This window comes from Enterobacter sp. IF2SW-B1, from assembly GCF_001743375.1.
In the GTDB taxonomy this organism is placed as follows: Bacteria; Pseudomonadota; Gammaproteobacteria; order Enterobacterales; family Enterobacteriaceae; genus Enterobacter; species Enterobacter bugandensis.
Genome location: NZ_MJAA01000002.1, coordinates 631,001 through 687,627, shown reverse-complemented (window position 1 = coordinate 687,627; position 56,627 = coordinate 631,001). Strand labels below are relative to the sequence as shown.

Below are 56,627 nucleotides of genomic sequence, written 5' to 3'. Positions count from 1 at the left end.
GTCCGAGGACGTTAAGAATCCATGTCACTTTGAGTGCCCACACAGATTGTCTGATAAATTGTTAAAGAGCAGTGCCGCTTCGTTTTCGCTGCGGCGCGGGGTGTGCATATTACGCTTTCCCGCTTCAGAGTCAAGCGTTTATTTTCGCTGTTCTCTGCTGACCCGGCGGCGTGTGTGCCGTTGTTCCGTGTCAGTGGAGGCGCATTATAGGGAGTAATTCCGAAGCTGCAAGGATAAAGTGAAAATTATTTACCAACTGCTCACTTTCCAGGCAAAACGCATCCCAGACCTCAATTTTCGCCTGGTTTTTAAACAAAAACGAGCCGCAAGCGGCTCGTTTTTGCGTTTTGTGACTTACTGCACTGCCACAATACGATCGTCGTTGGCTTCCAGACGGATAACTTTGCCCGGAATCAGTTCTCCGGAGAGGATCTGCTGCGCCAGCGGGTTTTCGATCTGCTGCTGAATAGCACGTTTCAGTGGACGCGCACCATAAACCGGATCGTAACCATTCTCGCTCAGCAGCTTCAGCGCATCATCGGAGATGTGAATTTCATATCCACGCTCTTCCAGACGTTTGTACAGACGCTGCAGCTGGATCTGCGCAATCGACGCAATGTGTTTCTCACCCAGAGGATGGAATACCACCACTTCGTCAATACGGTTAATGAACTCCGGACGGAAGTTATGGCTCACCACACCGAGCACCAGATCCTTCATATGGCTGTAGTCAAGTTCACCGAAACGTTCCTGAATCAAATCGGAACCCAGGTTCGAGGTCATGATGACGACCGTATTACGGAAATCGACCGTTCTCCCCTGCCCGTCTGTCAGACGACCATCATCCAGCACCTGAAGCAGGATGTTGAACACATCCGGATGCGCTTTTTCCACCTCATCCAGCAGGATGACGGAATAAGGACGCCGGCGCACCGCTTCGGTCAGGTAGCCGCCCTCTTCATAACCAACATATCCCGGAGGCGCACCGACCAGACGCGAGACGGAGTGTTTCTCCATGAACTCGGACATGTCGATACGCACCATCGCATCGTCGCTGTCGAACATAAAGTTTGCCAGCGCTTTACACAGTTCGGTTTTACCGACACCGGTCGGCCCCAGGAACAGGAACGAACCGATCGGGCGATTTGGATCGGAAAGCCCAGCACGGCTACGGCGAATAGCGTTGGAGACCGCTTCAACCGCCTCGTCCTGACCAATCACCCGCTGATGCAGATCCTGCTCCATACGCAGCAGCTTATCGCGTTCGCTTTCCATCATGCGCGCCACCGGAATACCGGTCCAGCGAGCGAGCACTTCGGCAATTTCGGCATCCGTCACTTTATTACGTAACAGACGCATGGTTTTGCCTTCAGACTGCGTGGCGATCTCAAGCTGTTTCTCCAGCTCAGGGATTTTGCCGTACTGCAGTTCAGACATACGTGCCAGGTCACCCACACGGCGAGCCTGCTCAATGGCAATTTTGGCCTGTTCGAGTTCCGCTTTAATGGTCTGCGTGCCAGAGAGGGAGGCTTTCTCGGCTTTCCACTCTTCTTCCAGCTCAGAATACTGGCGCTCTTTATCGTCCAGCTCTTCATTGAGCATATCCAGGCGTTTCTTACTGGCTTCATCAGACTCTTTTTTCAGCGCCTGCTGTTCCAGCTTGAGCTGAATGATGCGGCGGTCGAGTCGGTCCAGTTCTTCCGGCTTCGAGTCAATCTGCATACGAATGCTCGATGCCGCTTCATCGATCAGATCGATTGCTTTATCAGGCAACTGACGATCGGCGATATACCGATGCGAAAGCGTCGCCGCCGCAACGATGGCCGGGTCAGTAATCTGCACATGGTGGTGCAGTTCATAACGCTCTTTCAGACCACGCAGGATCGCGATGGTATCTTCAACGCTTGGCTCAGCAACAAACACTTTCTGGAAGCGACGTTCCAGAGCGGCATCTTTCTCAATGTACTGACGATACTCATCAAGTGTAGTGGCACCGACACAGTGAAGTTCACCACGCGCCAGCGCAGGTTTCAGCATGTTCCCGGCATCCATCGCGCCGTCGGCCTTACCAGCCCCCACCATGGTGTGCAGTTCGTCGATAAACAGAATGACGTTGCCTTCCTGTTTCGCCAGGTCGTTAAGCACGCCTTTCAAACGCTCTTCAAACTCACCGCGGTATTTCGCACCGGCCACCAGCGCGCCCATATCCAGCGCCAGTACGCGGCGGCCTTTCAACCCTTCCGGCACTTCACCGTTTACGATACGCTGCGCAAGCCCTTCAACGATGGCGGTTTTACCGACCCCCGGCTCACCAATCAGTACCGGGTTGTTTTTGGTACGACGCTGCAGTACCTGAATCGTACGGCGGATCTCTTCGTCACGGCCGATAACCGGGTCAAGTTTGCCCTGCTCGGCACGTTCGGTCAGATCGACCGTAAATTTCTTCAAAGCCTGACGTTGGTCTTCGGCTCCCTGATCGTTCACGCTTTCACCTCCGCGCATTTTCTCAATCGCCTGAGTCACATTGGCGGTGGTCGCACCGGCAGATTTCAGCAGGTCGGTCAAGGTACCGCGTGATTCAAGCGCTGCCAGAACAAACAGCTCCGACGAAATAAAGTTGTCCCCACGTTTTTGCGCCAGCTTGTCGCAAAGGTTCAGCACGCGCACCAGATCCTGCGACGGTTGAACGTCGCCGCCGGTACCTTCTACCTGCGGTAAACGGCTCAGCGCCTGATCGATAGCGGTGCGTAACTGGCCAGCATTAATGCCAGCAGACGTTAATAAAGGACGTACCGATCCCCCTTCCTGATTCAGCAAGGCGCTCATTAAATGAAGAGGTTCGATGAATTGGTTGTCGTGCCCCAGTGCAAGGGACTGGGCATCGGCGAGAGCAAGCTGGAATTTATTAGTAAGACGATCCAGACGCATAACTCCTCCCATAACAGGTCAAATTTGCTACTGGAGATTAAATGAGGTCATCCCTCAATTATTCAAGGTTAATGACCTGAATTATGTGAAAAGAAAACGGCACGTGCCGGATCGTCTTGATTCTTTAGGTTATATCAGCCAAATGAAACTTGCCATACGACCCGTCGTCTTGTCGCGGCGATAGGAGAAAAAATCACCCTTTTCGGTGAACGTACAGCGATCGCCGCCGAAGATCTGCGTTACGCCAATATTATTCAGACGCTGGCGGGCAAGCTGGTAAATATCCGCCAGATATTTTTCCCCGGCAGGCAGGAAGGCCTCAATGGCTTGCGGATCTTTTTCCATGAATGCTTCGCGAACCTCCGGCCCCACTTCAAAAGCACGAGGGCCAATCGCCGGACCTAGCCAGGCCATGATATTGGCGGGATCATCATTGAAGCAGGCGACGGTCTCTTCCAGCACGCCCTCGCATAAGCCACGCCAGCCCGCGTGCGCTGCTGCTACCTCCGTACCGGCACGGTTACAAAACAGAACCGGCAGACAATCGGCGGTCATTACGGCACAAACCGTGCCCGGCGTATTACTGTAAGAAGCATCGGCGCGTTTGGAAGCGTAAGGTTCTCCCGTCAGCTTCAGTACCGCTTTGCCGTGAACCTGCTCCAGCCAAACCGGCTTTGACGGCAGATTTCCCGCAGCAAACAGACGCGTGCGGTTCTCTTCAACGTGTTCCAGGCTGTCGCCGCAGTGTGCGCCGAGGTTTAAAGACTCCCACGCGCCCTGGCTCACACCGCCAATACGGGTCGAACTACAGGCGGCCACGCCTGCAGGCAGCGGCCACTCCGGGACAATCAGTTTGGTCATAACCAGTCCACTTGATCCTTATGTTCTTCGAAATCGGCACGCATGGCATCAATGAGTTCCACCATATCCTGCGGGATAGGCGCATGCCATTCCATCTGGATACCACTGATCGGGTGATAAAGACGCAGCATGGTCGCGTGCAGCGCCTGACGATCGAATTTACGCAGTACGCTGATGAACTCATCCGACGCGCCTTTTGGCGGACGCGGACGACCACCGTACACCTGATCCCCCACCAGCGGATGGGTAATGTGCGCCATGTGTACGCGGATCTGGTGAGTACGACCGGTTTCCAGGCGCAGGCGCAGGCGGGTATGAATACGGAAGTGCTCCATAATGCGATAGTGCGTCACCGCCGGTTTACCCATCGGATGCACCGACATATGGGTACGTTTCGTCGGGTGACGGCTGATCGGCTCTTCTACCGTGCCGCCAGCGGTCATGTGTCCAATCGCCACCGCTTCATATTCGCGAGTAATCTCACGCAGCTGCAGCGACTCCACCAGACGGGTCTGAGCGGGAACGGTCTTCGCCACCACCATCAGACCGGTGGTGTCTTTATCCAGACGGTGAACGATGCCTGCACGTGGGACATCCGCAATCGGCGGATAATAATGAAGAAGTGCGTTAAGTACCGTACCGTCTGGATTCCCTGCGCCCGGATGAACAACCAGGTCGCGCGGCTTGTTGATCACCAGAATGTCATCATCTTCATAGACGATGTCCAATGGGATATCCTGCGGCTCGAAGCGGATTTCCTCTTCGATTTCAGCATTGATGGCAACAGCTTCCCCACCAAACACTTTCTCTTTTGGTTTGTCCCAGATCTTGCCGTTTACCAGCACGCGCTGGTCAAGGATCCATTCTTTTATGCGTGAACGCGAATAATCAGGGAACAATTCGGCCAAAGCCTGATCTAAGCGTTGACCGAGCTGATTTTCGGAGACTGTTGCGGTGAGTTCTACTCGTTGTGCCATAAACTGCTTCTTTGTTTAACGTTGGGTTTTACGGCTTTGCCGTTTAATATAGTGTGCTATTGTAGCTGGTCTTAATCGGGAGCAGGAACAGAGTTTCTCCCGGACAAACATTTGAGGAAAGTCAAAACGTCATGACGCGCATGAAATATCTGGTGGCAGCGGCCACGTTGAGCCTGGCTTTGGTGGGCTGCTCCGGTTCGAATGAACAGGTCCCTGACAATCCGCCGAATGAAATCTATGCGACTGCACAACAAAAGTTGCAGGACGGTAACTGGAAACAGGCGATAACGCAACTGGAAGCGTTGGATAATCGCTATCCATTTGGTCCGTATTCGCAGCAGGTACAGTTAGATCTTATCTACGCCTACTACAAAAATGCCGATCTGCCGCTGGCTCAGGCAACTATCGATCGTTTCATGCGTCTGAACCCGACTCATCCTAACATCGACTACGTCATGTACATGCGCGGCCTGACCAACATGGCGCTGGACGACAGCGCCCTGCAGGGCTTCTTCGGCGTAGATCGCTCCGACCGTGACCCGCAGCATGCGCGTGACGCCTTCAATGACTTCTCTAAACTGGTGCGCGGCTATCCAAACAGCCAGTACGTGACCGACGCAACCAAACGTCTGGTGTTCCTGAAAGATCGTCTGGCGAAATATGAGTACTCCGTTGCGGAATACTATACCCGCCGTGGCGCATGGGTTGCCGTGGTTAACCGCGTAGAAGGTATGCTGCGTGATTACCCGGATACTCAGGCAACGCGTGACGGCCTGAAGCTGATGGAAAATGCTTACCGTCAGATGCAGATGACCGCTCAGGCTGAAAAAGTGGCGAAAATAATCGCCGCGAACAGCAGCAACACGTGATAGCGTTTCAATGCAAAACGGCAGCCCGAAGGCTGCCGTTTTTTTATTCAATTCAGACATCCGCTGAAGCGCTTTAGCCTCAACACATCCCGTCAACTATGACCGTAATTCGTACCTTCCACAAGGTAAATCTCATCTCTTCCTGCCCTGCCTCACAAAAAAGATTCCCTGACAAAAACCGACAAAATAACGTGATCTAAATCACACATTTTGACATTAGGTCGGGTATGCTGGAATCACCAAGACGGAAAGACAAGAGGTAAAATTTATGACAATGAACATTACCAGTAAACAAATGGAAATTACTCCGGCAATTCGCCAGCACGTCGCAGACCGTCTCGCCAAACTGGATAAATGGCAAACACATTTGATTAATCCACATATCATCCTGTCCAAGGAGCCCCAGGGTTTCATCGCTGACGCAACTATCAATACTCCAAACGGCCATCTGGTCGCCAGCGCAAAACATGAGGATATGTACACCGCTATTAACGATTTGATCAACAAGCTGGAACGGCAGCTCAATAAAGTGCAACACAAAGGTGAAGCCCGTCGCGCCGCAACGTCGGTGAAAGACGCCAGCTTCGCGGAAGAAGTTGAAGAAGAGTAATCCTTTAAATTGAGTGTACCGCCAACGCGCCTTCGGGCGCGTTTTTTATTGACAGGGTGAAAACAGTACGGGTACTTTAACGGTATCAATCACAGGATGACTTTATGAAACTTACGCCGTTCTTCTTCGCATTCTTTTTTACCTTCCCCTGAACGGGAGGCGTTTCGTCGTGTGATAAAGAATGCGAAGACGAACAACAAGGCCTCCCACACCGGGGGGCCTTTTTTATTGATAACGATAAAATGAGACAGGCAACACTATGACACCGGAAAACCCGTTACTGGATCTGCGAGTAAAAATCAGCGCGCTGGATGAAAAATTACTGGCGCTGCTGGCCGAACGTCGCGCCCTCGCCGTTGAAGTGGGCAAAGCCAAGCTGGACTCCCATCGCCCGGTGCGTGATATCGACCGCGAGCGCGATCTGCTGGAGCGTCTCATCCAGCTCGGTAAAGCGCATCACCTCGATGCCCACTACATCACCCGGCTGTTCCAGCTCATCATCGAAGATTCCGTTCTGACCCAGCAAGCGCTACTCCAGCAGCATCTCAATAAAACCAACCCGCACTCGGCGCGCATCGCCTTCCTCGGGCCTAAAGGCTCCTACTCTCATCTGGCCGCACGCCAGTATGCCGCACGTCATTTTGAAGAGTTTATTGAGAGCGGCTGCGCAAAATTCGCCGATATTTTTAACCAGGTTGAGACCGGCCAGGCGGATTACGCCGTGGTGCCGATTGAAAACACCAGTTCCGGTGCCATCAACGACGTCTACGATCTGCTGCAGCATACCAGCCTGTCGCTGGTCGGCGAGCTGACGATCCCTATCGATCACTGCGTGCTGGTCTCCGGTTCAACGGACCTGAACACGATCGAAACGGTCTACAGCCATCCGCAGCCTTTCCAGCAGTGTAGCCAGTTCCTGAACCGCTATCCGAACTGGAAAATTGAGTACACCGAAAGCACCTCGGCGGCAATGGAAAAAGTAGCGCAGGCCAACTCCCCAACCGTTGCTGCGCTCGGCAGCGAAGCGGGCGGCGCACTGTATGGCTTACAGGTTCTGGAACGCAATCTTGCTAACCAGACGCAAAACATCACCCGCTTCGTGGTGCTGGCCCGCAAGGCAATCAACGTGTCAGACCAGGTGCCGGCGAAAACCACGCTGCTGATGGCGACCGGCCAGCAGGCGGGCGCGCTGGTAGAAGCCCTGCTGGTGCTGCGCAACCACAATTTGATCATGACCAGGCTGGAATCACGCCCAATCCACGGTAATCCATGGGAAGAGATGTTTTACCTCGATATCCAGGCCAACCTGGAATCTGCATCCATGCAGAAAGCCCTGCGCGAACTGGGTGAAATTACCCGTTCAATGAAAGTGCTGGGCTGCTATCCGAGCGAAAACGTCGTCCCGGTCGATCCAAGCTAGCATTCGATAAAACGGCTTTTCTTCATCCCTGCCACATTAACCGGCAGGGTGAAGACGGCTCCGGAAAGCGGATACTTCGCCACCTCCTCCGCATCCATATTTTCCCGCGTGGTGGTAATGAAAAGCGTTTTCATATCATCGCCGCCAAAGCAGACCATCGTCGGGCAACGCACCGGCATGCGGTATTCTTCCAGTTGCTCCCCTTGTGGAGAAAAACGCGCGATACGCCAGCCGTCAAACAGCGCGCTCCAGTAGCAGCCTTCCACATCCATCGCCGCACCGTCCGGTATCCCTTCTCCCGCGTTAAACTGACGAAATACCTCACGCCTGCCGGGTTCGCCCTGCTCGTTAAGCGGCGTGCGGTAAATTACGCCGTTTGGCGTGTCTGAGGTAAACATCCACTGTTTATCCGGGGTAAACGCTAAGCCATTGTGCCCGTGAATATCGCACTGGATCACTTTCGGCGTCAGGTCGTTGTCGATGCGCATCAGCAGGGCACCGTTGTAATCTCCCGGCCCCCAGAACGTGCCCGCATAGAACCGGCCCTTATGGTCGGTACCCCCATCATTAAAACGTGCGAGCTGCGGGTTTGAGGGGTTATCGCACACCTTGCGCTGCAGGAGCCCATGCTTATCGGCAAGCCAGATGCCGTTGCGCATAGCGACGATAAAACCGCCTCGCTCACGCAGGGCAAAGCAGCCCACCTCTTCATGGAAGGAAAGCACGGTATGTTCCGCCGTCGGCAGGTGATAGCGGTGGATCTCCCCTTCCAGAATATCAGCCCAGTAAAGCGCATTTTCTTCTGCGCTCCACGTCGGGCATTCGGGCAGATGCCCGGTGTAGTTCAACAGCAGCTGCGGTTCAGCCATGACAGTTCCCCAAAATGAAAAAAGCCAGCATTGCTGGCTTTCAGTATATACATCATTGGATTACTGGCGACTGTCATTTGCCTGGCGCAACAGCGTGCGGCTTTCACTCTGGAAACGCGTGGCGTAATCGCCGAACCAGTGCTCCACTTTGCGGAAGCTGTCGATAAACGCCTGCTTGTCTCCGTGCTCCAGCAGCGTAATGGCTTCGCCAAAGCGCTGATAGTAGCGCTTGATCAGCGCCAGGTTATTTTCAGACGACATGATGATGTCGGCGTAAAGCTGGGGATCCTGCGCAAACAGACGCCCGACCATCGCCAGCTCAAGACGATAGATCGGTGAAGAGAGCGCCAGCAGCTGTTCAAGCTGCACGTTCTCTTCCGCCAGATGCAGGCCGTAGGCAAAGGTCGCAAAGTGGCGCAGCGCCTGAATGAACGCCATGTTCTGATCGTGCTCAACCGCGCTGATGCGGTGCAGCCTCGCGCCCCAGACCTGAATCTGTTCCAGGAACCATTGATAGGCTTCAGGCTGACGGCCGTCGCAGTAAACCACCACCTGCTTCGCCAGGCTGCCACTGTCCGGGCCAAACATCGGGTGCAGCCCGAGCACCGGGCCCGTATGCGCAGCCAGCATCGCCTGCAGAGGACCGTTTTTAACGGAAGCCAGATCCACCAGAATGCAGTCTTTTGGTAAAGGAGGAAGCTTCCCGATGATCTGCTCCGTCACGTGGATCGGCACGCTGACGATAACCATTCCGGCATCTTTCATCAGTTCTGGTGCTTGTGCCCAGTCCTCTTTTTCCAGAATGCGCACCTGATAGCCAGAAAGCGTCAGCATTTTCTCGAACAGACGCCCCATCTGCCCTGCTCCGCCAACAATCACCACCGGACGCAGGGACGGACAGAGGGTTTTAAAGCCCTTGTCGTTTTCGCTGGAATAGGATTCCCGCATCACGCGACGCAGTACATCTTCAATCAAATCCGGCGAAACGCCCAGCGCCTGCGCCTCTTTACGACGGGAGGCCAGCATTGAGGCTTCGCGCTCCGGGACGTAAATCGGCAGGCCGTATTTGCTTTTCACCTCACCGACTTCGGCAACAAGCGCCATGCGGCGCGCCAGCAGGTCCAGCAGCGCCTTATCCACTTCATCAATTTGATCGCGCAGTGCGGTCAATTCAGCAACCATAACTACCCTCTTAAGCCAGACGCGTCGCCAGCTGGCCGCTTAAATCTTTATGGATCTCACGCAGCAGCGCATCGGTGGTTTCCCAGCTGATGCAGGCATCCGTCACGGAGACGCCGTGCTTCATCGCGCTGCGCGGCTGTTCTGATGACTGATTACCTTCATGAATGTTGCTCTCAATCATCAGGCCGATAATCGAACGGTTTCCGTCTTTGATCTGTGCGACCACGGATTCCGCAACCGCTGGCTGGCGACGGTAATCTTTATTCGAATTACCATGACTGCAATCTACCATCAGTGCCGGACGCAGTCCCGCCTGTTCCATCTCTTTTTCACACTGCGCCACGTCCGCCGGGCTGTAGTTTGGCGCTTTACCGCCGCGCAGGATCACATGACCGTCCGGGTTGCCCTGCGTTTGCAGCAGGCACACCTGGCCCGCCTGGTTGATCCCAACAAAGCGGTGCGGCATGGCGGCGGCGCGCATGGCGTTGATCGCCGTCGCCAGGCTGCCATCGGTACCGTTTTTAAAGCCAACCGGCATCGACAGGCCAGACGCCATCTCACGGTGGGTTTGCGATTCAGTCGTACGCGCACCAATTGCGGACCAGCTAAACAGATCGCCCAGGTATTGCGGGCTGTTTGGATCCAGCGCTTCGGTTGCCAGCGGCAGCCCCATGCTGACCAGTTCCACCAGCAGGCGACGCGCAATCTTCAGGCCTGCTTCCACATCAAACGAGCCATCCATGTGCGGATCGTTGATCAATCCTTTCCAGCCAACCGTCGTGCGTGGCTTTTCAAAATAGACGCGCATCACCAGATAGAGGCTATCGCTGACCTCCTCCGCTAATGCTTTAAATCGACGCGCATACTCAATGGCGGTTTCAGGATCGTGAATAGAGCAAGGACCACAAACCACCAGCAGGCGCGGATCGCGGCCAGCGATAATGTCAGAAATGGTCTGGCGAGAGTGCTCGATCTGAGCCTCCTGCGCGGCGCTCAGCGGAAACTCCGCTTTCAGTTGATCCGGGGTAATCAAAACCTGTTCGTCAGTGATATGTACGTTGTTCAGCGCGTCTTTTTGCATGATAGCGATCCTGTAAAGCTCGTTTGCGATAGTTGTTTTCCTCAGTGAGGTGAAACCACGATACCATAAAAAGTAAACATTTCAATCCAAAATACGTACACATTAGTTTACATTGGCACAATTAAGGCAAAAATAAGCCGCTAAAATCGTAAAGTTTAAATTACAGTCTAAATTTCTCCCTCCAGGCTATGCTGAAGAAAAAGGAGAAGGGTTATGCGATCGATTGCTTTCGTCCTGCTGTCGCTGTTTTTATCGGGCTGTAAGATTAATCCTTACACTTTCCAGCCCAACTGGACGAGCCCGGACTGGTTCAGCGCGGGTAAAGAAGACGCCATAAATGGCCTGCCGGTTAAAGATAACCAGACCCTGGCCGATAGTTTTAACGACCCCCACGTCGATCGTAATGAATATCTTCGCGGCTATGCTGATGGTCAGAAAAAAGTGTGTGAAGAAGGCTTTATTCATGCATGGGGATTAGCGGGCAAATCTTATCCAGCCAGTTGTGATACTGTTGAAAATGCAGCGAAACTGCATGCGTCATGGCAAAAAGGAATGGATGAAAGTATGCGTTCCAGCAGGCTTAATTAAGCCTGCTTTTATTCTTTGGAAAATAAACAACTGTAGGATTTAGCTTAGGTCAGCCATGAGCTATTTCTGACATAATGACGATTCTGATAAACAATGGTATTCTGCCCGCAACTCTTAAGGACATCTATTTCCGGAGCGGTACGGCGGATTCTGGTGAGAAATTTATACTTGAACTCTTTGTTCCGACTCACTCTGGTGCTAATGCTGTTCCTTATGGTGGGCCCGGCGATGGCAGGCGCGCTCTCGGAGACAGATAAATCGGTACGTTCTATTGTCTCAGGCATAGTGAGCTATACGCGATGGCCGTCGCTTTCCGGTCAGCCTAAACTCTGCATCTATGCCACTTCTCACTATACGCACGCGCTCAGCGAAAACCAGGGGCATAACGAGTTACCTTATACCCCCGTTATTGTACGTAACGATCGGGAAGCCCTGGCCGCGACATGCGATGCTGTTTATTTCGGGACTGAACCACCTGCGAAACAACTTGAATTAATAAGTCAATATCAGGGCAGAGCATTGCTATTAATCTCAGAGCAAAATCCGGAATGTGTTATTGGCAGCGCCTTTTGCCTGATAATCGATCGTGGCCAGGTGCGATTTTCCGTCAATCTGGATGCGTTGACACGCAGTGGCGTCAGGGTTAACCCGGATGTATTGATGCTTGCACGGAATAAGCAGCATGGATAAAGATTTCATCTCGACGCAGCGTCCGACCTTTAAAAGAACGCTGAGGCGAAACAGCATGATAAGCGTCATCATCACAATGACGTTAATATGGCTGTTGCTCTGTTTTGCCTCGGTCGTAACATTAAAACAATACGCGCAAAAAAATCTCGAATTAACCGGCGCCACAATGAGCCACAGCCTTGAAGCCTCTCTGGTTTTCAACGATTCACTGGCGGCCAACGAAACGCTCGCTGCGCTGGGTAAGCAGGGGCAGTTTGCCGTAGCAGAAGTCATCAACGGGCATAAAAAGCGCTTTGCCTACTGGTCCTGGAACCCGAAGGATAATAACGACACGCTGGGGGCGCTGGTCAGCCGCTGGCTTTTCCCCGTTCCGGTTGCGCAGCCCATCCTGCACAACGGCGCGAAGATAGGTGAAATACGTCTTACCGCGCGTGACAGCCTTATCAGCCATTTCATCTGGATGTCGTTTGCCGTCCTCACCGGCTGTATTCTTTTTGCAACCGTCGTCGCGCTCACCATTACCCAGTCTCTGCACCGCGGCATGGTCACGGCGCTGCAAAATATCACCGACGTTGTGCATGACGTCCGCACCAATCGCAACTTTTCCCGTCGGGTGAAAGATGGGCGCATTGAAGAATTCCATCAGTTTGGAGAAGACTTCAACAGCCTGCTGGACGAGATGGAGGAGTGGCAGCTTAAGCTACAGGCGAAAAACGCTCAGCTGCTTCGTACCGCCATGCACGACCCGCTCACCGGTCTTGCTAACCGCGCTGCGTTTCGTAACAGTATTGCGGCATTAATGAATGACCCCTCGGCAAAAACAAACTCGGCCCTGCTCTTCCTCGACGGTGATAATTTTAAGTTTATTAACGACACCTGGGGACACGCGGCAGGAGACTGCGTGCTGATTGAAGTCGCCAGCAGGATGGTGGAATTTGGCGATAAACGCCACCAGTCCTACCGCCTTGGCGGTGACGAATTTGCCATGGTGCTGTACGGGGTGCATTCTGAACCAGAGGTTCAACACATTTGTGCTGCGCTAGCGCAGCAGTTTATCCGTCCGTTTGATCTGCATAACGGACAAAAAGCATCGATGTCACTCAGCATTGGCTTTGCTCTGGCGTGGGAAAATGCTTCCGTGGAAGCATTACTGGAGAGGGCTGACCGCAACATGTACCAGGTTAAAAACCAGCGTACGAAAACAATAAGTTAGAAAGGATACACTATGTTAAAACGTTACTTCGCGCCGTTAGTTATGGCCTCACTGGTTCTGGCAGGCTGTCAGTCGCCGCCCCAGGGCAAATTTACTCCTGAGCAAATCGCGGCGATGAAGTCATACGGTTTTAACGAACTGAACGGCGACTGGTCGCTTGGTATGTCGGACACCATCCTCTTTGATAAGAATGACGCCAGACTGCGTCCGGAAAGTGAAACACAGATCCAGTCCATGGCCTCTCGTCTGGCGAAAACTGGCCTGAATCACGCGCGAATGGACGGTCATACGGATAATTACGGTGAAGCAAGCTACAACGAAGCCCTGTCGTTAAAACGCGCCAATGCCGTGGCCGACGCCTGGGCGAAAGGCGCGAATATCCCGCGCAGCAATCTCACCACCCGGGGATTAGGCCAAAAATATCCGATTGCGAGCAACAGCACTGCACAAGGGCGCGCTGAAAACCGCCGGGTGTCAGTGGTGATCAGCGCGCCATAGGATTATTTAGCGGATGATTCGGTGAGCGACACGCCTGTTGCCGCTCGCCAGCGCAGCCAGTCAATCAGAACAAACAGCGCCAGACTCACGCCCATCACCGGCAAAGCCAGCCCCAGCAGTGCGCTGATGACCACAGTAACACCTCTTCCCCACCCTGACAGCGCCAGCCAGCTCTGAGTAAGCGTCTGCACCGGACTCATTGCCGACTGTGCCGGACGACGCATCCACCACATCCGGTATCCCCAGATGATAAGCACGCACAGGGCAAGGCCGAAAGCAACGAGCAGCAGCTGATTCACCAGCCCGAATAAGATCCCCATATGGAAATCCACGCCCCAGCGGGTCAGTTTTGCCATGAGCGGGAAGTCCTCGAATCGGGTTCTGTCGAGGATCTGCATCGTACCGGGATCAACCGCAACGGCGTCCACCTGAGTCGGCCAGCTGCGGTCGATTTCCGTCACTGTCCATGCGCGATCCATTGTTTTCGCCGGGCGGATCTCCAGCCTGTTGGCATCAATCCCCGCTTTACGCGCCGCGCTTAACACACCGTCAAACCGAGTCAGATCCATCGCCATTTCCGGCATCACCATTCCGCCGTGATGGCCACGGTGTTCGGCGTGCTCATCCACGCTCTCCGGCACGCCGGATAGCGTCGTATTCACCTGCGGGGTTAGCCAGTTCAACTCAGCGCGCAGCTTATCAACATTCCCCCCCGCCCACTGGGACCAGGTCAGGCCGGTTGCAGAGAAGAGCAGCATGCCCCCCAGTAATATCCAGCCGAGCGTCACATGCACCCGACGGCGGTTCTGGAAGCGATTGTTAATCCGGCGTTTTGGTCGGGTATAAAACCACAGGGCAATCCCTCCCAGTGCGGCCACCCACATCCAGGAAGCGGCCAGTTCGCTATAGAGCCGCCCGATATCGCCCAGCATCAGAGAGGTATGCAGATAATCAATGGTCTGACGCAGCGGTAAAATCCCGCTGGTGCCGTACACCGTCATATCCCCCCGCACCGCCAGGCTTACCGGATCGATAAAGATCGCCCGGTTTTCCGAGGACCCCAGCGTCGGGTCAGCAAACATCACGCGGGTGGTTTCACCTTCAACCAGCCCCGGGCGAACGGCGTGCAAACGCAAATCTGAGCCAACGGCCTTTTCCGCCGTGGCGATTTGTTCCGCCAGCGACTTCGGTTCGCCCACGGAATTCGTGTGGAGCGCGTCCCGGTAGAGCGCATTCTCGAGCTGCGGGGTCGCCACGTACAGCGTACCGGTCAGCGCGGCGAAGAAGATAAACGGGCCGACAAATAGCCCGACGTAGAAATGGAGGCGACGCAGCAGGTTTCCCCATGCCGCGCGCGGAGTGCAGGTAGTCATACTTTTCCTTTTTAAGGCAAAAAGTTATCGATTGAGTTTTTAAAGGGAAAAAGCAGACTGCCGCGGCGGCGCGCGGGTATCAGGGTAAAGCCAGGGGAAAAAGTGCCAGTGGCTGACCGCCTGACGCGGCGGCTTAACGCGAAGCCTCTGCAGCACGATACTGAGCAGCACAATCAGCGCGAGCATCACGCCCGGCACGTGGGCTAACAGCACGCAGTAGCCACAGGCTTCCGCATGGTCAACCGGCATCGTGTGCGGCATATCGCCGTGATGCTCGTCCATCGACATCATGCTCATGTCATGATGCATGCCCGGCATGGCGCTCATGGGGTCTTTCTGCAACGAGACGGAGATAAGGGGTGCCACCACGATCAGCAGGATCGCAAACAGCGCGGTCAATGCCGCTGCGCGTTTCCGGTTAGGCTGATGCAGTACGTTATCCACGTCCCCTCCATTCAAGAGGCAAGCATTGTAAATGATTTATGACGAAAGGGTTAATGCGAGAGGTGCGATGGGATAAAAAAAGGGCCAGCCTTTCGGCCAGCCCTTTCTAACAGGATGTCGCTTAAGCGAATCTTAGTTCAGACGCTCTTTAATACGAGCAGACTTACCAGTACGCTCACGCAGGTAGTACAGTTTAGCTTTACGTACAGCACCACGACGTTTAACAGCAATGCTGTCAACTACCGGAGAGTGAGTCTGGAAGACACGCTCAACGCCTTCGCCGTTGGAAATTTTACGAACAGTGAATGCAGAGTGCAGACCGCGGTTACGAATAGCGATAACCACGCCCTCGAATGCCTGCAGACGTTTTTTGGAACCTTCAACAACCCATACTTTCACTTCCACGGTGTCACCTGGACGGAAGGAAGGTACGTCCTGCTTCATCTGCTCTTGTTCAAGTTGCTTAATAATGTTGCTCATAATTTAATCTCTTATCCTGGGTAAACTGATATTCGGGAGCGTATTACGCCTTCCCATCATGTTCATGCTGCTGGTGCGCGTGTTCAGTTTTGAACTCGGCCAGCAACTTTGCTTGCTCTTCAGTCAGAGCCAGGTTTTCCAGAAGTTCAGGTCTTCTAAGCCAGGTTCGGCCCAGCGACTGCTTCAAACGCCAGCGACGTATCTCGGCATGGTTTCCTGACAGTAACACTGCCGGTACTTCCATCCCTTCTAACACTTCAGGACGAGTATAGTGTGGACAGTCCAGCAACCCATCAGCAAAGGAATCTTCCGTTGCCGAAGCTTCATGGCCCAGAACCCCCGGAATAAACCGGGCGACGGAGTCAATCAGCGTCATTGCCGGTAACTCACCACCGCTGAGAACGTAATCGCCGATAGACCATTCTTCGTCAATCTCGGTTTGAATTACGCGCTCATCTATCCCTTCGTAGCGCCCACAGACCAGAATCAGCTTTTGATTCGTCGCCAGTTCGCTCACGCCCGCTTGATCAAGCTTGCGTCCCTGAGGTGACAGATAAATCACCTTTGCGCCTTCACCTGCCGCGGCTTTTGCTGTGTGAATGGCGTCCCGTAAGGGTTGCACCATCATTAACATCCCCGGTCCGCCGCCGTAAGGACGATCGTCCACGGTACGGTGCCGGTCATGAGTAAAGTCACGCGGACTCCAGCTCTGGATGCTCAGCAGGCCATTCTTTACTGCCCGGCCAGTTACCCCGTAATCGGTAATCGCGCGGAACATTTCAGGAAACAGGCTAATTATGCCAATCCACATAGCGCCGTCTTTTACCGTTTATCCGGAGAATTTAAAAACCAGGATCCCAATCTACTTCAATGGTTTGAGTAGCGAGATCGACTTTCTTGATAACCTGTCCATCGAGGAACGGGACCAGCCGCTCCTTGATGCCAAATGCATCTTTCAGGTTTGCCTTAATGACGAGAACGTCATTTGACCCGGTTTCCATCATATCGATGACTTTCCCCAGGCTGTAACCTTCAGTGGTGACTACCTGGCAGCCCATAAGGTCTTTCCAGTAGTAGTCGCCCTCTTCCAGCTGTGGCAACTGCGACGAATCCACGACAATTTCACAATTAGTCAGCGCATTCGCGGCATCACGATCGTCAATGCCTTTCAGCTTGATGATGATGTCCTGATTGTGGTGACGCCAGCTTTCCAGCTCGACCTCTTCCCACTTACCGGCTTTCTGGATGAACCAGGGCTGGTAATCAAAAATGCTATCAGCGTCTTCAGTGGAGGAAAACACTCTGAGCCAACCACGGATACCGTAGCAAGAACCCATTTTTCCCAATACGATCGGTTCAACAGGTGCTTTATTGCTCATCATGACCACCGTGACAGATTAAGCTGCTTTGTTTGCTGCTTTGATCAGCGTAGCAACGCGATCGGAAACAGTAGCGCCCTGGCCAACCCAGTGAGCGATACGATCCAGATCCAGACGGGTTTCTTCTTCTGCGCCAGAGGCCAGTGGGTTGAAGAAACCAACGCGCTCAATGAAGCGACCGTTGCGTGCATTACGGCTGTCAGTCACAACAACCTGGTAGAACGGACGCTTTTTAGCGCCGTGACGTGCTAAACGAATAGTTACCATAACATCCTCTTGTGTGAATAAAACAACCGGGCCCCATCGAGGAACGGAGCCCGGGTGACATATTAAAAGCCCGAAAATTTTACTCATTTTCGGGCAAAAAGCAATCTCAAAAGCGATTAACGCCCTGGAAAACCGGGAGGCATCATGCCTTTCATGCCGCGCATCATCTTCGCCATGCCGCCTTTCTTCATTTTCTTCATCATGCGCTGCATGTCGTCGAACTGTTTCAGAAGGCGGTTAACGTCCTGCACCTGCATGCCGCAACCGGCAGCGATACGGCGCTTACGGGAACCTTTGATGATTTCTGGCTTGGCTCGTTCCTTCAGCGTCATGGAGTTAATGATCGCCTCCATACGCACCAGCACTTTGTCATCCATCTGGGATTTAACGTTGTCAGGGATCTGGCCCATGCCCGGCAGTTTGCCCATCAGGCTTGCCATGCCGCCCATGTTTTTCATCTGACGCAGCTGCTCAAGGAAGTCGGTCAGATCGAAACCGTCACCTTTTTTCAGCTTGCTGGCGAGCTTTTCAGCCTGCGCGCGGTCGACCTTGCTCTCGATATCTTCGATCAACGACAGCACGTCGCCCATGCCGAGGATACGGGAGGCGATACGGTCCGGGTGGAACGGCTCCAGCGCTTCGGTTTTCTCGCCCACGCCGAGGAACTTGATCGGCTTACCGGTGATATGTCGAATGGAAAGCGCCGCACCGCCGCGGGCGTCGCCGTCGACTTTTGTCAGCACCACGCCGGTTAACGGCAGCGCTTCGTTAAACGCTTTCGCGGTGTTCGCCGCATCCTGACCGGTCATGGCGTCAACGACAAACAGGGTCTCTACCGGGTTGATAGAAGCGTGCACCTGCTTGATTTCGTCCATCATCGCTTCGTCAACGTGCAGACGACCGGCGGTATCCACCAGCAGCACGTCGTAGAATTTCAGCTTCGCTTCTTTCAGCGCGGCGTTAACGATGTCGACAGGCTTCTGGGCAACGTCGGACGGGAAGAAGTCCACGCCGACCTGCTCGGCCAGCGTTTCCAGCTGCTTGATCGCCGCCGGGCGATAGACGTCTGCAGAGACCACCAGCACTTTCTTCTTGTGCTTTTCGCGCAGGAATTTACCCAGCTTACCGACGCTGGTGGTTTTACCCGCACCCTGCAGGCCCGCCATCAGCACCACGGCCGGCGGCTGAGCCGCCAGGTTAAGCACCTGGTTCTCTTCGCCCATCGCCGAAACCAGTTCGTTACGAACGATTTTGACGAACTCCTGACCCGGGGTCAGGCTCTTGTTAACTTCATGACCAACCGCCTTCTCTTTTACGCGGTTGATAAAATCACGAACAACCGGCAACGCCACGTCTGCTTCCAGCAGCGCCATGCGCACTTCGCGCAGCGTTTCCTTGATGTTCTCTTCAGTAAGGCGTCCGCGGCCGCTGATGTTGCGCAGCGTGCGCGACAAACGATCGGTTAAATTATCAAACATTGTCTCTCGCCTGAGTAGAAACGTTGGGCCGCATTGAGCGACACATACACAGAATTTTGCCGGAGTATAACATGAAGGCGCCTTTGTTGTTATGCAACGGTTGGAGCAGGCGTCACGTAACGTTATACTGCTTCTCTTTCTTATTAAGACAACTGTCGATGCCTATATGCCTGTTTTCGCACTGATCGCCCTTGTTGCCTACTCTGTCAGCCTCGCGCTGATTATTCCCGGACTGCTGCAAAAAAACAGCGGCTGGCGGCGCATGGCTATTCTTTCGGCGGTCATCGCACTGATAAGCCACGCGTTTGCGCTGGAATCACGCATTATTCCCGGCGACGGCAGCGTGCAAAACCTGAGCGTCCTCAACGTCGGCTCGCTGGTCAGCCTGATGATCTGTACGGTAATGACCATCGTCGCGTCTAAAAATCGCGGCTGGCTGCTGCTGCCGATTGTCTATACCTTCGCGCTGATCAATCTGGCTTTAGCCACCTTTATGCCTAATGAATTCATTACGCATCTGGAGGCGACGCCGGGGATGCTGGTGCACATCGGCCTGTCGCTGTTCGCCTATGCGACGCTGATCATCGCCGCGCTTTACGCCATGCAGCTCGCCTGGATTGATTACCAGTTGAAAAACAAAAAGCTGGCGTTCAACCATGAAATGCCGCCGCTTATGGTCATTGAGCGTAAGATGTTCCACATCACCCAGATAGGCGTGGTGCTGCTGACGCTCACGCTCTGCACCGGCCTGTTTTACATGAAGAACCTGTTCAGCGTGGAGAATATCGATAAAGCAGTGCTCTCCATCATCGCGTGGTTTGTCTATATTGTCCTGTTGTGGGGCCATTATCATGAAGGCTGGCGCGGTCGTCGCGTCGTCTGGTTCAACGTCGCGGGTGCGGGCATTCTCACCCTTGCCTATTTTGGCAGCCGCTTCATACAGCAATTTGCTGGCTAAGTTATAAAAGGAGTTCCCCCTGGAACACATCTCTACCACCACGCTGATCGTTATCCTGATCGTCATGGTGGTCATCTCCGCCTATTTCTCCGGCTCGGAAACCGGCATGATGACCTTAAACCGTTACCGGTTGCGTCATCGTGCTAAACAGGGTAACCGTGCCGCCCGCCGCGTTGAAAAACTGCTCCGCAAGCCGGATCGGCTGATAAGCCTGGTGCTTATCGGCAACAACCTTGTCAATATTCTGGCCTCAGCCCTCGGCACCATCGTTGGGATGCGCCTGTACGGCAACGCCGGGGTCGCGATTGCCACCGGCGTGCTGACGTTTGTGGTGCTGGTGTTTGCCGAAGTATTGCCAAAAACCATCGCCGCGCTTTACCCGGAAAAGGTGGCCTACCCGAGCAGCTTCCTGCTGGCGCCGCTGCAGATCCTGATGATGCCGCTGGTCTGGCTGCTGAACATGGTCACGCGCGTTTTGATGCGGATGGTGGGGATCAAAGCCGACGTCACTATCAGCAGCGCGCTCAGCAAAGAAGAGCTGCGCACCATCGTGAACGAATCCCGCTCGCAGATCTCCCGGCGCAATCAGGATATGCTCCTGTCGGTGCTGGATCTGGAAAAAGTGAGCGTGAACGACATCATGGTGCCGCGCAACGAAATCGTCGGTATCGACATCAACGACGACTGGAAAGCCATTGTCCGCCAGCTGACGCACTCTCCGCATGGGCGCATCGTGCTCTATCGCGACTCGCTGGATGACGCCATCAGCATGCTGCGCGTGCGCGAAGCCTACCGTCTGATGACCGAGAAAAAAGAGTTCACCAAAGAGGTGATGCTGCGCGCCGCGGACGAGATTTACTACGTGCCGGAAGGTACGCCGCTCAGCACGCAGCTGGTGAAATTCCAGCGCAACAAGAAAAAAGTCGGCCTGGTGGTCAACGAGTACGGCGATATTCAGGGCCTGGTGACGGTCGAAGATATTCTGGAAGAGATTGTCGGAGACTTTACCACATCGATGTCCCCTTCCCTCGCGGAGGAAGTGACTCCGCAGAACGACGGTTCGGTACTGATTGACGGTAGCGCGAACATCCGTGAACTCAACAAAGCCTTTAACTGGCATTTGCCGGAAGATGAAGCTCGTACCATGAACGGGATGATTCTGGAAGCGCTGGAAGAGATCCCGGCGGCGGGCACGCGGGTGCGCATTGAGCAGTACGATATTGATATCCTGGACGTGCAGGACAATATGATTAAGCAGGTGAAGGTGCTGCCCGTCACGCCACTTCGGGAAAGTATTGCCGAGTAAAGCGTAGGCCGGGTAAGGCGAATGCCGCCACCCGGCACTACAGGTAGCAAATTAGGCTTTCGCTTTCGCCACGGTCACCATCGCAGCGCGAATGGTACGGCCGTTCAGGGTGTAACCTTTCTGCATCACGCCCAGCACTTTACCGGCTTCAATCTCTTCAGATTCCACCATCGCAATGGCCTGGTGAACGTTTGGATCCAGCGGCACATCGGTATCCGCAATCACTTCCACGCCAAACTTACGCACGACGTCGAGCATGGATTTCAGCGTCAGTTCGATACCTTCGATCATCGCCGCGTTGTCCGGATTCGCTTTGTCAGCCACTTCCAGCGCGCGGTCGAGGCTATCGATCACCGGCAGCAGTTCGTTGACGAATTTCTCCAGCGCAAATTTATGCGCCTTCTCAACGTCCTGCTCGGTACGACGACGCAGGTTTTCCATTTCCGCCTTGATGCGCAGAACGGTGTCGCGTTCGCGATTCTGTGCTTCTACCAGTTGGGCTTCCAGATTCGCAATTTTTTCATCGCGCGGGTCCACCTGCTCAGCAGATGCGTCTGGCTCTACAGCCTCAACTTCATCGTGCTGTTCCGTGATAATTTCTTCAGGGGCTTGCCCCTCAGGCGTTTTCTGTTCTTTACTACTCATGAATTTCTCCGCGTTTTTCTGCATTCATCTCGCTAACTTCGCTTATTATGGGGATCAGTTTCCTGGATTCAAGGGAACAAGAGAGATTGTCATCATTCATCAGGCACAAGGACCTCCAGAAAATGAATAATCATTTCAGGTGTATTGGGATCGTCGGGCATCCGCGTCACCCTACCGCATTGACGACACATGAAATGTTGTATCGCTGGTTGTGTAGCAAAGGCTATGAAGTGATGGTCGAGCAGCAAATTGCGCAGGAACTGCAGTTGAAGAGTGTCAAAACCGGCACGCTGGCGGAAATTGGCCAACAGGCCGATCTCGCCGTGGTGGTGGGCGGCGATGGCAACATGCTCGGCGCGGCACGCACGCTGGCGCGTTATGACATCAAGGTCATCGGTATCAACCGCGGCAATCTCGGCTTTTTAACCGACCTCGACCCGGACAACGCGCAGCAACAGCTGGCCGACGTGCTGGAAGGTCATTATATCAGCGAAAAACGCTTTTTACTGGAAGCGCAGGTGTGCCAGCAGGACTGTCAGAAGCGCATCAGCACCGCGATTAACGAGGTGGTGCTTCATCCCGGCAAAGTGGCACACATGATTGAGTTCGAAGTTTATATCGACGAAATCTTTGCCTTCTCCCAGCGTTCTGACGGGTTGATTATCTCCACCCCGACCGGCTCAACCGCCTACTCGCTTTCTGCGGGCGGCCCGATCCTGACGCCCTCTCTGGATGCTATTACGCTAGTGCCGATGTTCCCGCACACGCTCTCCGCGCGCCCGCTGGTGATTAACGGCGACAGTACGATACGTCTGCGCTTCTCGCACCGCCGTAACGACCTGGAGATCAGCTGCGACAGCCAGATCGCGCTGCCAATCCAGGAAGGTGAAGATGTTCTTATTCGCCGGTGTGATTACCACCTGAACTTGATTCACCCGAAAGATTACAGCTATTTCAACACATTAAGCTCGAAGCTTGGCTGGTCAAAAAAATTGTTCTGATTTTGCATCCAGTACTTTACTGTATAAAAAACCAGTTTATACTGTATGAAAACACAGTTATGGTTTTTCATACAGGAAAACAATTATGCTGGCACAACTGACCATCAGCAACTTTGCCATTGTTCGTGAGCTTGAGATCGATTTCCACAGCGGCATGACGGCGATCACCGGCGAAACCGGTGCGGGTAAATCCATTGCCATTGATGCCCTCGGCTTGTGCCTTGGCGGCCGTGCAGAAGGCGACATGGTGCGCATGGGCGCAAACCGTGCCGATCTTTGCGCACGTTTCTCCCTGAAAGATACCCCTGCAGCCCTGCGCTGGCTGGAACAAAATCAGCTCGAAGATGGACGTGAGTGTTTACTTCGCCGCGTGATCAGCAGCGACGGGCGCTCCCGTGGCTTTATCAACGGCACGGCAGTCCCCCTCTCCCAGCTCCGCGAACTCGGCCAGCTGCTTATCCAGATCCACGGTCAGCACGCGCATCAGCAACTCGTCAAACCAGAACAGCAGAAAGCCCTGCTTGATGGCTATGCGGGTGAGTACGCGCTTACTCAACTTATGGCGGAGCACTACCGCCAGTGGCATCAGAGCTGCCGCGAGCTCGCCCAGCACCAGCAGCAAAGCCAGGAGCGCGCCGCGCGTGCGGAGCTGCTGGCGTACCAGCTTAAAGAGCTGAACGAATTCAACCCGCAGGCGGGTGAGTTTGAACAAATTGACGAAGAGTACAAGCGCCTCGCCAACAGCGGCCACCTGCTCTCAACCAGCCAGAATGCCCTCGACATGCTGGCAGATGGCGAAGACGTTAACCTGCAGAGCCAGCTGTACAATGTCCGTCAACTGGTCACCGAACTGGCCGGCATGGACAGTAAACTTTCTGGCGTACTGGATATGCTGGAAGAGGCCGCGATTCAATTCTCAGAAGCCAGTGACGAACTGCGTCATTATTGTGAACGGCTGGACCTCGACCCGAACCGCCTGTTTGAGCTGGAGCAGCGCCTTTCTCGTCAGATTTCACTGGCGCGCAAGCACCATGTCACGCCGGAAGAACTACCAGGCTATTATCAGTCTCTGCTCGAAGAACAGCAGCAGCTTGACGATCAGGCGGATTCGCAGGAAACCCTCTCTCTGGCAGTGAACCTGCATCATCAGCAGGCGCTGACCACGGCGAAAAAACTGCATGAGATCCGTCAACATTACGCTCAGGAGCTAAGCCAGCACATCACCGACAGCATGCACACGCTTGCGATGCCGCACGGTGTATTCACTATTGATGTCCGTTTTGAAGAGAACCACCTGACGGCAGAAGGGGCGGATCGCATCGAGTTCCGCGTCACCACCAACCCGGGGCAGCCGCTGCAGGCAATCTCCAAAGTGGCATCCGGTGGTGAACTGTCGCGTATTGCGCTGGCGATTCAGGTGATTACCGCACGTAAAATGGAAACCCCGGCGCTGATTTTCGATGAAGTGGATGTCGGCATCAGCGGCCCAACGGCGGCAGTGGTGGGTAAACTGCTGCGCCAGCTAGGTGAATCAACGCAGGTGATGTGTGTCACCCACCTGCCGCAGGTCGCGGGCTGTGGTCATCATCACTTTATTGTCAGTAAAGAAACCGACGGCGAAATGACCGAAACGCACATGAAGCCGCTGGATAAACGCGCGCGTCTGCAGGAGCTGGCACGACTGCTCGGCGGCAGTGAAGTCACGCGTAATACGCTCGCGAACGCGAAAGAACTGCTGGCGGCATAAACTTTTTCGGGATCTCAGGGTCATACAGAACAACAAAAACGCCGCCAGACCGGTTTCAAAGTGGGGCAAGGTCTATTATCATCGGCATATTACATATGAGCCGCGTTCTGCTCGGGCCCGAAAAGGAATCAAATCACTATGCGTTGTAAAATGCTGACCGCTGCCGCAGCGGTTCTTCTGATGTTGACCGCAGGCTGTTCCACTCTGGAGAAAGTGGTTTACCGTCCTGACATCAACCAGGGGAACTACCTTACCCCTAACGATGTGTCCAAAATCCGCGTGGGGATGACACAACAGCAGGTCGCTTATGCACTGGGAACCCCGATGATGACCGACCCGTTCGGCACTAACACCTGGTTCTATGTATTCCGTCAGCAGCCTGGCCACGAAAGCGTGACCCAGCAGACCCTGACGCTGACCTTTAGCAGCGCCGGCGTGTTGACCAACATCGACAACAAGCCTGCGCTGACCAAATAATCAGGCGTCAGAAAAGCAAAAAGGTGCTCATTGAGCACCTTTTTTGTTTTGTGTTGATCCCCTCGCCGCTTTAGGGGGAGGAACAGGGTGAGGGGGAAACACGCTACTTAGCCGACTTCTCCGCGCGCTGGCGACGCAGCTCTTTCGGGTCGGCAATCAGCGGACGATAAATCTCCACCCGATCGCCCTCTTTCAACACGTCGCCCAGCTTCACCGGACGGCTGTAAATCCCGACCTTGTTCTTCGCCAGGTCGATATCTCTGCGAAGCTCAAGGATGCCGGACGCGCGGATAGCCGCCTCTACGGTTGCCCCCTCTTCCAGCATTACACGCTGTAAGTACTGCTTCTCCGGCAGCGCGTAGACCACCTCTACAGCAATCTTATGCGACACTGTAAACCTCTTTGGCGCGGGTGGTAAACGCCTGAACCATATTTGACGCCAGCTCTTTAAAGATGCGGCCAAACGCCAGCTCAATTAGCTTATTGGTGAACTCAAAGTCCAGATGGAACTCAATGCGGCAGGCGTCAGCGCTCAGTGGCGTAAACTTCCAGCCACCCATCAGGGTTTTAAATGGACCATCCACCAGATGCATCAAAATACTCTGATTGTTAGTCAGCGTATTGCGGGTGGTGAACGTCTTGCTGATCCCCGCTTTGGAGACATCCACCGCCGCAGTCATCTGCGTCGGGCCAGACTCCAGAACGCGGCTCCCGGTACATCCCGGGATAAACTCTGGATAAGACTGAACATCGTTCACTAACTGATACATTTGTTCCGCGCTGTAAGGAACGAGCGCAGTACGGCTAATCTGAGGCATAGCATTTTCCATGGTCACACAACGGACAAATAATAACATTTATCACCTGTTAAAAAAACGCTAAGCCTCATCTCGTGCTAAGATAGCGCGTTAGACCTCACAGGACGCAATGAGGTGACTTTTTGAAATCAGATTACCGACGGCTTTACGACACTTATGACGAAGAAAAAAGCACATAAACCAGGCTCGGCGACCATTGCGCTCAACAAGCGTGCTCGCCACGAGTATTTCATTGAAGAAGAATTCGAAGCTGGCCTTGCGTTGCAGGGCTGGGAAGTAAAATCGCTGCGCGCCGGGAAAGCCAACATCGGCGACAGCTACGTGATCCTTAAAGATGGCGAAGCCTTCCTGTTCGGCGCGAACTTTACGCCGCTGACCGTCGCCTCGTCGCACTACGTATGTGACCCAACGCGCACCCGTAAGCTGCTGCTGAACAAGCGTGAGCTGGAATCCCTCTACGGACGCATCAACCGTGAAGGTTTCACCGTGGTCGCCCTGTCACTGTACTGGAAAAATGCCTGGTGCAAAGTGAAAATTGGCGTCGCGAAAGGTAAAAAACAGCACGACAAACGTACTGACCTGAAAGAACGCGAGTGGCAGTTGGATAAAGCGCGCATTATGAAAAACGCAGGACGTTGATTCTGCACACTTATTGTACTATTCAATAAGTTAGCGTTCCGGGCTGGTATCCAGGAAGTGAAATCTGGTATACTTAGTTCAACACTATTGGGGCTGATTCTGGATTCGACGGGATTTGCGAAACCCAAGGTGCATGCCGAGGGGCGGTTTGCCTCGTTAAAAGCCGCAAAAAAATAGTCGCAAACGACGAAAACTACGCTTTAGCAGCTTAATAACCTGCTCTGAGCCCTCTCTCCCTAGCTTCCGCTCTTAAGACGGGGATCAAAGAGAGGTCAAACCCAAAAGAGATCGCGTGGAAGCCCTGCCTGGGGTTGAAGCGTTAAAACTAATCAGGCTAGTTCGTTAGTGGCGTGTCTGTCCGCAGCTGGCGTGCGAATGTAAAGACAAACTAAGCATGTAGTACCGAGGATGTAGAAATTTCGGACGCGGGTTCAACTCCCGCCAGCTCCACCAAAATCCTCCATCGGTGATTACCAGAGTCATCCGATGAAGTCCTAAGAGCCCGCACGGCGCAAGCCCTGCGGGCTTTTTTGTGCCTGCATTTTATCCCGCGAAGTTCGTAAAATATTCCGGCAACAATGGAACATTACGCCATCAAACATTGTTTCGCTCATGCTCAATGAGCCATTCTTTGCGCGAAATACCACCGCCGTAACCCGTCATCTTTCCATCTTTGCCAATTATCCTGTGACAAGGGATCACAATCGCAATCCGGTTTGCACCATTAGCTGCAGCGACGGCGCGCACAGCATTAGGCTTATTCATCCCTAGCGAAATGGCTTGATAGTGCGAAGTCTGTCCATAGGGAACTGCACGCAACTCATGCCAGACGGATTGTTGAAAATCACTGCCCGGGGCATCCACAGAGAGCTCAAACTGTCGACGAGTTCCGGCAAAATACTCGCTGATTTCTTTTACTGTCTGCCGGGTATGGCTGTTTTCTCCGGTGACAATTCTGGCGTTAAATAAACGCTGGATATCGCGGAATTCCGTTTCTAACATCCGGCGATCGGTAAACTCCAGCAGACAGACTCCCCGCTCAGTTGCGCAGACAAACATAGGCCCAAGCGTAGTGGTAAACCGATGAATGACAATCACCTCGGTTGCCTGAGTCGGCGCTGCGCCAGTAAGCCGCTTGTAGATGTAACCAAACCCGCTCAGGGATTCATAGCCATTGTCCAGCGCAACGTCAGTAGCCGCTCGTCCGCTTTTTAGCTCCTGCAGGGCAACGTTCACCCGCTGCATTCGCTGGAAAGCCTGGAAAGTGATGCCGTGATGTTGCAGGAACCAGCGTCTTACCCGCTCCGGACTGATTCCGTGCTGGCGAAGCTGCGCGTCAGCCACACGGGATTTAATATCGCGCCTGACAAGCGCAAGCGCCTGTTCAACAAATAATGGCGCGCTGTGCGCATTTTCAGCGGGTCTGCAGACCTTACAGGGACGAAAGCCATCCGCCAGGGCAGATTTGGCATCTTTATAAAATTCAACATTTTCGCGCCTGGGCTTTCGCGCCCGGCATACCGAAATGCAGAATACGCCAGTAGTTTTGACGCCAACAAAAAATACGCCGGTATATTCTGAATCTCGTTCGAGTAATGCCTGATACCAGATATCACACAAATTCTTATCGGTTATTTTCATCGCTAAAAAGTCCTGCAAATGACTGACGAGTTCGAATCGCATGCATTACATCACTCAGCGTTGACTGCATGGCTGAATGAACAAAATTGCCCATTGAAATGCGGTTTACCCCGGCCAGCTTCAGCCTGTCGAACGACGGAAGATCGGGCATACACATGACGTTCAGAGGCAGACCCGTTGCCTCTGCAATGAGGCTGATGTCTTTCTCTGACGTAAGACAGGGAACAAAAAGGCCATCAGCACCTGCGGCTTTATAGCTCTGACCCCGTAATATCGTCTCCTGCAATGCGTCATCATGCCCGAGCAGGTAAGTGTCAGTCCGAATGTTCAGAAACAGGCTACAGTTTTCGCTTCTCAGCGCATTGCATACTGTTCTGAGATTACGGGAAAAATCAGAGATATCGTCAAGCTGACGCTTACCATTAATGACTCTGCTGTCTTCAAGGTTAACGCCTGCTACGCCTGTCTGAGCAAGGCGCCTGAGATTAGCGACTATCTCTTCGGCTGAATCACCATATCCTGCTTCCATGTCAACGCTCAATGGCAGGCTGCTGACAGCCCGGATACGGGTGACCACATAAAATAACGCATCAAACGGCATTCCCTGCCCGTCTTCATATCCCAGCATGGACGCTATTGCTGCACTGGACGTTCCCAGTGCCTGATAGCCTGCTTCTTGCGCTGCGACAGCACTGGCGGCGTCCCAAACGTTAGCGATTAGCAGGGGCTGATCCTGGTTGTGGAGTTCTGCAAAATTCATATTCATTTCCTCTCAATAGATTGAAAATGAATCTAAGCATTCAGTATGAACGTCACAACCGAAATTCAGACGACCATTTTTTAGCAAGCGTAGTCTGGATTCGGAGACCAGTCAGATCTGTTGTCAACCAGCTGCGCTAACCTGCATTTTGAGCTTATTAATGAACCAGCGGCCAGCCGGGCCCGGAGGATGTTCTTCTAAATGCACGGCCTGCATGGCAAAACCCGGTCCGACGTCAGGCTGCATCTGCAAATTCAACGTGACCAATTTACCCGTCGCAAGATCCTCCTCAACCACTGGCAGCGGCATATAACCCCAACCAAGCCCGGCACGCAGGAAAGCGTGCTTCGCGCCCATATCGGCCAAATGCCAGGTTTTTGACGACATCACGCCAAAGCTCCGGCCCACGGTAAGCGACGAACGATCGGCCAGCACCAGCTGAACGTGTTCCGCTAAAAGCGAACGAAGGATCGGCCCTGGCAGGTTAGCCAGCAGATGTTCAGGAGAGACAACGGCCACGGCTGGCACGTTGAGAAGGAATTCAGAGGTGCATCCAGCCGGAATATGCGGCAGCGAGCCGATAATCGCCACCCGACAGTGGCCGTCCAGCAGAGGCTGGAGAACCGCCCCTAATGCTTCCACATACAAACGCAGCGGCGTGTCGGGAAATACCTGATGAAATGCCTGCACCGCAGCGGTGAGCTGCGCAACAGGAAACATCACATCGACGGAGACGGCAAGTTCAGGCTCCAGCCCTTCGGCTAAGGTGCGCGCCTTAGCCCTGAAGGCGTCCATCCCGGCAGCGGCAAGGCGTGCCGCTTCCAGCATCGCGACGCCCGCCTCCGTCAGTTTCGGATATCGCCCCGAGCGATCGAATAATGGGAATCCGACCTGCGCCTCAAGATTGGCCAGCGTCGCGCTGACAACCGACTGCGCGCGCCGCAGTTTACGCCCGGCGGCCGAAAAACTTCCCTCATCAACGGCGGCAATAAACGTGCGCAGTTGATCAACAGACATACCGTCCAGCATGTATCGCTCCGGCAGATGGAATCCATCTAATTATATAGGCTATTCAGATAGGACGAAGATTACTACTCTCTACGCATGTTCACTACTCTTCCTGAAGGAAATTAAGCATGAAAACAACAACTGTAGGTATTATCGGCGCTGGTGCAATTGGGCAAGCCTTTGCGAAACAGCTGGTAAATGCGGGCATGAACGTTATTCTGAGCAACAGCCGCGGGCCGGAAAGCCTGTCTGATGTGGTTGAAGGACTGGGCCGCGGGGCTCGCGCAGGCACCGCACAACAGGCCGCTGAAGCTGACATCGTTTTTGTCAGCACTAACTGGGACAAAACCGAAGCCGCGTTAAGCGGAATTACCTGGAATGGACGCATCCTGATTGACGCCACGAACCCGGTACTTTTGCCCGGCTATAAACTGGCAGAACTGGGTGGAAAAAACTCAAGCCAGCTTGTGACCCAGTGGGCGCCAGGGGCACGCGTCGTCAAAGCTTTCAATACCCTTCTTGCAGGGGTGCTGGCTCAGGATCCGGCGCAAGCGGGTGGCCATCGTGTCGTCTTTATCTCCGGAGACGATGCAGATGCGAAGGCGGAAGTGAAAGCGTTAGCCGGGCAACTGGGCTTCGCAAGCATTGATTTAGGCAGTCTTGAGATCGGCGGGACGCTACAACAATTCCCTGGAGGGCCTCTTCCGGGGGTAAATCTGGTGCAACTGGCATAGCAAAAGGCAACGCTAACGATGACTCAGCGAACTTCCGCAGAGACGTTTGAAGAATACCTTCCCGGCAAGCTGCTCCGGGAGCATCGGGCGCAATCTTCCCGGGATGTATTCGTTCAAATTCTGGCCCGCAGACAAGTCCAGGAAAACGTCATTATTCCGGCGGTTCCGGAGCCCTTTATCGTCTGGATCCTTTCTGGTCAAGCCGTTGTTGAGGAGCGTTCCCCCGGCGAGGCGTGGTTAGCAAACCGCGTTACCGCAGGCGATTTCTTTCTCACGACGGCGGCCTCTCCCACTGAAATGCGGTGGCAAGCCGAGCCAGATATACCGTTCGTCGTCATGCATGTGTATATCGGCGTGGCCATGATGCAGGAGTGTGAACTGCGGGAAGTCTCCGGCGCGCGCGACGAAACGCTATCCGCGCTGCTGGAGCAGATACGCCAGGAACTGTATCTGCAAACTCCCCCAAGCGGCCCCTTTATCCAGGGGATTGCCCAAGCGCTGACGGTGCACCTGGTTCGCACCTACGGCACGCATACGAAACGACACCGGGGAGGTCTGCAGGCATTTAAACTGCACCGGGTTTTTACGGCAATGCGGGAAGGGTTGGCCCAGCCGTTTGACCTGGCACGGCTGGCTAAGCTGACCGATCTCAGCGAATACCATTTTAGCCGCGCCTTCAAACAGTCGACCGGGCTTTCGCCCTCCCACTATTTTATCCGGCTACGCATGGAGGAAGCGCGCCGCATGCTGTCGGAAACCAATGATTCCATAATCAATATTGCCCTGAACGTGGGATACACCAGCCCCAGCCATTTTGCTGCCGTCTTCCTCAGGCATAACGGCGTGACGCCCTCGCACTATCGCAGCGATATCGTTCGCAGCAAAAGTCCGACAGTTTGAGCAAAAGCCCGCGCGAAGCCACCGCCTGAAACATCCATTATTGACCCGTACTTCAGACGTTCTTTCTGAAGCGTTGAAATTAACTCTCACGAGGATCAGTTATGGAACTTAAAGATAAAGTCGCTCTCATCACCGGTGCTTCAAGCGGGATTGGTGCCTTCACGGCAAAAAAATTAGCGAAACAGGGCGTCAGGGTCGGTCTCGCCGCCCGCCGCCTGGATCGCCTGCAGGCGCTGGTCTCTGAAATTGAGGCTGCTGGCGGTGAAGCCATTGCGCTGGTTATGGACGTCACTGACCCGGCCTCGGTTAATGAAGGGGTCGCGACACTGCATAAACGCTATGGCCACATTGATATCGCCTTCAATAACGCCGGGCTGATGCCGATCTCTGATATTGCCAGCCTCAAAGTCGATGAATGGCACCAAATGGTAGACGTGAACGTAAAAGGCCTCTTTAACACCGTAGCGGCCGTACTACCGATTATGCAGTCGCAGCGGTCTGGTCACATCATCAATACCTCGTCGATCGCTGGGCGCAAAACGTTCCCCGGGCTTGGGGTGTACTGTGCAACGAAGCACGCCGTTGCCGCCTTCTCGGATATTTTGCGTATGGAAGTGGCGCCGCAGTTCAACATTCGCGTCACCTCACTCCAGCCGGGTGCCGTAGAAAGTGAATTATTCGAGCATATCAGTGACGAAAATTATCGTGCGCAGATGGAACAGCTGAAGGAGAAGATGACGTTCCTGAAAGCCGATGATATCGCCGACTCGATTGTTTACGTGCTGCAGGCACCGGAACATGTGGATGTGGCAGAGCTGTTTATTATGCCGACCGAGCAGCCGTGGTAAGAAAGTAAAGCGGGTCAGGCAATGGCCTGACCCGCTAATTTTCATCCGCAACGTTAGTTCGCAGATGCCGTCGGTCTGATCGTAATTTCTGTTGTATCGACACTCTCAGGCGCCTCGATGATGTGGCGCACAGCGCGGGCGATATCAGCAGGTTTGAGGGCAATAGCACGGTACGCGTCCATCGCCGCCATGGTTTCCGGGTGCGTAATGGTCGAGGCCAGTTCGCTTTCCACTACCCCAGGGTTAACGCAGGTCACGCGGATGTTCGAACTTTCCTGACGTAAACCATCCGAAATCGCCCGTACGGCGAATTTGGTGGCACAGTAGACGGCAGCCGTGGGCACCACGGACAAGGCACCAATAGAGCCGATATTAATGATTTGTCCCGCCCCCTGGGCTTCCATAATCGGCAGAACGGCGCCTATCCCCCACAGCACGCCCTTGATATTCACGTCAATGGTGCGCTCCCACTCATCCTGCTTGCCTGCCGAAAGCGGAGAAAGAGGCATGATGCCCGCGTTGTTAATCAGCACGTCAATGCGGCCCCACTTTTCACGCGCTGCCTGTACGAAGTCAGCCATCGACTGGCGGCTGGTAACGTCTAAGACTGCGGCCTCTGCTTCCCCCCCTGCACTGCGGATTTCAGCAGCCAGGGCGTTGATGCGATCCAGCCTGCGAGCGCCCAGGAAAACGTTCGCGCCTGCCTTGCCTAACTCTCTGGCAATACCTTCTCCGATACCGCTTGATGCACCGGTAATTAAGATAACTTTGTTCATGTTTTGCTCCTTACGTTGAGTTCAACGTGATAATAGATACTCACCATTGTTTCTTGTATCCTGCATTTACTGGACTCACTGGTTAGCAATGTTAAACAATGAAAATCGATCTCAATCTGTTACCTGTTTTTCTGGCGGTCGCCGAGGAGCGCAGCTTTAGCGCTGCCGCCGCGCGGCTGGGCATAACCCGCTCCGCTGTCAGCCAGGGGATTAGGCGTCTTGAAGATGGTTTTCAAACCCTGCTGGTGATGCGCACCACGCGCTCGGTAAGCCTCACTGAAGCAGGTGAACGGCTGCGTAAATCGTTGCAGGCCCCTATCGCCAATATTGAAGCGGCATTTGAAGACGTCGCGTCGGACAACACACCGCGCGGCCAGCTCAGAATCGCGGTCACCTCGATCGCGGAAGCGTTTCTCTCTGGGCCGCTGCTCGCTTCGTTTGCGGCTGCGCATCCTGCGGTATCGCTTGATATCTTCGTGTCGGACGAGGAGTTCGATATCGTGGCGGCGGGCTATGACGCCGGGGTAAGGCTGGGTGAAGTTATTGAAAAAGACATGATCGCCGTTCCCCTTACGGGTCAGCAGCGTGAGAGGGTGGTGGCTTCACCGTCCTATCTGGCGACTCACGGCGTACCTGAGCACCCCCGCGAGCTGATGGCTCACCGGTGTATCGGCTGGCGCCCAGCCCCGGACGTTGCCCCCTATCGCTGGGAATTTGAGGAGGCGGGCGTTCCTTTCGATGTGGCGATTGAACCGCAGATCACCACAAACGATCTGCGCCTTATGCTCAGCCTGGCACTGGCCGGCGGCGGCATAACCTTAGCCACGGAGGATACATTCACTCCGTATATCGAAACGGGGCAGCTTGTTGCCCTGCTGGATGCGTTTCTTCCGTCTTTTCCAGGCTTTTATCTCTATTTCCCCCAGCGTCACAATATGGCGCCCAAGCTAAGAGCCCTGATCGAGCACGTCCGCCAGTGGCGAGAGCCAGCGGCAACGTAAAGCGTTCAACGCTAACAAGGCCAGTAACTTTCATGCAGATTTTCCTTACCCTGCCGCTGCCCTTTGATAAACATCAACGACACCGCCCTCCTCCCATGGAAAAGTAAAAACGGACACAATTCACTCAGGGGATATGTCGTGCCGGGGATGGCTTAACGATGTATCTCGTACGCTGGACAAGACATCACACAAGGATGGAGCCTTAAAATGTACAGACCCATGGTCGTTATTTTCTTTATTCTGCTGACCCTTGCAGCCCTCATAGAAATAGGTTTTTTATCCTTCGGGTGATCCTCAAGCAAGGAGGCGCTTACCTGGGTACTTTGATCTCATTACAGTTTTTTCCTAAAGCCACCCCGCTTCGTCTGTGCCATGCTGAATCACGCTCATAACCGATAACGTTAAATGAGGATATTATGAAAAAAACAATTATCGCATTATCTGCCGTTCTGCTGGCTTCCCCAGTATTTGCTGCGACCACACATGCAACTGACGATACCGTCGCTGCGGCGAACGCAAACGCCAACGAAGCGAAGCAAAAACTGCACGAAGAGCAGAACAAAGGCGAAGAGCTGAAGCTGAAACAGCAGCATGCTGCGGAAGGTAAAAGCGAAAGCTTTGGCAGCAAAGTCAGCGAAGATTCCCAGAAAGCCTGGCATAAAACCAAAGAAGGCACCGAGAAGGGGTGGGATGCCACTAAAGAAGGCGCAGAAAAAGGCTGGAACAAAACCAAAGAAGGTGCCAGCGAGCTGGAAAAGAAAGTCACTGAATAACCGACATACTCACCTCAGGGCCGCGTTAGCGGCCTTTTTTATTGCTTCGAATAAAAGCGATACGTCGTGTATATCTGCCCCTTTTTGTTCGCCGCCTTATGACGACAGATAGGATTGATGCAAATGTCCGGATGCCCATCCCTGCGGTCATTTTTTTTCGCCCTCAGTATCAGGTTAATGAATGACCGTATTGAAAATACAGCAGGTTATTATATTTCCTGCTCGCAGTAGCATAATTCCAACACCACATAAGAATATATTTTAAATCCCTATTAATATAATATATCCTACATCAAGAATGTTACCCTAACTTAAACCATGATTAAGCAGCTTTAAATAATAACATTTTTAATTGCATTCAAAAACGACACTACCAATTATTAAACCACATCTAAAACATAAATAAAAAAGTATACTGCAGTCATAAAAAATCCAACAAAAACAATATATTAATAAAACAAATACATAAACCCCATCAATAAATTAATGACCTCTTTACGACCTACCTCTTTATTTACGAAAGCTTAATTTGCACATTCACCGTTTTCTGGCTATATCATTTTTATATTCTCAAAACCAAATCCTCTATTAATTACAGGGTTTTATAAGGCACAAAATACGCATAACAAACATTCTGTCTCGTAAGTAATTACATTCGCTCTGATGTTGCCACTCTGAATCCTGGCGGGCATCGTTCGCTCTAAAAAAGACGGTGAGTGCTGTTTAAAAAACAGTAACTCCGCCGGGGGCGCCCTTTACCTTCTCCAGAGATGGCTCGTCTTGCTCGTCGTTCACGATAACTCTGCTGGAGTAATACCTAAATGAGCCAAATCTCTGTTATATCAAAACTCACTGGCGTGGAAACGACTACGGAAGGCACACAGGTTACGCTGAGCCATTCCTCTATCGTTGAGCTTCATGTAGAGCGAGCCGATGTCTCCCACTTCGCGCGAAGTGGTAACGATCTGGTGGTGACACTGCACTCAGGGGAAGTGATCACCCTTAAAAATTTCTATGTCACCGACGCGCAGGGCGTGAGCCAGCTGGTGCTCCAGGAGAGTGACGGTGCGTTATGGTGGATTGAAGATCCCACCGGGGCCGCCACGTACGAATCCATCGCGTCCACGGACGCCTTGCTGGCCGCATCCGGGAGTGATGCAGGTGGTGCCGCCATCTGGCCGTGGGCGCTGGGCGGCATTGTCGCGGCTGGCGCCATCGCGGCGGTGGCAAGCTCCAGCGGCGGCGGCGGGGATGACGATGATGGGAATAACAACAATCCTAACCCTAACCCCAGTACGCCAGTCGATCCCACCAACCCGGATACAACACCGCCGAATGCACCCTCCAGCCTTCAGTTCTCGTCGGACGGTAAAAGCGTCACCGGTACCGCCGAGCCCGGTAGTACCATCACGCTGAAAGACGCGAACGGCAACGTCCTTGGCACCGGAAAAACCGGCAGTGACGGCAACTTTACCGTGTCTCTCGGTACTCCGCTGACCAACGGCGAACAGGTGACCGCCACCGCAACGGATGCGGCCGGGAATACCAGCCAGGGCACAACGATTACGGCGCCGGATCTCACCGCACCCGATGCCCCAACGATCGGCAGCGTGACGGACGATATTGATCCTCAAACGGGGTCGGTCACAAACGGCGGCAGCACCAACGATCCACGCCCGCAGCTCAGCGGCACCGCGGAGGCGGGCTCCACCGTAACCATCTATGACGGCGGAGTCGCCATTGGCACGGCGCTCGTCGCCAGCAACGGCACCTGGACATTTACCCCGTCAACCGATCTGACTGAAAGCACCCACCAGATTACCGTGCGGGCAACCGACGCCGCCGGCAACCTCGGACCGGCCTCACCGATATTTACCCTCACCGTGGATCTTACCCCGCCGACCGCGCCAACCGCGATTGTGCTGACCGACGACACGGGTGCGATCAGAGGGACCATAACCGCAGGCACGCCTACCGATGCGTCAAAGCCGATCCTGGCAGGAACGGGCGAGCCCGGTGGCACAATCACTATCTACGATAACGGCGTCGCGGTTGGAACCACAACGGTGCTGCCGAACGGCACCTGGAGCGTCACGCCAGACGGCCCGCTCGCGGACGGAACGCACACGATAACCGTCGTTGAAACCGATGCAGCCGGAAACCAGAGTGCGGCCTCAGAGCCGATCATCTTCACCGTGGACACCACGCCGCCGCTGGCCCCCGGCGACCTCGTCGTATCGAATGATGGCGGCACCATCACCGGCACCGCGGAGCCTGGCAGCACGGTAACCATCCGTGAAGGCGACGCTATCCTTGGCACCCCGGTGGCCGACAGCGAGGGCAACTTTAGCCTGACGCTGACCCCGCCTAAGCTCAACGGCGAAATCCTGACCGCAGACGCCACCGACGCTGCGGGCAACACGGGGCCAGCAACCTCCGCAGCAGCGCCGGATATCACCCCACCGCAGGCCCCGGTTATCGTGTCGGTGATTGACGACGTGCTGAACACAACCGGTCCCGTGGACCAGAATGGGCTGACCAACGACCGGGCACCGACCCTGAACGGCACGGGCGAACCCGGTTCGACCATCACGATTTTCAACGGCAGCGATATCATCGGCACGGTGGTCGTCCCCTCATCCGGCCTGTGGAACTTTACGCCGCCCTCACCTCTGGCCGATGGTACGTACGTGCTGACGGCAACGGCAACGGATGCCGCCGGTAACCCGAGCGGACAATCGAACGCGTGGACCATTATCGTCGACGGGACGGCGCCAGCCGCCCCGGTGATTACGCAGGTCGTTGACGATGTGCCTGAACGTACCGGCTCGCTCGACCTCAATGAAACCACCAATGATTCAACCCCGACGCTCAGCGGTACCGCCGCGGCCAACGCCACGGTCACCATCCGCGTGGATGGGGTTGATATTGGAACCACCGTCGCCGATGGCCTCGGCGCGTGGAGCTTTACTCCGGACACCCCGATCGCTGAGGGTCAACATACCCTGACCGCCGTCGCAGCTGACGCGGCGGGCAACATTAGCGACGTTTCCAACAGCTGGGGCATCATCATTGACAGCGTTGCCCCGGATGCGCCGGTCATTACCCAGGTGGTGGATGACGTGCCAGAGCGCCTCGGCGCGCTCAACTCTGGCGACAGCACCAATGACCCCACGCCGACGCTCAACGGCACCGCGGAGCCGGGCTCAATCGTCACCATCCGCCAGGATGGCGTCGATCTCACTACCATTGTGATCGACAGCAGCGGCACGTGGACCTATACCCCAACCACACCGCTTGTTAACGGCACCTATACCTTTACCGCTGTCACCACCGATGGAGCGGGTAATACCAGCCAGCCGTCAGGCGGCTTTACCCTGACCGTCGATACCACGCCGCCAGCGGCGGCCACCATCGCCACCGTAACCGATGACGTGGGCGGCGTTAACGGGCCGCTTACCAGCGGCGACACCACCGACGACACCACGCCGACCCTGAGCGGCACCGCGCCGGCAGATGCGGTGATTACCGTCTATGACGGAACCACCCTGCTCGGCACCGCGACCCTCGACGGCAGCGGCGGCTGGAGCTTTACCCCCGTTATCCCGCTCACCGACGGCCCGCATACGCTGACGGTGCATGCCACGGATGCCGCGGGCAATACCACCATCTCAACGCCGTTTGAACTGACGGTAGATACCGTTCCGCCAGCCACGCCGGATATCCCGGCAATCACCGTCAATCCTGACGGTACAGAAACGCCGCTGAACCCGGGAGAAACCACCCGCGACACCACGCCGACCCTGAGCGGCACCGGCAATCCGGGCGATACCGTGACCATCTACAACGGTGGGGTCAAGCTTGATGATGTGCTCGTGGACGGCACCGGCAACTGGACCTGGACGCCAGCTACCCCGCTGCCTAACGGCACCTATGACATTACCCTGACCGTCACCAATATGGACGGCACGGGCAACGAAAGCGCCCCGTCCCAGCCGGTCACCATCACCATTGATACCGATGCGCCAACAGCACCAGCAGCACCGGTGATCACCGACAGCGTCAGCCAGATAACCGGCCCCGTTCCCGATGGCGGAACCACTAACGATCCGCGCCCGGTCCTGAGCGGCACCGGTACGGCGAATGACGTTATCAACATCACTGATACCGTTAACGGCACACCGACCATCGTGGGCACCGTGACGGTAGACAGTAACGGCAACTGGAGCTGGCGTCCTGACAGTAATATTGGGGAAGGCAGCCACGTCTATACCGCCACCGCCACCGATGAGGCGGGCAACGTCTCTGACCCGTCGCCAGCGATTACGATTACCGTGGATACCGTAGCACCGGATGTCCCGGTGTTTGACGCCGTCGGGGGCCAGCCGAATGGGGGCTTAATCACCGATGCGACGCCAACCGTCGGAGGTACCGGCACGACTGGCGACACGGTCATCGTTTACAACAACGGCGTTGAGGTAGGACGTGTCGATGTCGTTAACGGAGAATGGAGCTTTGTCCTGCCACCACAGCAGGACGGCCTGCTGAACATCACCGTTGCGGGAGTCGATGCCGCAGGTAACGTCAGCGCGCCGAGCCCGGTCGTTTCCGTCACGCTCGATACCCTTGCGCCGGAAATCCCCGTCATTAGCACCGTTGCTGATAGCCAGCTGTCCAACAACCAGCTGTATACGCAGGACGGCACGCCAACCCTTACCGGGACCGGTGAGCCGGGAACTACCGTGATCGTTTCCGTAAACGGCACGCCATCTGCCGTGACGGTAACGGTGCAGCCGGATGGCACCTGGAGCTGGACTGCCGACGCGACGCTGCCGGATGCTACATATACCTTCACCGTCTCTTCCAGCGATCCGGCGGGTAACCTCTCTGGCAGTTCAGCACCGCTGAGCGTGACGGTCGATACCGTCGCCCCGGCCGATCCGGGCAACATGCTCCTGGCTGATGAAGGGACACCGCTGACCGGTACCGGCGAAGAGGGAAGCACCATTACCGTGAAAGACAGCGGTGGCACGGTCATTGGTACCGGCGTTGTCGGCAGCGACGGCAGCTTCTCCATTGCGCTAAGCCCGGCGCAGCTGGATCCAACCACGCTGACCGTGACCGCCACGGACGCAGCAGGAAATGCCAGCGCTGACGTGCCTTTTATCGTCACCGACTCGCCGCTTGAGCTGCCGCAGGTTCCCATTATTACGGCCATCGTCGATGACGTGGACCCGGTCACCGGCGATGTGAAAGGCAAAACCACCAACGACACCACGCCAACGCTTACCGGTACGGCCGAAGCGGGCAGCGTGATAACTATCTATCAGGACGGTAGCACGACGCCATTAACAACGGTGACCGCCGACGGCAGCGGCAACTGGAGCTATACGCCGGCCGCGCTTGGCGAGGGGCTGCACACCTTTGAGGTGACTGCGACCCTCAACGGTGCCACCAGCGGCCGCTCTCCGGCGGCCAGCGTAACCGTCGATCTGACCGCGCCGGGCACGCCAACCATTGGCTCGGTCATTGACGACGTGGGTCCTGTCACCGGTCCGCTGACCAGCGGCCAGACCACCAACGACAGCCAGCCGACCCTCACCGGCACCGGCGCGGTGGGTGATACCATCTCCATCTACAACAACGGCGTGCTGCTGGACAGCGTGGTGGTTGGTAATACCGGCACCTGGAGCTACACCACGCCCGCCCTGCCAGAAGGCAGTAATGTTCTGACCATCCGCGAGACCGATCCGGCGGGAAATCAGAGCGGTCCTTCGGCGGACTTCACCATCGTGGTAGATTCCATTTCCACCACGCCGGTCATCACCAACGTAACGGATAATGTGGGCAATACCGCCACCCCGGTAGCGAGCGGCAGCGAAACGAACGACGCCACGCCAACCCTTTCGGGGACAGCGGACGCAAACAGCATCGTAACCATTTTCGATGGCGCAACCCAGATTGCCGTGGTTACGGCTGATGGCACCGGCGCGTGGAGCTTTACGCCAGAGACCGCGCTTGTCGAAGGGCCACACGCGTTCACGGTTCAGGCAACCGATCCGCAGGGTAACCTGAGCCTGGTCTCCGCCCCGTGGAGCGTGGTGGTTGACCTCACGGCGCCGACGGTTCCAACGCTGGATACGGTAAGTGATAACGTCCCTGGCGGCGTTACGGGCAACCTCACCAGCGGGCAGGCGACCAACGACAACACCCCAACGATTAGCGGCACCGGACAGGCAGGCAGCACCATCTACATCATGAATAACGGTACGCAGTTGGGTACGACGACCGTCGACGTAAACGGTAACTGGTCCTTCACCCCGACCACACCGCTGGACGACGGCAGCTACTCCCTGCGCGCGTACGCAACGGATGCCGCGGGCAACGCCTCGGCGAACTCGTCGGTCTTCGCCTTCACCGTCGATACCGCAGGCCCCGGCGTGCCGGTGGTGACCAGCGTGATTGACGATGTCGCACCGATCACGGGGACGCTCACGTCGGGTAACAGCACTAACGACGCGCGTCCGACCTTCAACGGTACGGGCGACGTGGGTTCTACGGTGCACGTGATTGTTGATGGCAACGAAATTGGCACCGCCGTGGTCAATGCCCAGGGCAGCTGGACCTTCACGCCGGGTACCGATCTGATCGACGGACCGCATGCCATTACCTTCAACGCCACCGACGCGGCGGGCAACGTGGGTACTGCAACGGCACCGTTTAACCTGACGGTGGATACGGGCGTGCCGTCTGCGCCGGTCATTTCAGCCGCGGCAGATAACGTGGGCAGTATTCAAACCCCGCTCACTTCCGGGCAAAGCACCGACGACACCACGCCAACGCTGAGCGGCACCGCGACGGCCAACGCCACGGTCACCATCTATGAAAACGGGCAGCCTGTCGGCACCGCGCTGGCTGACGGTACCGGTGCATGGAGCTTTACGCCGTCCACGCCACTGGCGGCTGGCAGCCACACCTGGACCGCCACGGTCACCGATGCCGCAGGGAACATCAGCCCCGCCTCGCCAGGCTTTACGCTGGTTGTCGATAGCACGGCACCCACCGCGCCGGTTATCAGCCAGGCGATTGACGATGTGGGGAGCATTACCGGGCCAATCACGTCCGGGCAGACGACCGACGACACCGTACCGCAGCTGGTCGGAACCAGCGAACCGTTTGCCACCGTGAATATCTATGAGGGAACCACGCTGGTCGGGACGGGTACCGCAGACGGCAGCGGCAGCTGGAGTATCTTACTCAATACCACGCTGACAGAGGGGGCGCACAGCTTCACCGCGCAGGCTACGGATGCCGCAGGCAACACCAGCGCGTCGTCCGCAAGCTTCAGTCTGACGATTGACACCGCACCGCCAGCGCTGCCGGTGCTCACCAGCATTCTGGATGACGTCGGCAATGCGGCAACGCCAGTCGCGAACGGAGGAATAACCAACGACGAGCAGCCAACCCTCAGCGGTACGGCGGAAGCGGGTTCTACGGTGAAAATCTTCGATAACGGCGTGCAGATCGGCAGCGTGATCGCCACCGGCGGGGCGTGGAGCTATACGCCTTCTCCGGCGCTGGGCAACGGCCCGCACACGTTGACCTTTACCGCCACCGATGCGACGGGCAATGCCAGCGCGCCAACCGCCGGGTACACGATTAACGTCGATACCCTTGCCCCGGCAGCGCCGGTCATCAGCTCGGTAATTGATGATGTCGGTAGCGTCATCGGTCCGGTAACCGGTACCAACCCGACCAACGACACGCGTCCGGCGCTGAGCGGGACCGCCGAAGCGAATGCAACGGTACGGATCTACGATGGCATCACGCTGGTGGGCACCGTCACCGCCGACGGCAATGGCAACTGGACGCTGCCGGAAACCACCACGCTGACGCAGGGCACCCACAACTTCACCGCCACGGCCACCGATGCCGCAGGCAACACCAGCCCGGCATCGGCCGTGACGACGATTATCGTCGATCTGACCGCGCCAACGGCCCCAACCGGAACCTTCAACGCCGACGGTAGCGTATTAACCGGGAATGCTGAAGCAGGCAGTACCGTCACCATCCGACTCACGGACGGCTCGACGGTCACGACCACAGCGGGCAGCAACGGCACGTACAGCTACACCTTCGTAAACAAACAGACTGAAGGCCAGACGCTGCAAATCACCGCCACCGACGCGGCGGGCAATATCTCGCAGCCCGGCTCGGCGCTTGCGCCAGTGGTGCCGCTCTCCGCCAGCAATAATGTCGAAGAGCTGGATCTCAGCACCACGGCCACCGTCACCAACAGCCAGTACAGCGACTACGGCTTCCTGCTGGTCGGTGCCGTGGGCAACGTCCTGACGCTGCTCGGTAATGACACCGCTCAGGTCAATTTCACCGTGGGCAGCGGCGGCAGCGCGGATATCGTCGTGAACGCCAACGCCACGGGCGCGGTGCTCTCTCTGCTCAACACCCTTGAGCTGGTGGTTCAGCGCTTTGACACCGTTAACAACACCTGGACTACCGTAGTCGATACCGGACAGCCGCAGTTTGCCGACCTGCTGACCCTCGGCGCAACCGGCGTGTCGTTGAACCTGACCGGGCTGGCGGACGGCAACTACCGCGTGCTGAGCTATAACACCAACCTGCTGGCAACCGGCTCCTACACCAGCCTCGACGTGGCGGTGAAAGAGACCGGGCCGGGCACCGTTACGGGCGACACCAGCCTCGGCGGTAACGTGATCACCGACGTTGACCCAACCGCAGGCAGCGACAACGCTCCGGCAGGGGCAACGGTCACGGCCGTCACTAACGCCCAGGGTGTCACCACCAGCGTCACTGCCGACGGCACGGTGATCCAGGGTCAGTACGGTACGCTGACCATTAACCGCGACGGCAGTTACACCTACGATCTGACCAACACCAGCGCATCGGTGATTGGCCGGACGGAGAGCTTCAGCTACACCATCACGCATAACGGCGTCAGCGCGTCGGCGAATCTGGTGCTGTCGCTGGGCACCGGTACCGCCACCAGCGGTATTGTCGCGGTTGACGATACGAACTCGCTGACCTTCGATACCACCGTCAACGCGATTGACAACGGTACGTCGTCCCAGGGCGGCTTTACCCTGGTGGGAATCAATCTCGGCAACACGCTGGGGCTGAACCTGCTGGACGATATGACCAATCCCATCATCTATAACGTGGAGGAAGGCACTACCCGCACCATGACCATCCAGGCCTCCGTGGGCGGCGTGGCGCTGGCGTCGGTGTTTGATCTGTACGTCTACAAGTTCAACAACGCGACCCAGACCTTCGAGCAGATGCGCGTTGAACCAGGCTGGCTGCGCGCGCCGCTGTTGGGCGGCACCTCGCCTCAGCTGACGCTGCAGCTGCCGGCCGGTGAGTACCTGTTCCTGCTGAATACGGCTGCGGGGATCACCGCCCTGACGGCCTACACGCTGGACGTGCTGCAGGATCATGTCTACAGCGTGGCGAGCGTCAGCGCGAGCACTACCGGGGACGTTCTGTCGGATGATATTGCGCCAGTCGGCACGCTGGTGACGGAGGTTAACGGCGTAGCGGTGAACAGCAGCGGTCTGACAAACATTACCGGCGAGTACGGTACGCTGAGCATCAACGCGGCCGGGGAGTACACCTACACCCTGAATAGCGGCGTCGGCGTTGACCACATCAGCACCCCGGATACCTTCGTCTACACCATTACCGCGCCGGACGGCACGAAGGACACGGCTTCGCTCAACATCACCCCAACCGCGCAGCCGATGGATGCGGTGAATGATGTCAGCACCGCGATGGACGTGACGTCGGTACACCACACCGCCGCGTACTCGGATACAACCGTCGGGTCGGCGAGCTGGAACGCCGCGCTGCTCACTTCAACCCAGGGCTCCGGCTCCGGCACCTTCGTGGTGGATGCCAATACCGCGCTGCACAACGTGGTGCTGTCGTTTAACGTCGCCTCGTTGCTGACGCTTACAGGGTTGACGGTTGACTGGACGCTGACCAACGGCGCCACCACCGTCAGAACCGGCTCGTTCAACGGCGGGCTGCTGCTGGGCGGCACGGCAACGGTCAACCTGACGGGTCTCGACCTGGAGGCGGGGACCTACACCCTGAGCTATACCGGCAGAATGGGGCCGCTGGGAGTAGGAAATATCACCATCACCCCAAACGTCACCGGCACAAGCTACTCGCTGTCGCAGTTCGACGCTACGGGCACCCACACCGTTGACGGCAACATTTTCGACGGCACCGGTTCCGCAGGGACGATGGATCAGCTGCACTCGGTGGATACCCGCGTGAGCATTACCGGCTACGACGGCGTTACCACTACGCTGGATCCCTACACCGGCAGCACGCAGTCGAGCATCACGGGTCACTACGGCACGCTGGCGATTGCCGCAGACGGCAGTTACACCTATACGCTCAACCCGGGGATATCGCTCTCTACCATTACCACGAAGGAGGTCTTTAACTACACCCTGACCGATGCCAACGGCACCACGGACACCGCGTCGCTGACCATCAACATGGCGCCGAAATTTATCAGTTCGGAGCATAACGATGTGATTAGCGGTACGGCCTACGGCGACACGCTGATTTATCAGGTGCTGAACAGCACGGCGGGCAACGCGACGGGGGGCAACATCACCAGCGCCGGCGGCGACCACTGGACGAACTTCTCCCTGGCGCAGGGAGACAAGATCGACATTGGCGATCTGCTGGTGGGCTGGGACGGTAATACCGCCTCGCTGGGGAATTATATCAATGTCACGCAAAGCGGTAGCAACACTGTGATCTCCATCGACCGTGACGGCGCAGGGAGCACCTACACTAATACTGCACTCGTTACGCTTGATAACGTGCAGACCACGTACGACGAGCTTGTGAACCAGCAACACATCATTACCTGATAACACCTGCAGGACATGACCCGGGCGCATAGCGCCCGGGCATAAATAATAAAGCTGTACTTTTTTATTAGGGACAAGACATGGGAATAAAGATGCCTTACTGGTGGCTCTCGTGCTGCCTGATATCTGTACCCGCCATCGCGGCAAACCCGGCGGCAACCATCAATACCGGACAGCTCCGCGAAACGCAGGAACTCCCCTCACTGAATGGCCGCGTCGCCCCGGTGGCAGGCAAAGCCGCTCCCGGTTCACTACAGCTTGGCGAGGCCGTTAATCGCGCCGTCACCTGGCACCCGGCGATCGCTGAAGCCGTGGGCAAACTCTACGAACAGAACGAAGAGGTCGACGTCGCCAAATCGAAATACTATCCGCAAATCAACGCCGGCATGGACAACGGGTATTCCCACGACGGCGACCAGAACGGCTTTACGCCGTCGCTGGTGCTCTCTCTTTCACAGATGCTCTACGACTTCGGCAAAGTGGCAAGCCAGGTGCGGGCCGAAAACGCCGGGGTCGCCCAGCAGCAGGCCAACGTGCTGGTCAGTATCGACACCATCGCCCACGATACCGCTATCGCCATGGTGCAGGTGCAAACCTGGCAGCAGATGGTCGACACCGCCAAAGAGCAGCTTGACGCCCTCTCATCAATAGGCACCCTGACCCGCCAGCGTAACGACGAAGGGGCCACTTCCCTGTCTGACGTGGTGCAGACCGACGCGCGCATTGAAGGGGCACGCGCCCAGCTGATGCAGTATCAGGCCAGCCTCGACAGCGCCCGCGCCACGCTGATGAGCTTTCTCGGCTGGAACAGCCTGAACGATATCAGCAATGACTTTCCGCAGAAGCTGGCCCGCAGTTGCGATATCGCCGAGCCGGACGATCGTCTGGTGCCTGCGGTCCTCGCCGCCTGGGCACAGGCGAACGTCGCTCAGGCTAACCTTGACTACGCCGACGCGCAGATGACGCCAACCGTCTCGCTGGAGCCGGAAGTCCGTCACTACCTGAACGATCGCTACGCGGGTAACGAAACGCGGGACCGCACCCAATATTCCGCCTGGGTGAAAGTCCAGATGCCGCTCTATCAGGGCGGCGGACTCACCGCCCGACGCAACGCCGCCGGTCACGCGGTGGAAGCGGCGCAGTCGACCATTCAGCGCACGCGCCTCGATGTCCGCCAGAAGCTGCTGGAGGCCCGCAGCCAGGTCATGAGCCTGCAAAGCACGCTGCAAATTCAGGGCCGCCAGGAGGCGCTCAGCGCCCGCACCCGCGAGCTCTACCAGCAGCAGTATCTCGATCTCGGCTCGCGCCCGCTGCTGGACGTGCTCAACGCCGAGCAGGAGGTCTATCAGGCGCGCTTTACCCAGCAGCAGACCCTCGGTCAGCTGCATCAGCTGCAGCTCAACTGCCTCTATAACACCGGGCAATTGCGTCATGCGTTCGATCTTGATAACCGCACCATCCAGACCGTGGAGATCCAGCCATGAAGCAACGCGACATCCCGCAGGGGGAAACGATGACGGATGAGGCGCTGGAGCAGTGGGCTCAGGCGTTTGGCTTTGTCGCCACGCGCTACCGCGTTGCCTGTTCGCCAGGCTCGCTCGTCGCGGGCGCGCCGTGGCTGAAAGGCAAACCGATGGTGCCCGCGCTGACTCAACTTGCCCGTGAAGCCGGGCTGACGTTCCAGCTGCTGACGGCCGATCAGCAGTCGATCAACAGCTGGCGTCTGCCGGTGGTGGTGGCGCTGAACGACGGAAAAATCGGCGTGATCGAGAATTTCGACGGAGAAGATACGCTCGAGGTCAGCTTTTTCGACGACAAGACATACACCAACCGCCTGTCGATGAGCGCAATGCTGCCCGCCATCCGCCACGTTATCGCCCTGCGTCCGCTGGCCGCGCTGAAAGACAGCCGCGTGGACGCCTACATCTCAAAGTACCGTCCGGACTGGCTCTACCGGCTGGTGATGCGCGACCTGCGCCCCTACAGCTGGGTGATGCTGGCGGCGCTGTTTATCAACGTGCTCTCCCTCTCCGGCATTGTCTTTTCCATGCAGGTGTATGACCGGGTGATCCCCGCCCAGTCCTACCCGACGCTCTACGTGCTGACCATCGGGGTGCTGATCGCCACCCTGTTTGGCTTTGTGCTGCGCGTTGCGCGCGGGCACATTATGGATCTGCTGGGCAAACGCTCGGATCTGCGCGTCTCTGATCGCGTGTTCGGCCACGCGCTGCGGCTGCGCCACAGCGCCATTCCGCGCTCCACCGGCAGCTTTATCTCCCAGTTGCGCGAGCTGGAGCAGATCCGCGAGATGGTCACCTCCTCCACCATCTCGACGATTGTCGATCTGCCCTTCTTCTTCCTGTTTGTGGTGGTGCTGGCGATCATCGCGCCGCAGCTGGCGTGGATCGCCCCGGTAGCGGCGGTAATCATGGTCCTGCCGGGCCTGCTGCTGCAAAAGAAGCTGGCCGAGCTGGCGAAGCAGTCGGCGCATGAATCCACCCTGCGCAACGCGGTGCTGGTGGAGAGCGTGCAGGGGCTGGAGGACATCAAGCTGATGCAGGCGGAGAACCGCTTTTTGCAGCAGTGGAACAGCTATATCCAGATCACCGCGGAATCCGGCCTGCGCACCCGCGAGCTGACCCAGAACCTGATCAGCTGGGGGATGACCGTCCAGAGCCTGGTTTACGCCGCCGTGATCGTGGTTGGCGCGCCGATGGTGATTGAAGGCACGCTAACCACCGGCTCGGTGGTAGCCGCCTCAATGCTGGCCTCGCGGATGATCGCCCCGATGGCGACGCTGTGCGGCGTGCTCGCCCGCTGGCAGCAGGTTAAGGCCGCCAAAGAGGGGCTGGACAGCATTATGCAGCTTCCTACTGAAAATCAGCGTGAAGAGACGCCGATCCGCCAGGACGTGCTGCGCGGACACTATCTTTTCGAGCAGGCGCAGTTCCGCTATCAGCCGGAAGATCCGCGCATGGCGCTGCGCATTAACCGTCTGGAGATCAGGCCGGGCGAGAAAGTGGCGATCCTCGGGCGTAACGGCGCGGGCAAATCCACTCTCCTGCAGGCGATGGCGGGCGGCATGGATCTGGCGGCCGGCGAGTTGCGGCTCGACAACCTCAGCCTGCCGCATCTGGACGTGGCCGACGTGCGGCGAAACGTCGGCTTTATGACCCAGAACGCGCGGCTGTTTTACGGCACCCTGCGCGAAAACATCACCCTCGGCATGCCGCGCGCCACCGACGAAGAGATTTTCGAGGTGCTGGAGATGTGCGGCGCAGCCAGCTTTGTGCAGAAGCTGCCGAAGGGGCTGGACTACCCGATTATGGAGAACGGCGTGGGATTGTCCGGCGGGCAGCGGCAGTCGATTCTGCTGGCGCGGATGTTGCTGCGCGATCCGAATATCGTGCTGATGGATGAGCCGACCGCTTCCCTTGACGAGCACACCGAGCGGGAATTTATCCAGCGCCTGGGGGCGTGGCTCGGCAACCGGACGCTGGTTGTCGCCACCCACCGCGTGCCGGTGCTGGAGCTGGTGGAGCGCGTGGTCGTGCTGAAAGATGGGATGCTGGTCATGGACGCGCCAAAAGCGCAGGCGCTGAACAACAGCCGCATGCAGCAACAGCAGCAGGCAGCAACCGGACGGGAGTGGAAAAATGAAAATCAGTCAGCGTGACGTGGCCGCGATGGACGATCTGGATAATGCGCTCGACTCCGAAAGCGGCTATACCGGCGCGCGGCGGATTGTGATCTTTTCGCTGCTGATGTTTGTGGCGCTGGGCGTCTGGGCGTGGTTTGGGATGCTGGATGAAGTCTCAACGGGAACCGGAAAAGTGATCCCCAGCTCGCGCGAGCAGGTGTTGCAGTCGCTGGATGGGGGGATCCTCACCGAGCTGAACGTACACGAAGGCGATCAGGTGCAGGCCGGACAGGTGCTGGCGCGGCTGGATCCTACCCGCTCGGAATCTAACGTCGGCGAAAGCGCAGCGCGCTACCGCGCGTCGCTTGCCTCCAGCGCCCGTCTGTACGCCGAGGTGAACGATCTGCCGCTGAAGTTCCCGCCTTCGCTGGAGAAATGGACCGAACTGACCGCCGCCGAAACGCGGCTCTACAATTCGCGCCGCGCGCAGCTGGAGGACACGCAGCGTGAACTGCGTTCAGCATTAGATCTCGCAAACAAAGAGCTGGCGATCACCCAGCGGCTGGTAAAAACCGGTGCCGCCAGCCACGTGGAAGTGCTCCGCCTGCAGCGACAGAAAAGCGACCTGGAGCTGAAGCTCACCGACGTGCGTTCCCAGTATTACGTTCAGGCGCGCGAGGCGTTATCCAAGGCCAACGCCGAGGTGGATATGGTCTCGGCGATCCTCAAAGGCCGCGAGGATTCCGTCACCCGCCTGACGGTAAAATCCCCGGTGCGCGGGATCGTGAAAAATATCAAAGTCACCACCATCGGCGGCGTGATCCCGCCCAACGGCGAACTGATGGAGATTGTGCCGGTGGACGATCATCTGCTGATTGAAACCCGCCTCTCGCCGCGCGATATCGCCTTTATCCACCCGAACCAGGAGGCGCTGGTGAAGATCACCGCCTACGATTACGCCATCTACGGCGGGCTGCACGGGGTGGTGGAGACCATATCCCCGGACACTATCCAGGACGAGGCCAAGCCGGAGGTGTTCTACTACCGCGTGTTTATCCGCACCAGCCAGGATTACCTGGTGAATAAGGCGGGCAGGCATTTCTCGATCGTGCCGGGGATGATTGCCACAGTGGACATCAAGACCGGAGAGAAAACGGTACTGGATTATCTGATCAAGCCGTTTAACCGGGCGAAGGAGGCGCTGAGGGAGCGATAGTCTTCGCTGGGCGGCGGCTACGATCTTCCCCCTCACCCTCTCCCCAAAAGGGCGAGGGGATGATTCGCTGCTCGCATTAATTTGGAGGGATTCTTCAGCCCTGTGGGAGAGGGCATCATGCCGCACCCACACCACAATCCCCCTTTTCTGGAATCCGCCTCGAAGAAACCGCTTTTAATGACGCCTTACGCTTTCCTTCAGCCTGCATCAGGGTAAAATAGCCGCCAATCGAAACGCACTTGCGCACTGTGCAAGAGTGCATTATTATCCACATAGCTTCATGGAGTGGAGCTCATAAGCGCTATGATTAATCATTTTCGTGATCAATGGCTTAAGGAATTTTTTCTGTACGGGAAATCCAGCAATGTGATCCCTTCAAGCCTTGAATCAGCCTTAGCGAGGAAGCTGGATATGATCAACGCTGCCACCTCGCACCGGGAGCTGAGATCCCCGCCAGGCAATATGTATGAATCGCTGAATCCCCCGCTTGCAGGGTACTCTGCGATTCGCGTTAACAGGCAATACAGGTTGGTATTCAGGTGGTCAGAGGGCAAAGCAGACGATCTCTACCTCTCTCCGCACAAGTACACGCCATACAAATGAGGCATTACCTATGACTCTTCAACAGGCTCTACGCAAACCCACCACGCCGGGCGATGTGTTGCAGTATGAATATCTTGAGCCGCTCAATCTGAAAATTAGCGATCTCGCGGAAATGCTTAACGTGCACCGTAACACCATCAGTGCTCTCGTTAATAATAAACGTAAACTGACGGCCGATATGGCAATCAGACTGGCCAAGGCATTCGATACCACCATTGAATTCTGGTTGAACCTGCAGCTAAACGTCGACGTCTGGGAAGCGCAAACCAATTCCCGGACTCAGGAGGAGTTGAGCCGTATAAAAACGATTGCAGAAATCATGGCAAAAAGGAAATCAGGCCAGCCGGATGTGGCCTGAATCAAACCGGCTCTACAGCGCCACCTTTAATCCCCCACTGCCCAGGCGTTTTACCGGTCCACATTCTGAAAACCTCAATAAATGCGCTGACGCTGCTGTAGCCGCAGGACAGCGCAATCCATCCCACCGGCTTCCCCGCCGCCAGCCACTCCATTGCCTGCATGACGCGCGCCAGCTGCCGCCAGTTGACGAAGTTCATTCCCGTCTGGGCGCTAAATCGACGGTTAAACGTACGCACGCTCATCCCGGCATGGCTGGCATGGCTCTTGACCGTTTGATTATCATCGACACACTGCAGCAAGTGGCTGACCACGTTCTTCAGACGCGGATCCGTTGGTACGGGCAGATAAAAGCGCACCTGAGGCGTCAGGGCAAGCTCATCCAGCAGCAGGGTGAGCTTTCGCGGATCGTACTCGTTTTCTGCAACGCTTAAGCGGGAAAACAGTGCATGAGTGAGATCGTCTGGCTCGAACAGCGCGGGGGCATCGGGGAGCATTGCACAGCACGCAGGGTCAAGATAGATAGCGCAGCCTTCTATCGCGCTTTCAGAAAAGGCGGCGTGCTGCTGGCCCGGCGGGATCCAGCCAATATGGTTTGCCGGTACAACCGAACGCCCCTGTTGGGTCTCAATCACCAGCAGCCCCGTTGCAATACGCCAGAGCTGTCCGGTGGGATGGCTGTGCCACGCGGTGCGGTAACCGCCGGGATGGCGGAGCGTCTCTGTACCGATCATCTTATCCTGGCCGAAAATCGTTATTCATCGACGTATTACAGAAACTGCGACGTCGACTGTCAAGGATAATGGTGGCTCAACTACACAAGGAGCCAACATGAGCATCATCACAACCCTGATAGCCCAGCCTGACAATATCCTACAGCGCGAAAAAATGGCGTGCCTGTTAAGCCGCTTGTTCAAAGGCGAATTAGATCCCGCAGAGGTGTTCACGCCCGATTACCAGCAGTACACGGATGGTCACGCGCTTGATTTTCGGGGTTTTGTGCAGCACCTGAACCACGTCCGCTCGCAGATCCGCGCGATCGCATTCAGGGTAGAAGAGCTGGCCTGTCACGAGAATCTTTTAGCAGACCGGCACTGGGCTACGGTGACGTATCCAGATGGTCGCCAGGCGGAATTAGAGGTGTATATGTTTGCCGCACTGCGCGAGGGGAAAATCTGTCGTATCCATGAAGTGACGCAGACGATCGGCGACGATGCTTCAGACCGCGCGCTCGCCCACGCCACACAATAAGCTCACCCTGTGCGCACAACGGCAACTGCCGTTATGCGCGCTCTGTTACAGGGAGATCTTCAGGCGTCGAACCGCTTCTTTAAGCTGCTCATCCGTTGGGGTGACGAATGACATGCGCAGCGTTGTCTGGTCCGGTTCGTTGCAGTAGAAGAACTCGCCCGGTACAAACACCACGCCGTTGCTTAAGGTTTTTTCCAGCCATTTCGTCGTATTCATGCCGTTGTTCATTTTTGCCCACAGGAACATCCCGCCCTTCGGCTTGTGGAACGACATCACATCGCCCAGCTCGGCTTCCAGTTCCGTTGCAAACGTCTGGTATTTCTGGCGATAGGCCTCGCGGATCATTTTAATCTGGTTCGCCAGACGCCCGGTTTTCAGGTACTCGTAGGTCATCAGCTGGGACAGCGTGCTGGTGTGCAGATCGGTGGTTTGCTTGAGGTTCACCACCGCGCGCTTCAGCCATTCCGGCACCAGCACCCAGCCCACGCGGGTGCCCGGCGCGAGGATTTTGGAGAAGGTTGAGGTGTACACCACGTTATCCTCATTGCCGATATCTTTCGCATGGGCAATCAGCGGGCGGAACACGTCGTCGGTGTAGTTAATTTCGCTGTATGGATCGTCTTCGATAATCACGAAATCATAGTGCTTTGATAATTCCACCAGCTGTTTACGGCGCGCTTCGGAAAGCGTTACGCCGCCAGGGTTACCAAAGGTTGGAACGATATAAACCGCCTTGATGGTTTTCTTCGCCACCAACGCCTCAAGTTCATCGACCTTCATGCCGTCGCCGTCGGTGCCGACGGATTCAAAATTCGCCTGTGCCAGGCCAAAGACCTGCAGCGCGGCGAGATAGGTAGGACGTTCAACGACAACCGTATCGCCCGGATTAATTAACGCACGCGCCAGCACGTCCAGAGATTGTTGAGAGCCGGAAGTAATGACCACGTCATCGGCCTTACAGGCGATGCCGCGCCCCTCGCAGATGCGTTTAATTTCTTCGCGCAGCCCCGGTACGCCTTCCGTCAGGCCATACTGGAACGCCTCGCCAAAATTCTGTGACAACACGGCATCGGCGGCAATTTTAAGCCCTTCGCGATCGAACAGGTCCGGATTGGGAATACCGCCGCCCAGCGAAATCACGCCCGCCATTTTGCTATGTTTTAATAATTCACGGATGGCAGATGATTGCAGGTCCTGCGCGCTGCTGGCGAGTTTGTTTGCAGACATTCTTTGATTACCTTCTTTTTTTATATTGTGCCCAATCTTAGCAGAATATGAGCAATAAATTCCGTTAGCTTAGGGAGGGGACGCAAATCCTGACGCCACAGTAAATGCACCGGCCTCGGCGCGGGCGTGAACGGCTCCAGCACACGCACCAGCCTGCCGCTTGCCAGCTCTTCCGCCACCAGCACTTCCGGTTGCAGCAGCAGCCCTGCCCCGGCTCGCGCCGCCATGCGTAAGCCGTAGCCGTCGTTGCATCTTAATATCGCATCCCGCTTCCAGCGCACCTCCCCTTCCGCACCCGGCAGCCGCCACTCGTTGCGCGCGGTCCACACCGTGTGCGACAGGCACAGATGATCCACCAGATCGGCGGGCGTCTGCGGCGTGCCGTGTCGCGCCAGATAATCCGGCGCGGCGCAGATCACCATGTTGTAGGGACACAGATATTTCGCCACCAGATCGTCATTGCGGATATCGCCAATGCGAATGGCCAGATCGACCCCCTCTTCCACCAGATCGACCATCCGGTTGGTGAGATCCAGTTCGATACGCACTTCCGGGTAGCGCTGCAAAAATGTGGCTGTCAGAGGGGCGATCGCGCAGCCGCCAAACGACGTGGGGGCGGTGACGCGCAGGGTGCCGGCGGGCGTCGCGCGCAGCCGTTCAACCGCGCTTTCGGCAATCGAGACCTGCTCCAGCACGCGCCTGGCCTCTTCGAAATAAACGCGTCCGGCGTCGGTCAGGCTCTGGCGACGGGTATTGCGCTCCAGCAGCCGCGTGCCGAGCTGAGATTCGAGCAGCGCAATATATTTCCCGACCATCACCGCCGACATCTCCAGCCGCGCCGCCGCGCCGGTGAAGCTGCCGCTCTCTACCACCGCGATAAACGTCTCCATGCCGCGAAGTTTATCCATATTCCAAACCCCTGGTTAGTAATCATCTAACTTTAGCCCAGTTTATCTGACTTTTTATTTATTAAAGAATGAGGGCTCACAACATGAGGAGTCGGATATGAAAATCGTCATTATTGGTGCCAGCGGTACGGTCGGTCGTGCCGTAACCGAAGAGTTAAGCCGTCGTCACGAGGTCATCCGCGTGGGCCGCACGCGGGGCGACTACCAGGTGGATATCACCTCGCAGGCGAGCGTGCAGGCGCTGTTTGAGAAAATCGGCCCGGTGGATGCGATTGTCTCCGCCAGCGGTGGTCTCTACTTTGGCCCGCTCGCGACCATGAAGGACAGTGACTTCAACCAGGGCCTGCAGGACAAGCTGCTCGGGCAGGTGCGTCTGGCGCTGACCGGCCAGCATTATCTGAACGAAGGCGGCTCGATTACGCTGATAAGCGGGATTGTGGCGCACGAGCCGATTGCGCAGGGCGTAAATGCCACCACGGTCAATGCGGCGCTGGAAGGGTTTGTCCGCGCCGCAGCTTGCGAACTGCCGCGCGGGATCCGCATTAACCTGATTAGCCCAACGGTACTGACGGAATCCGCCGAAGCGTATGACGGGTTCTTCCCTGGCTTTGAAAGCGTTCCCGCCGCGACCGTGGCCCAGGCCTACCGCCGCAGCGTGGAAGGGGTGCAGAGCGGGCGGGTATACAAGGTAGGTTACTGAGCCTTACGGGCGGAAATCAGCACCAGCATCGGGCGCTCCGCCTCTTCGGACAATGCAGGCCAGGCGTCAATCTGCGCCTGCGTTGGTCCCCACTCATTGACTTCACTTATCGTTAACCCGGCCTTTATCAGCGCGTTAAGCGTGGTGCCCAGCGTGCGGTGGTATTTAATCACTCCATCCGCCAGCCAGTTGCTGACGCGATGGCTTTCGTCCTGATAATGGTTCACGCCCCAGAACCGCTCGCCACTGTCGTCGGTCAGCCAGCCCTGACGGGTGGCGCAGGTGTAAATCGGGTGCTCCATCGAGAAGACCAGGCTGCCACCCGGTTTTAGCGCGCGCTGAACGTTGGCGAATAGCGTGTCCAGCTCCGGCAGGTAGTGTAGCGCCAGCGAGCTGTAGACCAGATCGAGACTGTTTTCGCGAAGCTGAAGAGATTCCAGATCGCTACGCTGATAGTGAATCTCCGCGTCATCCGTCAGTTCAGCCGCGCGGGCAAGCATTTTTTCTGAGATATCGACGCCCGTAACGTCAGACGCGCCCAGCGCGCGCGCCGCGCGG

Annotated in this window: 51 protein-coding genes, 1 other RNA gene and 1 other annotated feature (1 of these 53 cut by a window edge); of the genes, 28 read left to right on the top strand and 24 right to left on the bottom strand. The window is 56.3% G+C overall.

All coding sequences use genetic code 11. From position 1 onward, the window contains the following. Positions 1-354: 354 nt before the first annotated feature. The 3 genes from clpB to rluD form a co-directional block, all read right to left on the bottom strand. Positions 355-2,928: an ATP-dependent chaperone ClpB gene (gene clpB, locus A6013_RS07670; RefSeq protein ID WP_041908644.1), complete on the bottom strand. Its 2,574-nt coding sequence runs from the start codon at positions 2,926-2,928 to the stop codon at positions 355-357. A gap of 129 nt (positions 2,929-3,057) precedes the next feature. Then, the gene (yfiH, locus tag A6013_RS07665; protein ID WP_041908642.1) at positions 3,058-3,789 is read right to left on the bottom strand and encodes a purine nucleoside phosphorylase YfiH; all 732 of its coding nucleotides are present in this window, start codon (positions 3,787-3,789) and stop codon (positions 3,058-3,060) included. Then, on the bottom strand, positions 3,786-4,766 hold the full coding sequence (gene rluD / locus A6013_RS07660) for a 23S rRNA pseudouridine(1911/1915/1917) synthase RluD (RefSeq protein ID WP_028014116.1): 981 nt from the start codon (positions 4,764-4,766) through the stop codon (positions 3,786-3,788). Before rluD ends, yfiH begins: the two co-directional genes overlap by 4 nt. Before the next feature lie 131 nt (positions 4,767-4,897). Here rluD and bamD point away from each other — a divergent pair, with 131 nt between their 5' ends. The 4 genes from bamD (at position 4,898) to pheA (ending at position 7,665) form a co-directional block, all read left to right on the top strand. Beyond that, positions 4,898-5,635: an outer membrane protein assembly factor BamD gene (gene bamD / locus A6013_RS07655; RefSeq protein ID WP_023308867.1), complete on the top strand. Its 738-nt coding sequence runs from the start codon at positions 4,898-4,900 to the stop codon at positions 5,633-5,635. Positions 5,636-5,903: 268 nt separating this feature from the next. Beyond that, a complete protein-coding gene (raiA, locus tag A6013_RS07650; RefSeq protein WP_003863162.1) occupies positions 5,904-6,245 on the top strand; it encodes a ribosome-associated translation inhibitor RaiA in 342 nt (113 codons plus the stop codon). Positions 6,246-6,348: 103 nt separating this feature from the next. Beyond that, positions 6,349-6,474: a sequence feature (Phe leader region), on the top strand. Then, a complete protein-coding gene (gene pheL, locus A6013_RS26755; protein ID WP_100249759.1) occupies positions 6,350-6,397 on the top strand; it encodes a pheA operon leader peptide PheL in 48 nt (15 codons plus the stop codon). (Overlaps the previous feature by 48 nt.) Positions 6,475-6,504: 30 nt before the next feature. Next, positions 6,505-7,665, top strand: coding sequence for a bifunctional chorismate mutase/prephenate dehydratase (gene pheA, locus A6013_RS07645; protein ID WP_028014117.1), 1,161 nt, complete (start codon positions 6,505-6,507; stop codon positions 7,663-7,665). Here pheA and A6013_RS07640 read toward each other — a convergent pair. Genes A6013_RS07640 through aroF form a run of 3 tightly spaced genes read right to left on the bottom strand, consistent with a single transcriptional unit; the run spans position 7,662 to position 10,797 of the window. Then, on the bottom strand, positions 7,662-8,534 hold the full coding sequence (locus A6013_RS07640; RefSeq protein ID WP_069732809.1) for an SMP-30/gluconolactonase/LRE family protein: 873 nt from the start codon (positions 8,532-8,534) through the stop codon (positions 7,662-7,664). The two genes, pheA and A6013_RS07640, sit on opposite strands and share 4 nt — an antisense overlap. Positions 8,535-8,594: 60 nt before the next feature. Further along, entirely contained in the window at positions 8,595-9,716 is a 1,122-nt protein-coding gene (gene tyrA, locus A6013_RS07635; RefSeq protein WP_028014119.1) for a bifunctional chorismate mutase/prephenate dehydrogenase, read from the bottom strand. Positions 9,717-9,726: 10 nt separating this feature from the next. Then, the gene (aroF, locus tag A6013_RS07630; RefSeq protein WP_041908638.1) at positions 9,727-10,797 is read right to left on the bottom strand and encodes a 3-deoxy-7-phosphoheptulonate synthase AroF; all 1,071 of its coding nucleotides are present in this window, start codon (positions 10,795-10,797) and stop codon (positions 9,727-9,729) included. A gap of 213 nt (positions 10,798-11,010) precedes the next feature. Between aroF and A6013_RS07625 the strand changes: the two genes are divergently transcribed. The 4 genes from A6013_RS07625 to A6013_RS07610 all read left to right on the top strand — a co-directional run bounded on the left by A6013_RS07625 (position 11,011) and on the right by A6013_RS07610 (position 13,786). After that, positions 11,011-11,385, top strand: coding sequence for a DUF2799 domain-containing protein (locus tag A6013_RS07625; RefSeq protein WP_069732808.1), 375 nt, complete (start codon positions 11,011-11,013; stop codon positions 11,383-11,385). A 228-nt stretch (positions 11,386-11,613) separates the two neighbouring features. Further along, positions 11,614-12,075: a YfiR family protein gene (locus A6013_RS07620; protein ID WP_370528543.1), complete on the top strand. Its 462-nt coding sequence runs from the start codon at positions 11,614-11,616 to the stop codon at positions 12,073-12,075. Further along, the gene (gene dgcN / locus A6013_RS07615; RefSeq protein ID WP_045260861.1) at positions 12,068-13,288 is read left to right on the top strand and encodes a diguanylate cyclase DgcN; all 1,221 of its coding nucleotides are present in this window, start codon (positions 12,068-12,070) and stop codon (positions 13,286-13,288) included. The genes A6013_RS07620 and dgcN overlap by 8 nt, the downstream gene beginning before the upstream one ends. Positions 13,289-13,300: 12 nt before the next feature. Then, complete coding sequence (locus tag A6013_RS07610; protein ID WP_028014123.1) at positions 13,301-13,786, top strand: OmpA family protein; 486 nt, start codon at positions 13,301-13,303, stop codon at positions 13,784-13,786. Positions 13,787-13,788: 2 nt separating this feature from the next. On the opposite strand, the gene A6013_RS07605 is transcribed toward A6013_RS07610, so the two are convergent. From A6013_RS07605 to ffh, 7 genes are all read right to left on the bottom strand, one after another. After that, the gene (locus A6013_RS07605; protein WP_069732807.1) at positions 13,789-15,159 is read right to left on the bottom strand and encodes a PepSY domain-containing protein; all 1,371 of its coding nucleotides are present in this window, start codon (positions 15,157-15,159) and stop codon (positions 13,789-13,791) included. A gap of 39 nt (positions 15,160-15,198) precedes the next feature. Continuing rightward, entirely contained in the window at positions 15,199-15,603 is a 405-nt protein-coding gene (locus tag A6013_RS07600) for a DUF2946 domain-containing protein (protein ID WP_045260864.1), read from the bottom strand. A 132-nt stretch (positions 15,604-15,735) separates the two neighbouring features. Then, complete coding sequence (rplS, locus tag A6013_RS07595; RefSeq protein WP_002914145.1) at positions 15,736-16,083, bottom strand: 50S ribosomal protein L19; 348 nt, start codon at positions 16,081-16,083, stop codon at positions 15,736-15,738. Positions 16,084-16,126: 43 nt separating this feature from the next. Next, entirely contained in the window at positions 16,127-16,894 is a 768-nt protein-coding gene (gene trmD, locus A6013_RS07590; RefSeq protein ID WP_003863138.1) for a tRNA (guanosine(37)-N1)-methyltransferase TrmD, read from the bottom strand. Between the two features lie 31 nt (positions 16,895-16,925). Then, positions 16,926-17,465, bottom strand: a complete 540-nt coding sequence (gene rimM, locus A6013_RS07585) for a ribosome maturation factor RimM (protein ID WP_028014127.1) — start codon at positions 17,463-17,465, stop codon at positions 16,926-16,928. Between the two features lie 15 nt (positions 17,466-17,480). Next, positions 17,481-17,729, bottom strand: a complete 249-nt coding sequence (rpsP, locus tag A6013_RS07580; RefSeq protein WP_022649067.1) for a 30S ribosomal protein S16 — start codon at positions 17,727-17,729, stop codon at positions 17,481-17,483. A 116-nt stretch (positions 17,730-17,845) separates the two neighbouring features. Next, on the bottom strand, positions 17,846-19,207 hold the full coding sequence (ffh, locus tag A6013_RS07575; RefSeq protein ID WP_003863132.1) for a signal recognition particle protein: 1,362 nt from the start codon (positions 19,205-19,207) through the stop codon (positions 17,846-17,848). Between the two features lie 166 nt (positions 19,208-19,373). On the opposite strand from ffh, the gene A6013_RS07570 reads away from it, so the two are divergent. Both A6013_RS07570 and A6013_RS07565 read left to right on the top strand, forming a co-directional pair. Then, positions 19,374-20,165 (top strand): inner membrane protein YpjD, encoded by a 792-nt coding sequence (locus A6013_RS07570; RefSeq protein WP_032645009.1) that lies wholly within the window; start codon positions 19,374-19,376, stop codon positions 20,163-20,165. Between the two features lie 19 nt (positions 20,166-20,184). Beyond that, complete coding sequence (locus A6013_RS07565; protein WP_032644905.1) at positions 20,185-21,471, top strand: HlyC/CorC family transporter; 1,287 nt, start codon at positions 20,185-20,187, stop codon at positions 21,469-21,471. A 51-nt stretch (positions 21,472-21,522) separates the two neighbouring features. Here A6013_RS07565 and grpE read toward each other — a convergent pair whose 3' ends face one another. After that, positions 21,523-22,116, bottom strand: a complete 594-nt coding sequence (grpE, locus tag A6013_RS07560; RefSeq protein WP_032644906.1) for a nucleotide exchange factor GrpE — start codon at positions 22,114-22,116, stop codon at positions 21,523-21,525. A 122-nt stretch (positions 22,117-22,238) separates the two neighbouring features. Here grpE and nadK point away from each other — a divergent pair, with 122 nt between their 5' ends. The 3 genes from nadK (at position 22,239) to bamE (ending at position 25,341) form a co-directional block, all read left to right on the top strand. Further along, a complete protein-coding gene (gene nadK / locus A6013_RS07550; RefSeq protein ID WP_008502500.1) occupies positions 22,239-23,117 on the top strand; it encodes an NAD(+) kinase in 879 nt (292 codons plus the stop codon). Between the two features lie 85 nt (positions 23,118-23,202). After that, complete coding sequence (gene recN / locus A6013_RS07545; protein WP_069732806.1) at positions 23,203-24,864, top strand: DNA repair protein RecN; 1,662 nt, start codon at positions 23,203-23,205, stop codon at positions 24,862-24,864. A gap of 138 nt (positions 24,865-25,002) precedes the next feature. Then, positions 25,003-25,341, top strand: coding sequence for an outer membrane protein assembly factor BamE (gene bamE / locus A6013_RS07540; protein WP_028014132.1), 339 nt, complete (start codon positions 25,003-25,005; stop codon positions 25,339-25,341). Positions 25,342-25,444: 103 nt separating this feature from the next. On the opposite strand, the gene A6013_RS07535 is transcribed toward bamE, so the two are convergent. Continuing rightward, on the bottom strand, positions 25,445-25,732 hold the full coding sequence (locus A6013_RS07535) for an RnfH family protein (RefSeq protein ID WP_045260867.1): 288 nt from the start codon (positions 25,730-25,732) through the stop codon (positions 25,445-25,447). Then, on the bottom strand, positions 25,722-26,159 hold the full coding sequence (locus tag A6013_RS07530; RefSeq protein WP_008502504.1) for a type II toxin-antitoxin system RatA family toxin: 438 nt from the start codon (positions 26,157-26,159) through the stop codon (positions 25,722-25,724). Before A6013_RS07530 ends, A6013_RS07535 begins: the two co-directional genes overlap by 11 nt. Positions 26,160-26,315: 156 nt before the next feature. Between A6013_RS07530 and smpB the strand changes: the two genes are divergently transcribed. After that, positions 26,316-26,798 (top strand): SsrA-binding protein SmpB, encoded by a 483-nt coding sequence (smpB, locus tag A6013_RS07525; RefSeq protein WP_024908331.1) that lies wholly within the window; start codon positions 26,316-26,318, stop codon positions 26,796-26,798. Positions 26,799-26,887: 89 nt separating this feature from the next. Beyond that, positions 26,888-27,251: a transfer-messenger RNA gene (gene ssrA / locus A6013_RS07520) on the top strand. A gap of 141 nt (positions 27,252-27,392) precedes the next feature. On the opposite strand, the gene A6013_RS07515 is transcribed toward ssrA, so the two are convergent. The 3 genes from A6013_RS07515 to A6013_RS07505 form a co-directional block, all read right to left on the bottom strand. Next, positions 27,393-28,439, bottom strand: a complete 1,047-nt coding sequence (locus A6013_RS07515; protein WP_045631577.1) for a bifunctional transcriptional activator/DNA repair enzyme AdaA — start codon at positions 28,437-28,439, stop codon at positions 27,393-27,395. After that, on the bottom strand, positions 28,423-29,199 hold the full coding sequence (locus A6013_RS07510; RefSeq protein WP_069732805.1) for an isocitrate lyase/phosphoenolpyruvate mutase family protein: 777 nt from the start codon (positions 29,197-29,199) through the stop codon (positions 28,423-28,425). Before A6013_RS07510 ends, A6013_RS07515 begins: the two co-directional genes overlap by 17 nt. A gap of 123 nt (positions 29,200-29,322) precedes the next feature. Further along, on the bottom strand, positions 29,323-30,228 hold the full coding sequence (locus A6013_RS07505) for a LysR family transcriptional regulator (RefSeq protein ID WP_069732804.1): 906 nt from the start codon (positions 30,226-30,228) through the stop codon (positions 29,323-29,325). A 107-nt stretch (positions 30,229-30,335) separates the two neighbouring features. Here A6013_RS07505 and A6013_RS07500 point away from each other — a divergent pair, with 107 nt between their 5' ends. The 3 genes from A6013_RS07500 (at position 30,336) to A6013_RS07490 (ending at position 32,689) form a co-directional block, all read left to right on the top strand. Then, positions 30,336-30,941 (top strand): NADPH-dependent F420 reductase, encoded by a 606-nt coding sequence (locus tag A6013_RS07500; RefSeq protein WP_047367537.1) that lies wholly within the window; start codon positions 30,336-30,338, stop codon positions 30,939-30,941. Between the two features lie 18 nt (positions 30,942-30,959). Beyond that, the gene (locus A6013_RS07495; RefSeq protein WP_047367536.1) at positions 30,960-31,841 is read left to right on the top strand and encodes a helix-turn-helix domain-containing protein; all 882 of its coding nucleotides are present in this window, start codon (positions 30,960-30,962) and stop codon (positions 31,839-31,841) included. A 101-nt stretch (positions 31,842-31,942) separates the two neighbouring features. After that, the gene (locus A6013_RS07490; RefSeq protein ID WP_069732803.1) at positions 31,943-32,689 is read left to right on the top strand and encodes an SDR family oxidoreductase; all 747 of its coding nucleotides are present in this window, start codon (positions 31,943-31,945) and stop codon (positions 32,687-32,689) included. Positions 32,690-32,742: 53 nt separating this feature from the next. On the opposite strand, the gene A6013_RS07485 is transcribed toward A6013_RS07490, so the two are convergent. Continuing rightward, positions 32,743-33,465 carry an SDR family oxidoreductase gene (locus A6013_RS07485; protein ID WP_049136902.1) on the bottom strand — a complete coding sequence of 241 codons (723 nt, stop codon included), beginning with the start codon at positions 33,463-33,465 and terminating at the stop codon, positions 32,743-32,745. Positions 33,466-33,563: 98 nt separating this feature from the next. Here A6013_RS07485 and A6013_RS07480 point away from each other — a divergent pair, with 98 nt between their 5' ends. From A6013_RS07480 to A6013_RS07445, 8 genes are all read left to right on the top strand, one after another. Next, positions 33,564-34,466, top strand: a complete 903-nt coding sequence (locus tag A6013_RS07480; RefSeq protein WP_069732802.1) for a LysR family transcriptional regulator — start codon at positions 33,564-33,566, stop codon at positions 34,464-34,466. Positions 34,467-34,882: 416 nt separating this feature from the next. Further along, complete coding sequence (locus A6013_RS07475) at positions 34,883-35,239, top strand: hypothetical protein (protein ID WP_028014145.1); 357 nt, start codon at positions 34,883-34,885, stop codon at positions 35,237-35,239. 821 nt (positions 35,240-36,060) lie between these two features. Then, positions 36,061-46,167 (top strand): BapA/Bap/LapF family large adhesin, encoded by a 10,107-nt coding sequence (locus A6013_RS07470; protein WP_069732801.1) that lies wholly within the window; start codon positions 36,061-36,063, stop codon positions 46,165-46,167. Between the two features lie 80 nt (positions 46,168-46,247). Beyond that, entirely contained in the window at positions 46,248-47,651 is a 1,404-nt protein-coding gene (locus A6013_RS07465; protein WP_041908566.1) for a TolC family outer membrane protein, read from the top strand. Next, positions 47,648-49,843 carry a type I secretion system permease/ATPase gene (locus tag A6013_RS07460; RefSeq protein ID WP_069732800.1) on the top strand — a complete coding sequence of 732 codons (2,196 nt, stop codon included), beginning with the start codon at positions 47,648-47,650 and terminating at the stop codon, positions 49,841-49,843. Before A6013_RS07465 ends, A6013_RS07460 begins: the two co-directional genes overlap by 4 nt. A 10-nt stretch (positions 49,844-49,853) precedes the next feature. Beyond that, on the top strand, positions 49,854-51,023 hold the full coding sequence (locus tag A6013_RS07455; protein ID WP_088204896.1) for an HlyD family efflux transporter periplasmic adaptor subunit: 1,170 nt from the start codon (positions 49,854-49,856) through the stop codon (positions 51,021-51,023). A 303-nt stretch (positions 51,024-51,326) separates the two neighbouring features. Then, positions 51,327-51,626, top strand: coding sequence for a type II toxin-antitoxin system RelE/ParE family toxin (locus tag A6013_RS07450; protein WP_069732799.1), 300 nt, complete (start codon positions 51,327-51,329; stop codon positions 51,624-51,626). A gap of 10 nt (positions 51,627-51,636) precedes the next feature. After that, positions 51,637-51,984 carry a HigA family addiction module antitoxin gene (locus tag A6013_RS07445; protein WP_069732798.1) on the top strand — a complete coding sequence of 116 codons (348 nt, stop codon included), beginning with the start codon at positions 51,637-51,639 and terminating at the stop codon, positions 51,982-51,984. Between the two features lies 1 nt (position 51,985). Here the strand turns inward: A6013_RS07445 and A6013_RS07440 are convergent, their stop codons facing one another. Further along, positions 51,986-52,717, bottom strand: a complete 732-nt coding sequence (locus tag A6013_RS07440; RefSeq protein ID WP_047367526.1) for a helix-turn-helix domain-containing protein — start codon at positions 52,715-52,717, stop codon at positions 51,986-51,988. Positions 52,718-52,814: 97 nt separating this feature from the next. Here A6013_RS07440 and A6013_RS07435 point away from each other — a divergent pair, with 97 nt between their 5' ends. Further along, complete coding sequence (locus A6013_RS07435) at positions 52,815-53,234, top strand: nuclear transport factor 2 family protein (protein ID WP_069732797.1); 420 nt, start codon at positions 52,815-52,817, stop codon at positions 53,232-53,234. Between the two features lie 45 nt (positions 53,235-53,279). On the opposite strand, the gene A6013_RS07430 is transcribed toward A6013_RS07435, so the two are convergent. Together A6013_RS07430 and A6013_RS07425 are read right to left on the bottom strand one after the other, a co-directional pair. After that, entirely contained in the window at positions 53,280-54,461 is a 1,182-nt protein-coding gene (locus tag A6013_RS07430) for a PLP-dependent aminotransferase family protein (protein WP_069732796.1), read from the bottom strand. A gap of 20 nt (positions 54,462-54,481) precedes the next feature. After that, positions 54,482-55,369: a LysR family transcriptional regulator gene (locus A6013_RS07425; protein ID WP_063437854.1), complete on the bottom strand. Its 888-nt coding sequence runs from the start codon at positions 55,367-55,369 to the stop codon at positions 54,482-54,484. Positions 55,370-55,466: 97 nt separating this feature from the next. Between A6013_RS07425 and A6013_RS07420 the strand changes: the two genes are divergently transcribed. Further along, on the top strand, positions 55,467-56,069 hold the full coding sequence (locus tag A6013_RS07420) for a short chain dehydrogenase (protein ID WP_028014155.1): 603 nt from the start codon (positions 55,467-55,469) through the stop codon (positions 56,067-56,069). On the opposite strand, the gene A6013_RS07415 is transcribed toward A6013_RS07420, so the two are convergent. Then, positions 56,063-56,627: the 3' portion of a bifunctional 2-polyprenyl-6-hydroxyphenol methylase/3-demethylubiquinol 3-O-methyltransferase UbiG gene (locus A6013_RS07415; RefSeq protein WP_069732795.1), read on the bottom strand. It continues 170 nt past the right edge of the window; 565 of the gene's 735 nt are visible here — the last part of the coding sequence; its start codon lies off the right edge, out of view; the stop codon is at positions 56,063-56,065. The genes A6013_RS07420 and A6013_RS07415 overlap by 7 nt on opposite strands.

What these genes read in the sequence shown, in the direction of transcription:
- clpB (WP_041908644.1), bottom strand. Translation starts at nt 2,928, where the DNA reads ATGCGTCTGGATCGTCTTACTAATAAATTCCAGCTTGCTCTCGCCGAT.
- yfiH (WP_041908642.1), bottom strand. Translation starts at nt 3,789, where the DNA reads ATGACCAAACTGATTGTCCCGGAGTGGCCGCTGCCTGCAGGCGTGGCC.
- rluD (WP_028014116.1), bottom strand. Translation starts at nt 4,766, where the DNA reads ATGGCACAACGAGTAGAACTCACCGCAACAGTCTCCGAAAATCAGCTC.
- bamD (WP_023308867.1), top strand. Translation starts at nt 4,898, where the DNA reads ATGACGCGCATGAAATATCTGGTGGCAGCGGCCACGTTGAGCCTGGCT.
- raiA (WP_003863162.1), top strand. Translation starts at nt 5,904, where the DNA reads ATGACAATGAACATTACCAGTAAACAAATGGAAATTACTCCGGCAATT.
- pheA (WP_028014117.1), top strand. Translation starts at nt 6,505, where the DNA reads ATGACACCGGAAAACCCGTTACTGGATCTGCGAGTAAAAATCAGCGCG.
- A6013_RS07640 (WP_069732809.1), bottom strand. Translation starts at nt 8,534, where the DNA reads ATGGCTGAACCGCAGCTGCTGTTGAACTACACCGGGCATCTGCCCGAA.
- tyrA (WP_028014119.1), bottom strand. Translation starts at nt 9,716, where the DNA reads ATGGTTGCTGAATTGACCGCACTGCGCGATCAAATTGATGAAGTGGAT.
- aroF (WP_041908638.1), bottom strand. Translation starts at nt 10,797, where the DNA reads ATGCAAAAAGACGCGCTGAACAACGTACATATCACTGACGAACAGGTT.
- A6013_RS07625 (WP_069732808.1), top strand. Translation starts at nt 11,011, where the DNA reads ATGCGATCGATTGCTTTCGTCCTGCTGTCGCTGTTTTTATCGGGCTGT.
- A6013_RS07620 (WP_370528543.1), top strand. Translation starts at nt 11,614, where the DNA reads ATGGCAGGCGCGCTCTCGGAGACAGATAAATCGGTACGTTCTATTGTC.
- dgcN (WP_045260861.1), top strand. Translation starts at nt 12,068, where the DNA reads ATGGATAAAGATTTCATCTCGACGCAGCGTCCGACCTTTAAAAGAACG.
- A6013_RS07610 (WP_028014123.1), top strand. Translation starts at nt 13,301, where the DNA reads ATGTTAAAACGTTACTTCGCGCCGTTAGTTATGGCCTCACTGGTTCTG.
- A6013_RS07605 (WP_069732807.1), bottom strand. Translation starts at nt 15,159, where the DNA reads ATGACTACCTGCACTCCGCGCGCGGCATGGGGAAACCTGCTGCGTCGC.
- rplS (WP_002914145.1), bottom strand. Translation starts at nt 16,083, where the DNA reads ATGAGCAACATTATTAAGCAACTTGAACAAGAGCAGATGAAGCAGGAC.
- trmD (WP_003863138.1), bottom strand. Translation starts at nt 16,894, where the DNA reads ATGTGGATTGGCATAATTAGCCTGTTTCCTGAAATGTTCCGCGCGATT.
- rimM (WP_028014127.1), bottom strand. Translation starts at nt 17,465, where the DNA reads ATGATGAGCAATAAAGCACCTGTTGAACCGATCGTATTGGGAAAAATG.
- rpsP (WP_022649067.1), bottom strand. Translation starts at nt 17,729, where the DNA reads ATGGTAACTATTCGTTTAGCACGTCACGGCGCTAAAAAGCGTCCGTTC.
- ffh (WP_003863132.1), bottom strand. Translation starts at nt 19,207, where the DNA reads ATGTTTGATAATTTAACCGATCGTTTGTCGCGCACGCTGCGCAACATC.
- A6013_RS07570 (WP_032645009.1), top strand. Translation starts at nt 19,374, where the DNA reads ATGCCTGTTTTCGCACTGATCGCCCTTGTTGCCTACTCTGTCAGCCTC.
- grpE (WP_032644906.1), bottom strand. Translation starts at nt 22,116, where the DNA reads ATGAGTAGTAAAGAACAGAAAACGCCTGAGGGGCAAGCCCCTGAAGAA.
- nadK (WP_008502500.1), top strand. Translation starts at nt 22,239, where the DNA reads ATGAATAATCATTTCAGGTGTATTGGGATCGTCGGGCATCCGCGTCAC.
- recN (WP_069732806.1), top strand. Translation starts at nt 23,203, where the DNA reads ATGCTGGCACAACTGACCATCAGCAACTTTGCCATTGTTCGTGAGCTT.
- bamE (WP_028014132.1), top strand. Translation starts at nt 25,003, where the DNA reads ATGCGTTGTAAAATGCTGACCGCTGCCGCAGCGGTTCTTCTGATGTTG.
- A6013_RS07530 (WP_008502504.1), bottom strand. Translation starts at nt 26,159, where the DNA reads ATGCCTCAGATTAGCCGTACTGCGCTCGTTCCTTACAGCGCGGAACAA.
- smpB (WP_024908331.1), top strand. Translation starts at nt 26,316, where the DNA reads ATGACGAAGAAAAAAGCACATAAACCAGGCTCGGCGACCATTGCGCTC.
- A6013_RS07515 (WP_045631577.1), bottom strand. Translation starts at nt 28,439, where the DNA reads ATGAAAATAACCGATAAGAATTTGTGTGATATCTGGTATCAGGCATTA.
- A6013_RS07510 (WP_069732805.1), bottom strand. Translation starts at nt 29,199, where the DNA reads ATGAATTTTGCAGAACTCCACAACCAGGATCAGCCCCTGCTAATCGCT.
- A6013_RS07505 (WP_069732804.1), bottom strand. Translation starts at nt 30,228, where the DNA reads ATGCTGGACGGTATGTCTGTTGATCAACTGCGCACGTTTATTGCCGCC.
- A6013_RS07500 (WP_047367537.1), top strand. Translation starts at nt 30,336, where the DNA reads ATGAAAACAACAACTGTAGGTATTATCGGCGCTGGTGCAATTGGGCAA.
- A6013_RS07495 (WP_047367536.1), top strand. Translation starts at nt 30,960, where the DNA reads ATGACTCAGCGAACTTCCGCAGAGACGTTTGAAGAATACCTTCCCGGC.
- A6013_RS07490 (WP_069732803.1), top strand. Translation starts at nt 31,943, where the DNA reads ATGGAACTTAAAGATAAAGTCGCTCTCATCACCGGTGCTTCAAGCGGG.
- A6013_RS07485 (WP_049136902.1), bottom strand. Translation starts at nt 33,465, where the DNA reads ATGAACAAAGTTATCTTAATTACCGGTGCATCAAGCGGTATCGGAGAA.
- A6013_RS07480 (WP_069732802.1), top strand. Translation starts at nt 33,564, where the DNA reads ATGAAAATCGATCTCAATCTGTTACCTGTTTTTCTGGCGGTCGCCGAG.
- A6013_RS07475 (WP_028014145.1), top strand. Translation starts at nt 34,883, where the DNA reads ATGAAAAAAACAATTATCGCATTATCTGCCGTTCTGCTGGCTTCCCCA.
- A6013_RS07470 (WP_069732801.1), top strand. Translation starts at nt 36,061, where the DNA reads ATGAGCCAAATCTCTGTTATATCAAAACTCACTGGCGTGGAAACGACT.
- A6013_RS07465 (WP_041908566.1), top strand. Translation starts at nt 46,248, where the DNA reads ATGGGAATAAAGATGCCTTACTGGTGGCTCTCGTGCTGCCTGATATCT.
- A6013_RS07460 (WP_069732800.1), top strand. Translation starts at nt 47,648, where the DNA reads ATGAAGCAACGCGACATCCCGCAGGGGGAAACGATGACGGATGAGGCG.
- A6013_RS07455 (WP_088204896.1), top strand. Translation starts at nt 49,854, where the DNA reads ATGGACGATCTGGATAATGCGCTCGACTCCGAAAGCGGCTATACCGGC.
- A6013_RS07450 (WP_069732799.1), top strand. Translation starts at nt 51,327, where the DNA reads ATGATTAATCATTTTCGTGATCAATGGCTTAAGGAATTTTTTCTGTAC.
- A6013_RS07445 (WP_069732798.1), top strand. Translation starts at nt 51,637, where the DNA reads ATGACTCTTCAACAGGCTCTACGCAAACCCACCACGCCGGGCGATGTG.
- A6013_RS07440 (WP_047367526.1), bottom strand. Translation starts at nt 52,717, where the DNA reads ATGATCGGTACAGAGACGCTCCGCCATCCCGGCGGTTACCGCACCGCG.
- A6013_RS07435 (WP_069732797.1), top strand. Translation starts at nt 52,815, where the DNA reads ATGAGCATCATCACAACCCTGATAGCCCAGCCTGACAATATCCTACAG.
- A6013_RS07430 (WP_069732796.1), bottom strand. Translation starts at nt 54,461, where the DNA reads ATGTCTGCAAACAAACTCGCCAGCAGCGCGCAGGACCTGCAATCATCT.
- A6013_RS07425 (WP_063437854.1), bottom strand. Translation starts at nt 55,369, where the DNA reads ATGGATAAACTTCGCGGCATGGAGACGTTTATCGCGGTGGTAGAGAGC.
- A6013_RS07420 (WP_028014155.1), top strand. Translation starts at nt 55,467, where the DNA reads ATGAAAATCGTCATTATTGGTGCCAGCGGTACGGTCGGTCGTGCCGTA.